Source organism: Pseudomonas hormoni (genome assembly GCF_018502625.1).
Taxonomy (GTDB): domain Bacteria; phylum Pseudomonadota; class Gammaproteobacteria; order Pseudomonadales; family Pseudomonadaceae; genus Aquipseudomonas; species Aquipseudomonas hormoni.
Genome location: NZ_CP075566.1, coordinates 4,715,001 through 4,771,004, shown reverse-complemented (window position 1 = coordinate 4,771,004; position 56,004 = coordinate 4,715,001). Strand labels below are relative to the sequence as shown.

Genomic DNA, 56,004 nt, shown 5'->3' with positions numbered 1-56,004 from the left:
ACGCCGAAGATTTTAGTGCAACTTCAGCCGCGGCTCAGTCCCGCGCCCGATCTTGCTGCCCAACATCAACATCGCCGTACGAAACGCGCCATACAGCGCCATCTGGTGCATGCGGTACAGCGACACATAAAACATCCGCGCCAGCCAGCCCTCGAGCATCACGCTGCCGGTCAGGTTGCCCATCAAGTTACCCACAGCCGAAAAACGTGACAGCGAAATCAGCGAGCCGTAGTCGGTGTACTTGTACACAGGCAACGGCTTGCCTTCGATCCGCAGCTTCAATGACTTGGCCAGCAATGACGCCTGTTGATGCGCAGCCTGGGCGCGCGGCGGCACATTGCGATCGGTGCCCGGCTGCGGGCAGGCCGCGCAGTCACCGAAGGCGAAGATGTTTTCGTCGCGGGTGGTTTGCAGGGTCGGCAGCACTTGCAGCTGGTTGATGCGATTGGTTTCCAGACCGTCGATGTCCTTGAGGAAACCCGGCGCACGAATGCCGGCGGCCCAGACCTTGAGGCTGGCGTTGATCACTTTGCCGTCGGCGGTGATCAGGCTGTCGGCGGTGACTTCACTGACGGCCGCATTGGTCATGACGTTGACCCCGAGTTTCTCCAGGGTTTTATGCACAGGCCCGCCGATGCGTTCCGGCAACGCTGGCAGCACCCGTGGACCGGCTTCGATCAGGGTGATGTGCATGTTCTCCGGTTTGATCCGGTCCAGACCATAAGCCGCCAATTCATGCGCGGCGTTGTGTAGCTCGGCGGCCAGTTCGACGCCCGTGGCGCCGGCGCCGACGATCGCTACGCTGATCTGCTGCACCACATCCGTTTGCCCGGCGTGAGCGCGCAAATAATGGTTCAGCAGTTGCTGGTGGAAACGCTCGGCCTGTTTACGGGTGTCGAGGAACAGGCAATGCTGCGCCGCGCCCTGGGTGCCGAAATCGTTGGTGGTGCTGCCGACGGCGATCACCAGCGAGTCGTAAGCCACTTCACGCGCCGGCACCAATTCCAGGCCGGCTTCATCGTAAGTGGCCGCCAACTGGATTTTCTTCTGCGCGCGATCAAGCCCGCTCATGCGACCCAGCTGAAACTCGAAGTGGTTCCATTTCGCCTGGGCAACATAGTTGAGTTCGTCTTCGGAAGAGTTCAGCGACCCGGCCGCCACTTCGTGCAACAGCGGTTTCCAGATATGGGTCAGGTTCGCGTCGACCAGCATCACACTGGCCGTGCCGCGCTTGCCCAGAGTCTTACCCAGACGGGTAGCCAACTCCAGACCGCCGGCGCCGCCGCCAACGATGACAATACGATGAGTCATGGGGATATCTCGCAAGGCTAAAAGAAATCGGTGCAATTACCCGAGCGAGCGCGAAGCAGCTCATAGCGTCAGGTAACTGATAAGTCGGCTCAACAGGCCCAGGCCAATGGTCACTGCCAACACCACCACCAGGAGCATCCACGGCCGGAAAGGCCGGCGCTCGACTCGGTGCTGGGACAGTTGCAGGTACTCTTCGACATGCTTCTGGTCGTCGGGGTTCAGGCGGCTGGTCATATCGGGCCTCGTCAGGGGTAGACGTTGCTGAATGTGTAGAAGCTACAGGGGTTTTTACCCCACGTTGAACGGAGCATAGCCGCTGGCCGGAATCGGCTCGACGCTGACTGTATCGTCCAGGCGAATGATTCCACTTTGTAACACTCGAGCGGTGATTCCGCCATGTCCGCGAACGGCCTGAAAGGTCCCAGGGCCAAGGTTGTTTTGCAGGCGTGCGCAAGGCTGGCACCAACCGGTGGTTTCGAATATCGCCTGGCCGATTTTGAAGCGACGGCCCTTGAGGCTGAACAGGTTGATACCGCTGATAACGAGGTTGCGCCGCAAATCATTAGGCAACACTGGGTCGTCCGGCCGGCCCATCAGCGAACTGATCACCGGCAGATGCTCCCACTGAATCAACGTGACCTGCCGCGCGTTGCGTACGCCAGGGCGAGCGCGATCACCGGTCAACCCGGCTTCAAGCCGCGCCTCTACGGCCTCCAGTTCGATCATCGGCACGTGAGGTTCCGGGCGCACGCCGATCCAGCGGACACGACCCTGTTGCGGCACCTCGGCAAGCAATTCCTGCAATGGGCTCACAAGCTGATCCCGACATCGAAGAGGATGCTGCGCCCCAGGTTGCTGCGCAGAAAGTCCGGTGCATCCGGATGGGCGAACAGCACGCGAGCGAATGTCGGGCCCACCAGCGACAACGAGCGCCAGCCCTGGCGCAAGTATTCGGTGGGCGGCGGGAAATGGCTGTTGAGGTCGAGCACTTCGCGCTTGAGGCTGGCGAAGGCGATGATGTCCAGCTCGCCCAGGTCCATGCCGCGTTCTTTGTAGTTGTGCGCTTTCTTGCGCAAGGTCGGCGCCAGTCTCAGCAGGAATTCATTGGCCGGAATGCGTCTGGGCTTGGCCTCACGGCGCACCAGCGAACTCAGGGAAAACGCACTGCGCCGCCGCTGCAGCTCATCGCGCCACTCATCATTGAGACGCCGGCCCTCGTCGAGCACGAAAAACACTTCGAAATTCGCATCGCGAAACAAAACGTCCGGCGGCTCCCCGGCGGGGGCGAATTCGTCGACGCGGTAAGGAATGTTCAGGCCCTGCAGCAGGCGCTGGCACACCCAACGCTCACGCTCCCATTTGCGGGCATTGGAGAGGAACGCGTTGGCCTGCTCGGCCGCAATGGTCAGCAGGCGTAAATAATCTGAGTCATCCATAGGCCCAAGCTTAGCGTTCAAATGCGATCGCAAAGAAGACAGTTTGTCGGAGAAGAGCAAAAGCCTGCCACGACATTTCTACATCCCACGCCCGGTTCAGGGCATTGCACAAAACGGATAGCGGTCTGCGCAAAGCGGATATTGCCCCGCGCCTGGCAACTTTACCCTCGGCTTTACGGGACGTTAGCCGCTTTACCGAGCCTTTTATAAAAACAACAAGAGATAAATGCCATGCGCAAGATTGACGTACATGAGGTTATCGACAACGCACGATTCAACCGCTTCCACTGGATGGTGCTGTTCTGGTGTGCCCTGATCATCATCTTCGACGGGTACGACCTGGTGATCTACGGGGTCGTGCTGCCGATGCTGATGAAAGAGTGGGGGCTCAGTCCCTTGCAGGCTGGCGCGCTGGGCAGTTACGCATTGTTTGGAATGATGTTCGGCGCGCTGTTTTTCGGCCCGCTCTCGGACAGGATCGGCCGCAAGAAAGCCATCACGATCTGCGTGATGCTCTTCAGCGGTTTTACCGTCCTCAACGGTTTTGCCCGTAATCCCACCGAGTTTGGAATCTGCCGGTTCATCGCCGGGCTGGGCATCGGCGGGGTGATGCCCAATGTCGTGGCGCTGATGAACGAGTACGCGCCGAAAAAAATCCGCAGCACGCTGGTGGCGATCATGTTCAGCGGTTACTCCGTGGGCGGCATGCTCTCGGCGGGACTGGGCATCGTGCTGATCCCGAGCTTCGGCTGGCAGTCGGTGTTTTACGTCGCGGTGCTGCCGTTGGTGTTGTTGCCGCTGATCATGTACTTCCTGCCCGAGTCGGTGGGTTTCATGCTGCGTCAGGGGCGCAATGAAGAGGCGCGCACGATTCTTCAGCGGGTCGATCCGGCGTACATCGCGCAGACCAGCGATCAGCTGAACATGAGCGAAGTGAAGGGCACCGGCACCCCCGTGCTGCAACTGTTTCGCGAGGGACGGGCACTGCGCACTCTGATGCTGTGGCTGGCGTTTTTCTGCTGCCTGCTGATGGTCTACGCCTTGAGTTCGTGGCTGCCGAAGCTGATGGCCAACGCCGGTTACAGCCTGGGCTCGAGCCTGTCGTTCCTGTTGGTGCTCAATTTCGGCGCCATTTTCGGCGCGGTGGGCGGCGGCGTTCTGGGCGACAAATTGAACCTGCCGCGGGTGTTGGCGGTGTTCTTTGCCCTGGCGGCGGTGTCGATCACTTTGCTGGGCTTTAACAGCCCGATGCCGGTGTTGTACCTGCTGATCGCCATGGCCGGCGCTACCACCATCGGCTCGCAGATTCTGCTGTACGCCTGTGCCGCGCAGTTCTACTCCATGACCATTCGCTCCACCGGTCTGGGCTGGGCCTCGGGCATCGGGCGCAACGGCGCGATTGTCGGCCCGCTGCTGGGCGGTGCGTTGCTCGGGATCAGCCTGCCGCTGCAACTGAATTTCATGGCGTTCGCCTTGCCCGGTGCGGTGGCCGCGATCGCCATGACCGTGTTCGCCATCAGCAGCCAGCGCAGCACCCGACAGGCGTTGGCGGACTTGCGCCACGGTACGGCGGGCGAGTCTGTCGGCGAAGCTTCATGAGGGCGTTAGTCCGGGACTTTTCCCTGTCGGCGGCGGTCGCCGGATTCATTGCCACGGTGATTTCCTACGCCGGCCCGTTGGTGATTGTTTTCCAGGCCGCCGAGACCGCGCAGCTGTCGCGGGAAGTGCTGTCATCGTGGGTCTGGGCGATTTCCATCGGCAGCGCGGTGCTCGGCATCGGTTTGAGCCTGCGTTACCGCGTGCCGGTGATCATCGCGTGGTCGGCGCCGGGTTCGGCGTTGCTGGTGGCGCTGTTGCCGGGCATTTCCATGTCGGAGGCGGTGGGGGCGTATCTGGTCAGCAGCCTGATCATTTTCCTGGTCGGCGTGTCGGGGGCGTTTGACCGGATCATCGGCAAACTGCCGGCGGCGATTGCGGCGGCGATGCTGGCGGGGATTCTGTTCAGTTTCGGCACCGGGTTGTTCGTGTCGTTGCAGGCCAAGCCGTTGCTGGTGCTGGCGATGTTTGCCACGTACCTGATCTGCAAACGATTGATGCCGCGTTATGCGGTGTTGATGGTGCTGCTGGTGGGCTGCTCGATCGCTTTTCTCGCCGGCGATTTGCACAGCGAAGCGTTGGTGATCGGCTTGGCCACGCCGGTGTGGATCACGCCCGAGTTCAGCCTGAGCGCCACCCTGAATATTGCATTGCCACTGGTGATGGTCGCCCTGACCGGCCAGTTCGTGCCCGGGATGGCGGTGCTGCGCGCCAGCGGCTATGCAACACCGGCCGGTCCGATCATCGCCAGCAGCGCCTTGGGCACGGCGTTGTTGGCCCCGTTCGGGTGTCACGGACTGAATCTGGCAGCGATCACCGCAGCCATTTGTACCGGGCGCGAGACCCATGAAAACCCTGGCAAACGCTACGTCGCCGGGGTTGTCGGCGGACTCTGTTACCTGGTGCTGGGGATCTTCGGCGCCACCCTGGTTTCGCTGTTTTCGGCGTTCCCCAAAGAACTGATCGCGGCGCTCGCCGGGCTGGCGCTGTTCGCCGCGATTGCCGGGGCGTTGGCTGGCGCAATGGCGGTGCCGAGTGATCGCGAAGCCGCGTTGGTGACCTTTCTCACCACCGCGTCGGGGATGTCGCTGTTGGGTTTGTCCGCGGCTTTTTGGGGACTGATTTTCGGCATGGTCACCCACGTGTTGTTAAACGCCCGTCGCGAAAGCGCGGCGGCTGAAGCACTTCCAACTGTCGATCGAAAAAAATAAGAGAAAATATGATGAAACAGATTCTTCCAACAACCGGTTCAGTGTTGTCCATGGCGCTCGCCTCGGGTTTCTCTGCGGGGGCAACGGCAGCCGAGAGCGGCTTTATCGAAGACACCACGGCCACCTTGCAAGCACGCAATTACTACTTCAGCCGGGACTTTTCCGACATCGTCGGGGCGAACAAACAGTCGAAGGCCGAAGAGTGGGCGCAGGGCTTCATCCTTAACGTCAAATCCGGTTACACCCAAGGGCCTGTTGGATTCGGGGTGGATGTGATCGGCCTGCTCGGCCTCAAGCTCGACAGCAGCCCGGATCGGGTCAATACCGGTTTGCTGCCCGTCAAAGATGACGGGCGCGCGGCGAATGATTACAGCCGTCTCGAAGCGGCGTTGAAGGTGCGCTACTCCAGAACCGAGCTGAAAGTGGGTGAGTTGCAACCCAATCTGCCGGTGCTGGCGTTCAGCGATATCCGCCTGCTGCCGCCCAGCTATCAGGGCGCTAGCATCAGTTCCAATGAGATCAATGGCCTGACCTTGCAGGGTGGCCACTTGAGTACCACCAGCCTGCGCAACGAGGCCGGCGACGAAAAGATGCAGGCCATGCTCGGTCATGTTCCGCAGCGTCAGGTCAGCAGTGATGGCTTCAATTTCGCCGGTGCCGATTACGCCTTCAACGATAAACGCAGTTCGGTCAGCGCCTGGTTCGGACAACTGGAAGATATCTACAACCAGCGCTTTCTCGGTCTCAAGCACAGCCAGCCGATGGGTGACTGGATTCTGGGTGCCAACCTTGGTTACTACGATTCGCGCGAAGACGGCAAGAAGCTGCTGGGCAACATCGATAACCAGGCGTTCTTCTCGCTGTTGTCGGCCAAGCGCGGTGGCCACACGTTTTATGTCGGTTATCAGGGAATGTTCGGTGACAGTGCTTTCCCGCGGGTCTTTGCCAACATCACGCCGCTGGGCAACGAGGTGCCGACCTACGAATTTGCCTACACCGATGAGCGCTCCTGGCAGGCGCGTTACGACTACGACTTTGCCGCGTTGGGTGTACCGGGGCTGACCAGCACCGTGCGTTACATCTCCGGCAACAACGTCGACACCGGGCAGGGCTTCGAGGGCAAGGATCGCGAGCGTGATCTTGATCTTGGTTATGTGCTGCAGAGCGGTAGCCTCAAGGGCCTCGGGATTCGGGTGCGCAACGTGATGGCGCGTTCGAACTACCGCAGTGATATCGACGAAAACCGCCTGATCCTTAGCTACACGTGGACGCTGCTATGACCCCTGAAAAAGAACAACCCACTTACAAAATCGGCTTGCAGGTCAAGCTGGAGCAATTGACCGAGTCGGTGCTGCAAACCGAGGAGGACATGCGTTTTGCCAATCAACTGGCGCGCACGGCCGGGGAACGGGTCAAGGCGAGTGCGCAGAGCATGCAGTCTTCGGCCGGTGTGCTGGAGGATCTGAACCTCTACATGCAACGTCTGGATCAGGTGTTCGATGAGCTCGGCAGTCAGTCGATGCGCATCGGCGCGATTGTCGGCAGCATCCAGGACATTGCCCGTCAGACCAACCTGTTGGCGCTGAACGCAGCGATTGAGGCGGCGAGGGCGGGCAGCCATGGCCGAGGGTTTGCGGTGGTCGCCGATGAGGTGCGCAATCTCTCGCGTCAGGCGGCGGACTCCAGTGCGCAGATCCGGCAAATCGCCACGGGGCTGGAACAGTCCGCGGAGCAGGCGCGCCAAGGGCTTCAGCAGTTATCCGGGTCAACCCGTCTGGGTCTGGAAAAAGCTGGAGTGGCGTTGCACTCGATGGGTGAATTGCAAAGCGGTGCGGTGGCCAGGGTCGAGGTGGTCGAACGGATCATGGCGCGTTTGGCCGGCCTGCATGATTTGGCGTTGCAGGCGAAACGGCTGATCGTGTGAGTCGTGGGTTGCCCGGCGTTACAGGCTGCTGGTGCAGTTGCCCATGACTGGGTAGGTCACGCTGTGGGTCTGGCCTTGATGATCGATGTAGACCATGGTTGCCGGCACGACGTCGCACGCGGTTGCGGTGTCGGTCACTGAAACCACCTTGGCGATGTCCAGTGGTTGCGCCGGGTTGTACGGGGTGGCGACTGGCTCGTTGGTGGCGGCCATGGCTGACGTGGCGAGTAGGGTCAGAAGCAGGGTGGTCAGGGTTTTCATTTTTGTCGGTTCCGGGGTTGGTTCTGATGCTATGAAGTTTAGTCCTTGGTTGGGATCGATAAAGGGGGCGGGGGCTGATTCAGCGTTGCAGGAAACGTAACAATCGCTCTGGTTGATTGGGTGTATATCCGTTTCTGCGGTAACGGCGGCTGGCGGTTCCGCTCTTACAGCGGGTTACTTGGAAAAGCGCCAAGTAACCAAGCGCTTTTGCCCCTTTCGTTCGGTGCCTCGCTAAGGCTCGCCATGCCCTCGTTCCGGTCCTGCTCCGTGGGCCCGCCGCCATCGGCCATCCATGGCCGGGGGCTCACCGCCGATGACCTTGACGCACTTCAGGTCGGCTATCAGGCCGCCTCGCTTTGGCTGTTGATCTTGATCTTGATCTGCCCCGTCGGAAGGCCGAGCGCAGGACCGGAGCGAGGGTATGGCGAGCCTAGGCGAGCCACCGTACGTCAGGGGCGCAGGCGCTTGGTTACTTGGCGCTCTTCCAAGTAACCCGCCGTAAGAGCGGAACCAATAGCCGCCGTTACCGCAGGAATGGATATGCCCCCAATCGTCCCCGCGAAGCAAAGACGAAGCACATTCAAAGCCCGGTGTAGACTGAGAACCAGTCCTCCTCCGGCAAAGAAAAAGGAGCAACCCCAGCCATGATCGGCGCCGAGCTACTGTCCCCCGAAACCCTCACCGTCGGCTGGCTGATCTACGTCCCGGCACTGATCTGGGCCATCGCACGAGCCCCGTGGGTCGAACTGTTCAGCGACAGCCGCCGCCAGCACCTGTTATTCGGCACAGTCTTCGCGCTATTCATGCTCTGGCTGGTACGCCGGGATTTCGACACCGGCGTGTCCTATCACTTCCTCGGCATGACCGCAGTGACCCTGCTTCTGGACTGGCCGCTGGCGATCATCGGTGGTCTGGTGGCGCAAACCGGTCTGATGCTACTCGGCCGACAGGACCTGGTCGCAATGGGGGTGAATGGCGCGCTGTTGATCCTGTTGCCGGTGCTGATCACCGAGTGCTGCGCGATCCTGGTTGAGCGAGCGCAGCCACGAAATCCCTTTGTCTACATCTTCGTTTCCGGTTTCTTTGCGGCGGCGCTGTCGGCGTTGCTGTGCCTGTTGCTGGCACTGTGGGTGTTGTGGTTCGACGAGCGTTTTGCCATGCCCTATTGGCTGGAGGATTTTGTGGGTTACTTGTGGTTGATCATTTTTCCAGAGGCGTTCATCAACGGCATGGTGGTCAGTGCGCTGGTGGTGTTCTGCCCCGAATGGCTGGAGACCTTCAACCGCACGCGCTATCTGTCGGCGCCCTGGAAGGACGACGATCCCAAGTCTTGACCCCTTTGAAATCCGCCAAATGATGGCGATCCCATACTCCGTTTTTCCAGCGGTTCCCTAAATCTGCTGATCAATCAAAACCGCGTTGCTATAGATCAAGCTACCATCGCTTGCTCGGTGCCCGACCAAATGGTATTGACCACGATCGAGGTGCAAATAGACGCGCATTTTGCAGTCGGACAAGGGGTCGTATCCCTCTGGCAATTTCAAATCCAGGGTGCTCATGTCGACATCAACCATGGCTTCAGGCTCATGGGAACTCTTCAGGTGTTCTTCAGCCTGCTCCAGGCGCTGACGAAGTGGGACATCGACGTAAAAATGGATTTCACCTATTGGGGTGGATTTTTGGTCGGGGCTGGTTTTGCACCAGCCTTCGATCGTCAGGGCACTCATAACGAAACCTCCGTCGTGGGCTGCTGGATTCTGTAGCTCTTGTCTCTTCTCAATGCCATCACTTATCTGATCATTACGCATGGGCAGGGTTCGTTTTTTTGGGCCGCTTCTGGCCAACCTCTGCCATGCGAATCTGAGATTGAGTATAGCTGGCAACCGGGTCTCGCTCGCCGACCTCACGGCCCAACCCGATGGCACTATACTTTTTACTGACTTGCCACCACGGGTGGTACTTGTCTGCCCTGCCTGGACGTCCGTGGCGATGCTTGCGCATAAGCAATGAGCAACAGGAATAGGATGAAGAGAAAATGGCAATAGCAATTGTCTTGATACTAAAAGCGGCGTCACAGCCTGACTCATTTCGTCGATTTCTGGCACAAGTCAGCCCCCGGCGATCGGGATCAGTGACGCGGGTCGAAGTCGCCGCTGAACAACTCGTCCTCGGCATCGGGTGCCACTGGAATCTTGTGTTCTTCCGATGCCCACGCGCCCAGGTCGATCAGTTTGCAACGGTCGGAGCAGAACGGCCGGAATTTACTCTCGGAACTCCATTCGACAGGGGCGCCGCAGGTCGGGCATTCAACGGTTGGGGTCTGGCTCATGACTGGCCTCCACGCAATGTTAGGTAAAAGTGATGCAGGCGTTCGACCTCGCTGTGCAGCCAGGCGAGGTCGCGGTCGTTGACCACCACATCGTCGGCATGGCTCACACGATCCTCGCGGCTGGATTGCGCCTTGAGGATCGCCTGGACCTGCTGTTCGCTGGTGTTGTCGCGCTGCAGGGTGCGTTCGATCTGTAACTGTTCGGGTGCATCGATCACCAGCACACGCTGAGTCATGGCGTACTGCCCGGACTCGATCAGCAACGGCGAAACCAGAATCGCGTAAGACGATTGTGCCTTGCCCAAGTGATCGGCGATTTCCCTGGCGATCAGCGGATGCAAAAGCGCCTCGAGCCAGAGGCGTTGCTCAGGCACTTCGAAGATCAGTTTGCGCAACGCCGCACGATCCAGTTGACCGTCGGCCTGCAACACGCCGGGGCCGAAATGTTCGGCGATCCGGGTCAGTGCCGGGCGACCGGGTTCTACGACCCAGCGCGCCGCATGATCGGCATCGACCACGTGCACGCCCAGGTCGATGAAGTGCTGGGCGGCCGCGCTTTTGCCGCTGCCGATGCCGCCGGTCAGGCCGAGAATCCAGGGTTTTTCCACAGGGGTATTCATTTCAAACCGACAAACTGCCAATAGAAGCCGGTTATTTGACCACCCCAGAGCAAGGCAATCCAGCCGGCAATCGCCAGATAGGGACCGAAGGGGATCGGCGTCGAGGTTTTCGCGTTGCGCAGGCTCAGCAAAATAACGCCGATAACGGCTCCGACCAGAGATGACAACAAAAGGGTCAGCGGCAAAATCTGCCAGCCACCCCAGGCGCCCAGCATGGCCAACAGCTTGAAATCGCCGTGGCCGATGCCATCCTTGCCGGTGATCAGCTTGAACAGCCAGAACACCGACCACAGCGCCATGTAGCCCGCAATTGCGCCCCACAGTGCCTCAGTCAATGGCACGAACAACTCGAAGCTGTTGACGATCAATCCCAGCCACAGCAGCGGCAGCACCAGTACATCCGGCAACAGTTGATGCTCGGCGTCGATCAGGCTCATGGCCAACAAACCCCAACTCAACATCAGCACCATCACGGCCTGCCAACCGAAACCGAAATGCCAGGCGATGAACGCTGACAGCAGGCCGCAGGCCAGTTCGGTCAATGGATAGCGTTTGCTGATGGGCGTTGCGCAACTCGAGCATCGCCCACGTAAAAACACATAACTGAGCACCGGAATGTTTTCCCAAGCGCGGATCCTGTGCCCACAGTGCGGGCACTGGGAGTGGGGCAGCATCAGGTTATAGGTCGGCTGCGGCGTATCGCCCGGCAGGCCCAGAATGTCGTAGGCCTGCAGTCGCCACTCGCGCGCGAGCATTTTCGGCAGGCGCCAGATCACCACGTTGAGGAAGCTGCCGACCAGCAAGCCGACCGTCAGTGCAATGACGACAAACGCCAACGGGTACACGGTCAGGATTTCGTTCAAGGGCATGTCAGATCGCATTGCCGAGTTGGAAGATGGGCAGGTACATCGCAACCACCAGGCCGCCGACGATAACACCCAGCACCACCATGATGAACGGTTCCATCAGGCTGGTGAGGTTATCGACCATGTTGTCGACCTCGGCCTCATAGAAACTGGCGACCTTGTCGAGCATGTCGTCCAGTGCGCCGGACTCTTCGCCAATGGCCGTCATCTGAATCGCCATGTTCGGAAAGACGCCGGAGGTGCGCATGGAGAAGTTCAGCTGCATCCCCGTCGACACATCCTGCTTGATGCGCAGCACCGCACGCTTGAACACGATGTTGCCGGTCGCGCCCGCCACTGACTCCAGCGCCTCCACAAGCGGGACGCCGGCGGCGAAGGTGGTCGACAGTGTACGGGCGTAACGGGCCACGGCGGATTTGTACATCAACGCGCCAACCAGCGGCAGTTTCAGCAGCCAGGTGTCTGTCCAGTCCCGAAAGCCCTGAGATTTCTTGAAGGCGTGGCGCACACCGAATATCACAGGGATCAGCACGCCAAGCATCAACCACCACCAATCCTGCAGGAACTGCGACAGGCTGATGACCATCAACGTGAACGCAGGCAGTTGGGCACCAAAACCTTCAAACACCGACTTGAACTGCGGCACCACCTTGATCAGCAGAATCCCGGTGACGATGATCGCGACGATCACCACGGCCAGCGGATAAGTCATGGCTTTCTTGATTTTGGCCTTGAGGCTTTCGCTCTTTTCCTTGTAGGTCGCGACGCGCTCCAGCAGGGTGTCCAGCGCGCCGGCCTGCTCGCCGGCATCCACCAGGTTGCAATAGAGCTCGTCGAAATACTGGGGCTTTTTGCGCAGGGCCGCGGCGAAGCTGTTACCCGCCGCGACCTCCTGTTTCACTTCGTCCACCAGTTTACGCATGGCCGGGTTATCGAAGCCTTCGCCAATGATGTCGAACGACTGCAACAGCGGCACACCGGCTTTCATCATGGTCGCCATCTGCCGGGTGAACAGGGCAATGTCATGCGCCTTGATGCGTTGGCCGAGGCTGAGAATCGATGCGGATTTCTTGCGCACCTTACCGGGGTTGATGCCTTGCTTGCGCAATTGCGCCTTGATCAACGCCGGGTTCTGACCGGTGAGTTCGCCGGTCATTTTCGTGCCTTTTTTATCGGTGCCTTCCCAGGCGTACACACTGATTTTCGCTGCTTTGACCGCCATGTTCAGTCCTTGGTGACCCGGTTGATTTCTTCAAGGCTGGTGATGCCCTGCATGGCCTTGATCAGCCCGGAAGTACGCAGATCGTTGAAGCCGTCCTTGCGCATCTGGATATCGATTTCCAGCGAATTGCCTTCGGCCATGATCAGTCGTTGCAGGTCTGGTGTGTTCTTCACCACTTCATAAATCCCCACGCGCCCCTTGTAGCCAACATTGCACTGGTCGCAACCGACCGGTTCATAGATCGTGAACGAGCCAATGCGTTCCTCGGGGAAGCCTTCCTTGATCAATGCCTCGCGGGGAATATCGATGGGTTTCTTGCAATGGCTGCACAGTTTGCGCGCCAGGCGCTGGGCGATGATCAGGCTGACCGAAGTGGCGATGTTGAATCCCTGAATCCCCATGTTGTGCAGGCGGGTCAGGGTTTCCGCCGCGCTGTTGGTGTGCAGGGTCGATAGCACCAGGTGCCCGGTCTGGGCGGCCTTGATAGCAATTTCGGCGGTTTCCAGATCGCGAATTTCGCCGACCATGATCACGTCCGGGTCCTGGCGCAAAAACGAGCGCAGTGCCTGGGCAAAACCCAGTCCTTGCTTGGGATTGACGTTGACCTGGTTGATGCCTTCCATGTTGATCTCCACCGGGTCTTCGGCGGTGGAGATATTGATGTCCACAGTGTTGAGAATATTCAGCCCGGTATAGAGCGACACGGTCTTGCCCGAACCGGTGGGGCCGGTCACCAGAATCATCCCTTGCGGCTGCTTCAACGCGGCCATGTACAGATCTTTCTGGTCCGACTCGTAGCCAAGGGCGTCGATGCCCATTTGGGCGCTGGACGGGTCGAGGATCCGGATCACCACTTTCTCGCCCCACAGGGTCGGCAGGGTATTGACCCGGAAGTCGATGGACTTGCTCTTGGACAGGCGCATCTTGATCCGCCCGTCCTGCGGTTTGCGTCGCTCGGAGATGTCGAGGCTGGCCATGACTTTCAGGCGCGCAGCGATGCGGTTGGCCAGTTGAATCGGTGGCTTGGCGACTTCACGCAGCATGCCGTCGGTGCGCATCCGCACGCGGTAGGTTTTCTCGTAGGGTTCGAAGTGCAGGTCGGATGAGCCGCTCTTGATCGCGTCGAGCAACATCTTGTGGACAAAGCGCACCACCGGCGCGTCGTCGGCGTCTTGCCCGGCGATGGCGTCCTGGTTGTGGCCATCGATCGAATCGATGTCGACGCCATCGAGGTCGACGTCGGCCATGTCTTCCAGGCCGGTACTGTGGCTGTCGAAAAATTTCTCGATGGCGTCGCTGAGCTTGTCGTCCTCCACCAGGATGGCTTCGGTATTCAGCCCGGTGCTGAACTGGATGTCATTGATGGCTTGATGATTGGTCGGGTCGGAAACGCCCACGAACAACTTGTTGCCGCGCCGCCAGAGGGGCAGGGCGTGGTGCTGACGGAGCAGTTTCTCGCTGACCAGTCCCTTGGGCTGGGCCTCCTTGTTCAGGCAGTTGAGGTCCAGCAAGGCTATGCCAAAGTGTTCCGATGCGATCTCGGCAATCTGGCGGCTTTGCACCAGTTTGTTCTGCACCAGGTACGTGACCAGGGAGATGCGATTGCGAAGGGACTGCTGATACGCCTGTTGCGCGCTTTTATCAGTGAGCAGTTCGGCCAGCACCAATTGCTTGGCCAGACCGCTAAGGGCGATGTCATTCATTGGGATACCGGACTCAGACAGTTCATGACTTATAGCCTAGTCAAACGGAGGAACCTAACCAGCGCTGCTCAGGTGACAAAAAGTGTCAGATAGTGCGGATTCTGGGGGTAGGAAAGGGCTTGGTGTTGGCCTCGTGCCCCCATAACTGGGGGCGAAGGGCTTGGCATGGGCTGTGCTGTGGCTAGTTCAGATCATGAGATTTCGACTCATGCATGGAGCTTGTCTATGAATACTCAAAAAGGTTTTACCCTGATCGAGCTGTTGATCGTGGTGGCGATCATCGGGATTCTGGCGTCGGTTGCGCTGCCGCAGTATTCGAAGTATCAGTCGCGGGCGAAGGTCACCGCCGGTCTTGCTGAAATATCGGCATTGAAGGTCCCCTACGAAGACATTATGAATCAAGGCACCACCCCCACCCTCGCTCTGCTCGGCGTTAGCGCGACCACAGGCAATTGCACGATTGCGGTGGCGGGCACCATCACTACTGGTGTTGGCAGTATTGGCTGCACGATCCTCAATGCAAACGGTCAGGTGGCCGGCAAGACCATAACGCTTTCGCGGGCGCTGGCCGGTGGCTGGACTTGTAAATCGACCGTACCCAAAGAGTACGCGCCTAACGGTTGCCCTGGCGTCTGAATTCCAAGTCTGTTCCATGCCCCGCGTTTCACGACGCGGGGCATTTTTTTTGTTCGCCGTTCGGGGCAAATTGGAGTAATTGAGAAAACTTCCAATAATTCATGGCCTTAGGCCTGTGCTAAAACCCGCAACTTGCATGTACATAATTCCGAAGTCATGCATTTTGCATGATTCCGAAAATTAGCCTTTTCCATAACATACTGATTTATAAGGATTTATCATCCACCTAAAAGTTGGCACAGCGTTCGCAATATCTCTGGTAACCCTGCTGACAAGACACGCAGCAGACTTTCTAGAAAAACAGGAGTTACTCGTATGAAGAAGTTCGCTATCGCTGCCGCTGCTGCTACCGCTCTGACCCTGACCATGGCCAACGCTGCATTTGCACAGACCCAAGTCACCCAAGCGCCAATGACCCTGGCTGCCGGAGAAGTGACCAAGGCCAAGGAAGCTACCTCCGATACCTGGATCACCACCAAAGTCAAAAGTGACCTGGTTACCGAAAAAGGCATTCCTGGTACCGACATCAAAGTCGAAACCAACAAAGGTGTTGTATCCCTGTCGTCTACCGTCGCGGTGACTGACGCTCAGAAAGCCACTGCTGTGGCCATCACCAAGAAAATCAAAGGCGTCAAAGCGGTCTCCGCTGACGGCCTGAAAGCCGAGTAAGGCAAGACTTCTCGCCTGGACCGGGAGAAGACGCGGTAGACGAGCCGAGTCATACGTCTGCCGCCACTTGAGAGTTCATGCGACGGCCACAAGGATGTGGCCATTACAGGCCCCGGACATTCGTGTTTGGGGCCTGTTCTATTGTGGGCACCGCAAAATCAAAAAGTGTGGGAGCGAGACCGGCTTGCCGGTCTCGCTCCCACACTTTTGGTTTTGTATTGGGTTCAATTACCGCGCTTGCTGGTGATCTGCTTCAACCGATTCCCTTCAAACCGCAGGTACTGATACATCCCGCCGCTAGGCCCGTAGGTCCATTCCTCGACCTGGAATTCTTCCCGCCGATTGGCACTGCGCTTGTAGCCCAACAGATCGCGGCTGACCGGTTCACCGCACTTCTGCAGCACCTCGCTGGACCTGTCCCCGACGCTGACCAACTGACTGCCGCAGCGCAGGGTATCGGCGGCCGAAGCCTGACTGGCCGCCAGTGCCAGCGCCAGGCCGAACAGCAATTGTCTGATCATCATTCGGCGTCCAGATGCAGTGGTGTCACCACCTTACCGTCACTTTCCGGTTCGCCGAGGCTGGCGTCGATGAAATATACGCGCTCATCGGCCAACTGACCCTTGTCGACCAGATAATCCTTGATGCTGCTGGCGCGATCCTGGCCGAGTTGGCGCAACAGCACGTCGCTGGTACTCCAGAACTTGATCACGTCCGCGCGCATTTTCACGGTGCGTTCTTCCTTGCCCAGATCCTTCCATTCGGCGGGCGGCTGGGTTTTCAGGCGAGTGCGGTAGATGCCTTCCAGCAGCGGGTCTTTCTCGCCGTCCGGTACTTGCAGCAACGAGGCTTGCGCCGGCACCTTGTCGCCGCGCCGCTGGAGCATTTTGTAGTAGTTGTACTGGTATTCCCGTTCCAGGCGTTGCTCGGCGATCAGCGGGCCATCGCTCTTGGCGGCAGCGGTGCCTTCGATTTCCAGGCGCAGGGCCGGGCGTTCCTTGAGGGCCTGGGACAGCTTGACCAAGGAACCCTCGGCCTCCTTGCTCAGGTCGCTTGAGCCCGGCGCGAACGACACGGTGCCCAGGTCTTCCGAACCACCGCCACTGACCAGTCCGCCGATCATTTTGAACGGCGCAGCGGCGGCCTTGACGATCAGGTTGCGCAGGGTCTGCCAGACAATCGGCATAACGCTGAACTGTGGATTGTTGAGGTCGCCGGTGACCGGCAGTTCGATGGAGATCTTGCCGTCGACGTCCTTGAGCAGGGCAATCGCCAGTTTCAACGGCAGGCTGACTGCGTCCGGGCTGTCGACCTTTTCACCGAGCTGCAACTGCTCGACCACCACTTTGTTTTCAGCCTTGAGCTGACCTTTGGTGATCAGGTAATGCAAGTCGAGATTGAGCCGGCCCTTGCGGATTCGGTAGCCGGCGAACTTGCCGGAGTAGGGCGTCAGCGTGGTCAGTTCCACCCGTTTGAAACTGGTGGCGATGTCGAGGCTGGCCATCGGATCGAACGGATTGACCGAACCCTTGATGGTCACCGGTGCATAACGATCGACCTTACCTTTGATATCCACGGTCGCCGGTTTCGCCTGACGGCTGTCGATGGTGCCGATCTGGCCGTTGAGTTGTTGCACGGCGGTAGCGAAATTCGGGGTCAAACTGAAGTCGGCAAAGTTGGCCGAGCCGTCATTGATGGCAATGCCACCGATATGGATGCCCAGCGGTTTGTCCTTGCTGGCGGCCGGTTTGGCGGCGGCCGTTTTGGCACCGGAGTCAGGCGGCTGGGGGATCAGCAGGTCATCGACGTTGGTGGTGCGGTCATCGTTGATCATGAAGCGCACATAGGGTTGGAACAGGTTGATCCTGTCGATCGACAGGCTGTCGCCGTGTTGATAATTCAAGCCTTCGAGCACCACCTGCTGCCATTTGAGGAAGTCGCGGGTTTTCAGGGTGTCGAGGGTGTGCAGTTGATCGATCTGCGCGCGTCCTGTCACGCTGAGCGCCAGCGGCTCGGTGCTTTTCAGGTTGACCGCCAGGTCGCTGCCAAGCATGCCGCTGCGCAGTTCGAGGCGAATGAACGGGTTGATGTAGGACTGGGCAACCCGCAGGTCGATGTCCTTGGTCTGCACGTTGAGTCTGGCGCTGACCGGGGCCAGATTGACCTCGCCATCCGCGGTGATCTTGCCTTGCTTGCCTACGCCGGTGTCGAGCTTGAGGGTAAAGGGCGATCCATTGAGACTGTCGAAATTCTGCAGGTCCAGGTTCAGCGGGTTCAGGTCCAGCGTCACGGCGGGTTGCGCTTTTCGATCGGCCAGGTGCACCTGGTAATCGCGCAGTTGCACGTCTTTGAGCAACACCTGCCAAGGCTTGCTTGGCGCGGCAGGGGTTTTCGGCGAGTCGGCTGCTGCTGGCGTGCTGACGGGTTCGGCTTTGGCTTTCGCGGCTTCCTTGGACGGTTGGCTGGCGAACAGCTTCTGCCAGTCGAGTTGGCCGTCAGCTTCAAGCGCCGCCCAGGTTTCCAATTTATTGCTGCGGATTTTACCAACCACTACTTGCTGTTTGGCCAGGTCCACCGTGGTGTCGGTGATGTCCAGTCGCGCGAGCTTCGCCAGCGGTCGACCGTCCGGGGCGTTGATGGCGAAAGGCGCCACGCTGACCGCGACGTTGCTCAGCAGCAGTTCGGTTTCCTTGGACAGATTGAGTTTGTAGTCGGTGCTCAGGTTCAGCACGCCGTTTTCCAGCACCAGCGGCAGCGCGTCACGCACATAGGGCCAAAAGGCTTTCATCTGACCGTCGGTGACTTTCAGCTTACCTTCGGAGGCGATCGGGATCAGGCTGAAATTGCCGGTCCAGTCGAGCTGCCCACCGTTCGGGCCGATGGCCACAAGGGTCATGTCGGCGCTGTCTTCGGGCAGGGTGCTGAGGTTTTTCAGCTCGAAATCGAGTTTGTCGTAGAGGAACTCGATAGCTTCGCTGGGACGGTCATCCTTGAAGTGCACGGCACCGTCGGCCAGTTTGATCCGCTCTACGCGCAGTGGAAACGGTTTGGCGTTCGGGTCGGCCGGGGTCGGTTCGCTGGCGGGGATTTTGAACAGGCCGAGCAGATTGAGTTTGCCGTCCTTGCCGAAGAGGATTTCGGTCTTGGGTTTGTCCAGTTCGATATCGGACAGATGCAGCGCTTTGGTCCACAGGCTGTCGATCTGCAGGTTGGCGTACAGGCGTTCGAAGCCGACCTGTTCCTTGCCCGGCTCGCCGATGATCAGGCCCCACAGGGTGACTTCAAGACTGAAGGGGTTGAGTTCGATTCGCTGAATGGTCGCGGGCGTCGTGGCGTAGTTGGCCAATTGTTGGTTGGCCACCCGCAATGCGATGCCCGGCAAAATCAGAAACCCCAGCAGGCTGTAGAGGGCCAGAGCAGTCAACAAGGCGCCGATAGCGCGGATCAATCCTTTGGGCATGTGTGGCTTCATCTGTCTGAATCGGAGTGCGTTGGAGTATGGCACGCGAATCCGGTTCCGAAGCCACCCTGCGTTACAGGATTTATCTGAAAGTTTCTTTGAGTTTCAGAGTTGCAGGATCAGGGTTTTCAGCGGTGGCTGTTGATCCAGGGACGGGAAATCGCCGCCCGGTTTCATCACCGTCCACTCGCGCACCGGTCGCCCGGCTTTCTCGGCGCAACGCAATACCTGTTCGCGCCAGTCGTCCATGCTGACTTTTGCCAGGTTGTTGCAGCAAATCAGCACGCCATTGTCGGCGGTTGTCAGCAGCGCGGGTTTGAGCAGGCTCTGGTAGTCGCGCAGCAGGTCGACGGTGCCGAAAGCGCTCTTGGCCCAGGCCGGTGGGTCCAGCAACACCAGGTCGTATTGACGTTGTTCCAGGCGTTGATAGCTCGGCAATTTCTGCCCGCGGCGCTGGCTGATGGGCAGACCGGCGAGCTGGCGAATGGCCGGGAAGTAATCGGACTGGATGAACTGCATGGTCGGCAACTGCGGATTGAGCAGACCGTTTTCGCGGCCAACCGCCAGATTGCCCTCGGCGAAATCCAGGTTGCACACTTCGCTTGCGCCACCGGCCGCAGCGCTCAGGCCGACGCCGCAGGTGTAGGCAAACAGGTTCAGCACGCTTTTGTGCTGGCTGTGTTCCTTGACCCAGCCGCGGGTGTTGCGCAGGTCGAGGAACAGCAACGGGTCCTGACCGGCGTGGCGGCCACGGACCCGATAGTTCAGGCCCCATTCGTGGCCGACCAGGTCTTGCAGGGCGGCTTCATCGGCGCGGTAAACGGTGTCTTCGCGGTCGATGCGCGAGTTGCCCCGGGAGCGGTCGTTGTAGACCAGCAGAGTCTCGAAGCCCAGGTGTTGATTGATCGCTTCGTGCAGTTGCAGCAGGGCATCGCGCTCCAGTGCCTGGTGAAAGCTCTGCACCAACAGTTGCGGGCCGTAGCGGTCGATGGTCAGGCCGCCAGCACCTTCCTGGCTGCCATGGAACAGGCGATAGCAATCGGTGCCTTGCTGATGCAGTTCGGCAAGCAGGTCCTGGCGATGATCGAGGGCGGCGCGCAGCGCCTGATTCAAGGAAGACATGCTGGGCGCCTTGCAGGAGGGAGGGAATTTGGCGCGGGAGTTTAACAGCTTGAGCGACGGAGAACCTGTAGGAGCGAGGCTTGCCCGCGAAGAATGCCGCGCGGTCTGGCGGATACACCGCGCTATCGTTCTTCGCGGGCAAGCCTCGCTCCTACAAATATGGATCAGGTCAACAATCCCATCCGCCGCTTCGCCCGATGCACCGAGCCATTACGCACGGCCCATCGCAGCATCGGTGCACTGCGGTTGACGCTGGCGCGGATCAGCGTGCGTTGCAGCGGAGTCTGGCGGACGCCCAGCATGTCACTCGCCCAATCCGGCAGCAGGTCGATGCCGGCCTGCATCATCAACCCGCCGAACGGCTTGGCCAGACGGCTGGGGGCCGGGGCGTTCAACAGCAGTCGCAACACCTCGCGACTGCGATCGTCGCACAGCAGTTGTGGACGTATGCGCTCAAGGTAATCGGCTATTTCCTGTCGCGAACGGGGCACACCACGAGCACCGAGTCGTTCGGCGATTAAGGCGATTTCATTGTAGTAACGGTCCTGATCGGCCGCAGACAGGTGCGGATTGCGGTAACGCAAATGCGCCGCGAGAAAATTGCTGACCTCGGCTACGTGCACCCAGGTCAGCAGATCGGGATTACTCGCGGCGTAAGGCCGACCATCCGGCGCGGTGCCGGTCACTTGCAGGTGGATGGTGCGCACTTTCTCGATCAGCCAGTCCGCATCCTGGCGCGAGCCGAACGTGGTGCCGGAAATGAACTGCCCGGTGCGGCGCAGGCGACCGAGCATGTCCTCGCGAAAATTCGAATGGTCCCAGACCCCGGCCAGCGCCAATGGGTGCAGGGCTTGCAGCATCAGCGCGCTGATACCGCCGATGAGCATGCTGCTGAAGTCGCCGTGAACCTGCCAACTCACCGAGTCGGGACCGAACAGGCCAGGATCGCCCTTGGGGTTTTCCAGGTCGAGCTTGCCGAGGGACAGACCGGTGAGGCTCATGACCTGGGTTTCGATGCGGCTGCGGATGAATTCCATGGCGACTCAGTGGTGAAAATGAAACGCGGCAAACTCTGTATTGCTCCCTTTTGGGAGCGAGACCGGCTTGCCGGCGATGGACGTTAACGATAACGCGTATTTCCCGAATAAACGCGGTGCGCTTGAGTTCATCGCGAGCAAGCTCGCTCCTACAAAGGGTGGTGCGTTATTGATTCAGGCGTTTATCGACCAGATCCTGAACCACGCTTGGATCGGCCAGGGTCGACGTGTCGCCCAGACTGTCGAGCTCGTTGCAGGCGATCTTGCGCAGAATCCGCCGCATGATCTTGCCCGAACGGGTCTTCGGCAAGGCCGGTGCCCACTGGATCAGGTCCGGTTTGGCGAAGCTGCCGATTTCCTTGCTGACGTGGGCCAGCAGTTCTTTCTTCAGTTCATCGTTGGGCTCGGTGCCGTTCATGGGCGTGACGAAGGCATAGATGCCCTGGCCTTTGACGTCGTGAGGGTAACCGACCACGGCGGCCTCGGCGATGCTGTCGTGCAGCACCAGCGCGCTTTCCACTTCGGCGGTGCCGATGCGGTGGCCGGAAACGTTGATCACGTCGTCGATGCGCCCGGTGATCCAGTAATCGCCGTCCTCGTCACGCCGGGCGCCGTCGCCGGTGAAGTAGTAACCGGGATAGGGTTTGAAGTAGGTATCGACCATCCGTTGCGGGTCGCCATAGACGCTGCGGATCTGCGCCGGCCAGCTGGATTTGATCGCCAGCACGCCGCTGCCGGCGCCTTTGATTTCCTTGCCCACTTCGTCGAGCAGCACCGGTTGCACGCCGAACATCGGTTGCGTGGCGCAGCCGGGTTTGATCCGCTGCGCGCTGACCAGCGGGCTGAGCATGATGCCGCCGGTTTCGGTCTGCCACCAGGTATCGACGATCGGGCAACGCTGTTCGCCGACGGCATTGAAGTACCAGTCCCACGCTTCCGGGTTGATCGGCTCACCGACGCTGCCGAGTAATCTGAGGCTCGCCCGGGACGTTTCCTTCAACGGTTCGAGGCCTTCACGCATCAGCGAACGCAGGGCGGTGGGGGCGGTGTAGAAGATGTTCACGTGGTGTTTGTCGATGACCTGCCAGAAGCGTGAGCTGCTCGGGTAACTCGGCACGCCTTCGAAGATCAGCGTGGTCGCACCGTTGGCCAGCGGCCCATAGACGATGTAACTGTGGCCGGTGACCCAGCCGACATCGGCGGTGCACCAGAAGACTTCGTTGTCGCGGTAGTCGAGCACGTACTTGAAGGTCATCGCCGCTTGCAGCAGGTAACCGCCGGTGGTGTGCAGCACGCCTTTGGGTTTGCCCGTGCTGCCGGAGGTGTAGAGGATGAACAGTGGGTCTTCGGCGTCCATCGGCTCGGGCGGGCAATCGTCGCTGACGTCGCGCAGGGCCTGGTGATACCAGAGGTCGCGGCCTTCGACCCAGTTCACTTCACCCTGAGTGCGCTCGACCACGATCACGGTGCTGACGTTCGGGCAACTTTGCAGCGCCTTGTCGACCTTCTCTTTGAGCGGCACGAATTTACCGCCGCGCACGCCTTCATCGGCGGTGATCACGGTGCGGCAATCGGCGTCGAGAATCCGGTCACGCACAGAATCGGGGGAGAACCCGCCAAACACCACCGAATGCACCGCGCCGATTCGCGTGCAGGCGAGCATGGCGTAGGCGGCTTCGGGGATCATCGGCATGTAGATGCACACGCGGTCGCCTTTCTTCACACCACGGCTTTTGAGCACGTTGGCCAGGCGGCAGACGCTGTGATGCAGTTTTTTGTAGGTGATCTGGGCGGACTCCGCAGGGTCGTCGCCTTCCCAGATGATTGCGATCTGATCGCCACGTTTTTCCAGGTGACGGTCGATGCAGTTGTAACTGACGTTCAGCTTGCCGCCGGCAAACCAGCTGGCTTCACCGGTTTTCAGGTTATAGCGCTGGACGGTATCCCACGGTTTGCTCCAGTCGAGAAAGCGTGAAGCCTGCTCGGCCCAGAATTCAGTGGGATGTTCGATGGACTGGCGGTACAGACGCTTGTAGTCGTCTTGACTGAGTTGTGCAGCCCGGCGGACGGCATCGGCTTTGGGGAACGTGCTGATATCGAACATGACGGTTCCTTATTCTTGTTTTGGTAAACAAGTAATAAAGATGCGCCGACCCGAGAACAAACACCACCCTGTAGGAGCGAAGCTTGCTCGCGAAGAAGGCGACTCGGTGTATCAGGGACACCGAGTTATCGTTCTTCGCGAGCAAGCTTCGCTCCTACAGGGATGGGAGTTACCCGCGGTGACGACCGCGGAAGTAATTGATCAGCCCTTGGGTGGACGCATCGTCAGCCGGGGTTTCTTCGCTGCCGACCAGGCGATTGTAGACGCCTTTGCCCAGCTCTTTGCCCAGCTCCACGCCCCACTGGTCGAAGGCGTTGATGCCCCAGACCACGCTTTGCACGAAGACTTTGTGTTCGTACATCGCCACCAGTGCGCCGAGACGACGCGGGCTGATGCGTTCGACTACCAACGTGTTGCTCGGACGGTTGCCCGGGATCACCTTGTGCGGCGCGAGTTTCTGCACGTCCGCTTCGGCCATGCCCTTGTCCCGCAACTCGGCTTCGGCCTCGGCGCGGGTCTTGCCGAGCATCAGTGCCTGGCTTTGCGACAGGCAGTTGGCGTACAGCCACTGGTGGTGATCGGAGACCGGGTTGAAGCTGACGATCGGCACGATGAAATCGGCCGGAATCAGTTGGGTCCCTTGGTGCAGCAACTGGTGATACGCGTGCTGACCGTTGCAACCCACGCCGCCCCAGATCACCGGGCCAGTGTCGGTAGACACCGGCGTGCCGTCCTGACGCACGCTCTTGCCGTTGGATTCCATGTCCAGCTGTTGCAAATGCTTGGTGATGTTACGCAGGTAATGGTCGTACGGCAGGATCGCGTGGCTCTGCGCGCCCCAGAAGTTGCCGTACCAGACACCGAGCAACGCCAGCAGCACCGGCATGTTCTGTTCGAACGGCGCGCTCTGGAAATGCTGGTCCATGGTGTAGGCACCGGACAGCAGCTCCTTGAAGTTGGACATGCCGATGGCCAGGGCAATCGGCAAACCGATGGCCGACCACAGCGAGTAACGACCGCCGACCCAGTCCCACATCGGGAAGATGTTTTCTTCGCGGATACCGAACGCCACGGCCGCCGCGTTGTTGCTGGAGACGGCGATGAAGTGACGATACAGCTCGGCTTCCGAACCGCCCTGAGCCAGGTACCAGGCGCGAGCGGCCTGGGCATTCTTCAGGGTTTCGAGGGTGTTGAAGGACTTCGACGAAACGATGAACAGCGTGGTCTCGGCGCGCAGCTTCATGGTCAGTTCATGGAGCTCAGTGCCGTCGATGTTCGCCAGGTAATGGCAGCGCACGCCTTTCTGGGCGTAGGACAGCAGCGCTTCGGAGACCAGCTCGGGGCCGAGGAACGAGCCACCGATGCCGATGTTCACCACGTCGGTGATCGGCTTCTCGGTGTAACCGCGCCACATACCGTCGTGGATGCGGCCCACGAGGTCAGTGATCTTGTTCAACACCTTGTGTACTTCGGGCATCACGTTGACGCCATTGACCGACAACTTGTCGCCCACTGGACGGCGCAGCGCGGTGTGCAGGGCCGGGCGACCTTCGGAAGAGTTGACGATCTCGCCGTCGAACAGCGCTTTGATCGCGCCCTGAAGGTCGACTTCGTTGGCCAGGCCTACCAGCAGGTCGCGGGTCTCGGCGTTGATCAGGTTCTTCGAGTAGTCGAGAAACAGGCCGCAGCTGCTGAGGGTGAATTGAGTAAAGCGCTGCGGATCGGCATTGAAGGCTTCGCGCATGCTGAAATCCTGCATGGCTTGGCGGTGGTCATTCAGCGCTTGCCAGGCGGGCAGAGCGGTCACGTCGTGAGGAGTGCGGTAGTACGCCATCGCTGCGGGTTTCCTTTTTACTTGAACGGCCTTTTGAACACTAAAAATCCCGGAGCGCTGTGGGTGGGCGTCCGGTCAACTGCGTCGACACGATTTCATGGCACAGGGCGAATACAGTAAACCTCGCGCTGCGATCTGTCTTGACTTTGTCTGACCCGTTCCCGGTACTTTTTTATACATCAGGCAGGGAACGGTCCGACAAACGGAAGAGGAGGTTCGGTCAGGCAACCTGAACTGGAATAGCATTGCTGGTGTGGCTCAACTCGTTACCCGGCGCCATGTAGAGCATGCGCGGCTTGAAGTTGAGCAGCTCGGCTTCGCTGTAGTGAGCGTAAGCGCAGATGATCACACGGTCGCCGACCTTGGCCTTGTGCGCCGCGGCGCCGTTGACCGAAATCATCCGCGAGCCGGCTTCGCCACTAATCGCGTAGGTGGTGAAGCGTTCGCCGTTGTCGACGTTGTAGATCTGTATCTGTTCGTATTCACGGATGCCGGACAAGTCCAGCCATTCGCCATCGATGGCGCAGGAACCTTCGTAATCGAGAACTGCGTGGGTGACTTCGGCGCGATGCAGCTTGGCCTTGAGCATGATGGCGTGCATGAGTGTTTCCCCAGGTCGGAATCGAACGGCGGGCAGTTTGCCCGAAGGCTTAAAGGGCGGCAATAAGGGGGCGAGGCAACGCAGGACCCTGTAGGAGCCGAGCTTGCTCGCGAAAGCGGTGGATCAGTCGACATCAATGCTGAATGACACACCGCTTTCGCGAGCAAGCTCGGCTCCTCAGGGTTTTGTGATGTTCAGGCGGGTGCGTCGAGGTTCAGGTGCAGGTTATCGATCAACCGCGTGGTGCCGAGGAACGCCGCCACCAGAATCACCAGGTCCCGATCTTCCGCGGTCGCCGGGCGCAACGTCAGCGCATGGCGGATTTCCAGGTAGTCGGTACGCAGGCCCGCGGCTTCAAGTTGCTGCTGTTGTGCCGTGATCAGCGCCGGGTAATCGCGATCACCTTGTTTAATGGCTTCGGCAATCGACGACAGCGTCCGGTACACCACTGGCGCAACCGCTCGCTGTTCTTCATTGAGGAATCCATTGCGCGACGACAGTGCCAGCCCATCAGCTGCGCGGACCGTCGGCTCGCCGATGATCTGGATCGGCATATTCAGGTCATGCACCAGCGCGCGAATCACGGCCAGTTGCTGGAAGTCTTTCTGGCCAAAGATCGCCAGATCCGGCTGGACCATGTTGAACAGTTTGCTGACCACCGTCGCCACACCTTCGAAATGCCCCGGACGGCTGGCACCGCACAGGCCTTCGGACAGTTGCGGCACGCTGACGCGGGTCTGGCCAGCCATGCCGTCGGGGTACATCTCTTCAACGGTCGGCGCGAACAGCAAGTGGCAACCGGCCTGGAACAGTTGTTCCTGGTCTGCCGCGAGGGTACGGGGGTACTTGTCGAGGTCTTCGCCGGCACCGAATTGCAGCGGGTTGACGAAAATGCTCGCGACCACGAAATCCGCCCGTTGGCTGGCTTTGGTAATCAGTGCGATGTGACCGCTGTGCAGGTTGCCCATGGTCGGCACGAAGGCAATGCGCTTGCCTTCGCTACGGGCGCGGGCCACGGCGGCCCGCAGTTCGCGTACGGTTTTTACGGTGTTCATGCAGAGAATCCGTGTTCGATACCAGGGAAAGTGACTGCTTTGACTTCGGAGACATAAGCGCCAAGTGCCGCCTGAATGTTTTGTTGCCCGGCCATGAAGTTCTTCACGAATTTCGGCACCCGGCCAGTGATCGACAGACCGAGCATGTCGTGCAGCACCAGAACCTGGCCGTCGGTGCCACTGCCGGCGCCGATTCCGATCACCGGGATCTTCACGGCCTGGGTGATTTCTTCGGCCAGTTCGCTCGGCACGCACTCGAGCAACAGCATCGCCGCGCCAGCCTGTTCGAGGGAGATCGCGTCGGCACGCATCTGCCGCGCCTGGTTTTCATTGCGACCCTGGACTTTGTAACCGCCGAGGATATTCACCGACTGCGGCGTCAGCCCCATGTGCGCGCACACCGGGATGCCGCGCTCGGCCAGCAGACGGATCGAGTCCGCCAGCCACAGCGCGCCTTCGACCTTGACCATGTGCGCACCAGCCTGCATCAACAGGGCACTGTTGGTCATGGCTTGTTCGGGAGTGGCGTAGGCCATGAATGGCAAGTCGGCGAGGATCAACGCGTCGGTGTTACCGCGTTTGACGGACGCGACGTGATAAGCCATCTCGGCGGTGGTCACCGGCAGGGTGCTGTCGTGACCTTGGAGAACCATGCCGAGGGAGTCGCCCACCAGCAGAACTTCGACGCCGGCCTCATTGCAGGCGTGGGCGAAGGTCGCGTCATAGCAGGTCAGCATGGTGATTTTTTCACCTTTTTGCTTGAGACCTTGCAGAGTGGTCAGGGTGATGGCTGGCATGAAAAGTTCCTCATTCAGGCGCTGTGGAAACTACTGCGAGTAACGCGCGTGATTCTTCGTTAAATACAGGCGCACGGTCTGTTGTCGTGCTTTTAAGGCCTGGATTGCGCCCTTCAACGCCGCGTTGGCGGCAGCGGGACGCCTATAGTCGTGAGGAGAACTCGGGAAGTCAATTGCGTGTGTTACCGCGTTGTTACGCGTGAGGTGTTACCGGAGTAACTGATGCGATTCAGCAGCCACAGATCTTATGCCCGACACAAAACTAATGTGTGCGGGCTTGCTCGCGAATGCGGTGTGTCATTCAGCATTGATGCCGACTGATCCACCGCTATCGCGAGCAGGCTCGCTCCCACAGGGGATTTTTGTCAATTTTGGGGGAGGCGTTCCAGCCCGACGAACGGGCATTCTGCGAGTAAGTCCTTGAGGCTGCGCCCATCCGCCAAACGCAAATCCACCGGCGCCAGCTCGGCCAGCGGATACAGAACAAACGCGCGTTCCTGCATATGGTAGTGAGGCACCTTGAGGCGAGGTTCATCGATCAGTCGATCGCCGAACAGCAGAATATCGAGATCCAGCGTGCGCGGCCCCCAGCGTTCCTGGCGTTCGCGGCCCTGACCGTTCTCGATGGCTTGCAGCGCATCGAGCAGCGCCAGCGGGGCAAGCGTGCTGTCGAGGGCGGCGACCGCGTTGGTGTAGCGCGGTTGGCCGGGCAGCAGCGAGTCGCTTTGATAAAACGCCGAAACCCCGACCAGTTCGGTCTGCGGCAACTGCGCCAGCGCCTCGACGGCGCTGCGCAATTGTTCGGCGGGGTCAGCCAGGTTGCTGCCCATGCCGATGTAGATGCGTTCCATGTTTACTCGCCCGTGGTGCTCGGTGCGCCGGCCGCGCGTTTGCGCTTGGCACCGCCGCTGCGGCGACGCTTGCGTGGCGCACCGCTTGCGCCGTCGTCCTTGCCGCTGAGGTCGCGGATCATGTCGCGACGTTCGCTTTCGTTGGCGTCCTGATAATCCGTCCACCATTCGCCCAGGCCATCGGTCTGCTCGCCGGCGCTTTCGCGCAGCAGCAGGAAGTCGTAACCGGCGCGGAACCGCGGGTTGTCCAGCAACAGGTCGGCACGTTTACCGCTGCGACGTGGCAGACGTTCCTGCATGTCCCAGATTTCGCGGATCGGCATGGTGAAACGTTTTGGAATCGCGATCCGCTGGCACTGTTCGGCAATCAGCTCGTGCGCCGCTTCCTGCATCGCAGGGATCGGCGGCATGCCACGTTCCTGCAAGCGCAACACGCGAGCCGGCAGGGCAGGCCAGAGCAGGGCTGCAAACAGGAACGCCGGGGTCACCGGTTTGTTTTGCTTGATCCGCAGGTCGGTGTTGACCAGCGCTTCGCTGATCAGGGTGTGGGTGTACGTCGGGTTGTATTCCAGCGCCTCGGCACTGGCCGGGAACAGCGGATCGAACAGCTGCAGGTCGACCAGCATCTCGAAGGTGTCCGCGGCATGGCCGGAGAGGAACAGCTTGAGCACTTCTTCGAACAGGCGGGCCGACGGGATCTCGCGCAGCATCGGCGCCAGATCGCGGATCGGCAGGGCGCTGTGTTTTTCGATGCCGAAATTCAGCTTGGCGGCGAAACGCACGGCCCGCAGCATCCGTACCGGGTCTTCCTGGTAACGTTGCTTCGGATCGCCAATCAGGCGGATCAGGTGGTTGCGGATGTCGTGTACGCCGTTGGCGTAGTCGAGAATGCGCTCGCTGACCGGGTCGTAATACAGGGCGTTGATGGTGAAGTCGCGGCGTTGCGCGTCTTCTTCCAGCGTGCCATAGACGTTATCGCGCAGGATGCGCCCGCTCTCGTTGCGGGAAGACTGGTTACTGTCTTCCTCTTCGTCGTTTTGCGGGTGATTGGCGCGGAAGGTCGCGACTTCGATGATTTCGCGACCAAAGTGGATATGCACCAGTTTGAAGCGACGACCGATGATCCGCGCATTGCGGAATTCGGCGCGAACCTGTTCAGGCGTGGCGCTGGTGGCGACGTCGAAATCTTTTGGCGTGATGCCGAGCATCATGTCACGCACACAACCGCCGACCAGGTAAGCCTGGTAACCGGCGTTCTGCAGGCGTTCGACGATATTCACCGCGTAACGGCTGAATTGCGCCTTTTGCAGCGAATGTTGGCCGCTGTTAAGCACTTCAGGCGTGCTGCGGATGTGTTGCGTATGACGCTTGGGAGAACGGAATGACTGGAACAGCTTCTTCAGCATGGGATGCACTGTTTGAAGGAATGTTCGGCCATAACGAAGAATGACCGCATGATGGGCGGGGATTCTAGCATTTAGTCGGGGGATGGTGTAGGACACAGCAGATATGAGCTGTAAGCCGCACACTGTAGGAGCGAGCTTGCTCCGGGCGGCGTTCCGACGAAGGTCGTTAACGATAACGCGTCAAACCTGATGCACAGCGGTGTCCCTGCGTTTTTCGCGAGCGATCGAGCGTCGACCGGCTGCTCCTACAGGAAGCGGGGTTTCCAAATCGCAGAAACTACAAGGGGAGCCGAAGCTCCCCAAGAAGTAGTTGCATGTTCTATTTTTGTTATTGGTTTCGGGCTTCTTGTTTTTGTTGAGTGCCCGCGTCATGAAGTTTTCCTTCATGACCCTCCCAATCGGGAGCCAAGAGCAAACGGATTGCTTTGGTCGCTGTGCTGCAGTGATCTTGCGATCCAACCAGTTCAGGCTCTGTCTCAAGACAGTTTTTGTTGTTCTCGGCCTGGTCGTGGGGCAAGCCCCAAATACAACGCCTCTCCAAAAGAATCAGTTAGCTGCGCCTCTCGCCGTCTTGTTTTTATTGTGCGTGAGTCGATTCGTCTTATTTTTATTGTCTTGTGCATTGCTTGTTATTGTTGTTGTACCAAACATATAGCAGGGTGCGTGCCAACTTTTGCGAGGCCCGGCAAAACAAGGGGTTGCGCCACCTGATCAGGTTTTCCGAGGCCAAAAAAACCGGGGCTTCGTTACCGTAAGCCCCGGCTTCTGTTACGTGAAAAAGCTGGGGTAACAGTTTTTTCACAAAGTCATGTGTTACCCGTTCAGCTCTCGCTGGCCACCCCGGTCTTGCGCCGCGGGATACCCAGGCGCTGACGACGCTCCCACAGGCATTTGCGGCTGACCCCGAGTTTGCGTGCCAGCTCGGTTTCGGTCATGTGGTCCTGATGCTCGAGAACGAAGTGCTGGAAGTAGTCTTCCAGCGACAGGTCTTCGGTCGGCTCATGATTGTTGTTGCCGGCGCCGTTGCCCTGTTGCGGCGGCAGGCCAATGAACTCGTCGTCCTCCAGCCCGCTCAGCTCGATGTCGATGCCCAGCAGCTCGGCGGAAATCTCCGGGCTTTCGCACAGGATGACCGCGCGCTCGACTGCGTTTTCCAGCTCGCGCACGTTGCCCGGCCAGGAGTAATGACGAATCGCCTGCTCGGCGTCCGGGGCGAACTTCAGGTCGGTACGGTTGACCCGCGCGCTCTGCCGCGCCAGGAAGGCATTGGCGATTTCATTCACGTCGGCGCCACGCTCGCGCAGGGCCGGCAGTTTCAGGGCGATCACGTGGAGGCGGTAATACAAGTCTTCACGGAACTGACCGATCTTGGCCAGGCTCTTGAGGTCGCGGTGGGTCGCGGCGATCAAACGCACATCGACCTTCTGCGACTGCACCGAGCCCACCCGGCGAATTTCGCCTTCCTGCAACACGCGCAGCAAGCGAGCCTGGGCTTCCAGCGGCAGTTCGCCGATTTCATCGAGAAACAAGGTACCGCCGTCCGCCGCTTCTACCAGGCCGGCACGTCCGGCGCTGGCGCCGGTGAACGCGCCTTTTTCGTGGCCGAACAGTTCGGACTCGATCAGGCTTTCCGGAATGGCCGCGCAGTTCACCGAAATCATCGGTGCCTTGGCGCGTTTGGACAGGTTGTGCAGGGCGCGCGCCACCAGTTCTTTACCGGTGCCGGACTCGCCCTGAATCAGGACATTGGAATCGGTGGGCGCGACTTTGCGGATCTTGCTGTACAGATCCTGCATCGGCGGGCACGAGCCGATGATTCCGATTTCGCCGTTGCTGTTGTCGATACCCGGTTTCGCCGCACCATTGGCGGCTTTGCCGACGGCAGGTTCACCGCTGGCCTGCACCGATTGCCGGTCACGCAGGATGCGCGCGACGGCCTGGAGCATTTCATCGTGGTCGAAAGGCTTGGCGATGTAATCCACCGCGCCCATCTTCATTGAGTCGACCGCCGAACGCAGGCTGGCGTAGCTGGTCATGATCAGCACCGGAGTGCCCTGGCCGAGTTTGATCAACTCGGTGCCCGGCGCGCCAGGCAGGCGCAGGTCACTGACGATCAGGTCGAACGTGGGAATGGTGAAGCGTTCTTGTGCTTCCTGCACTGAACCGGCTTCGCTGACCTGGTACTGGTTACGTTCCAGCAGGCGGCGCAAGGCGGAGCGGATAATTGTTTCGTCTTCGACGATCAAAATGTGCGGCATTGATTCGATACTCTCGACGGTCTCAGTTCACAGCGGACGTCGCTTCGACATGACGCGGCAAGGTCACCCGGATACGGGTGCCGCGTTGGCTTTGAACATCAGCCGGGCTGTCGATGGTGATTTGTCCATAATGCTCTTCAACGATGGAATAGACCAGTGCAAGGCCCAGACCGGTGCCTTCGCCAGGATCCTTGGTGGTGAAGAAAGGTTCGAACAATCTATCCATGATGTTCTTCGGAATACCGCTGCCTTCGTCTTCCACGATCAGGTCGACCGTGTGTTCGCCGGCTTCGCTTTTGACCCGCACCGCGCTGCCGGGAGGCGAGGCGTCACGGGCGTTTGAGAGCAGATTGATCAGTACCTGGGCGAGTCGCTGCGGATCGCCTTCGACCCAGTGATCGGGGTCGCACAGGTTGTAGAACTGCACTTCGAAATTGCGTCGGTTCAGGGCCAGCAAACCGATGGCATCCTGGGCCACTTCGGCCAGACAGACGGGCTCGTCACTGTGCTGATGACTGCCGGCGTGGGCAAAACTCATCAGCGACTGAACGATGCGCGACACGCGTTTGGTCTGCTCCAGAATCTGTCCGCTGATTTCCTTCAGCTCGCCATCGTCTTCACGTTCTTCGCGCAGATTCTGCGCCAGACAGGCGATGCCGGTGATCGGGTTGCCGATTTCATGGGCCACGCCGGCGGCCAGGCGGCCGATACTGGCCAGGCGCTCGGAGTGCACCAGCTTGTCTTCGAGCATCTGGGTTTCAGTGAGGTCTTCGACCAGCAATACGAGGCCGCTGTTACCCGGCGCGAGCGGTTCATCGATCGCCGCTTTGTGCAGGTTCAGCCAGCGAGTCTGGCCATCAAGCGCCAGATGTTGCTTGTGCAAGTGTTCGTCCGGCAGGTTGATGAAGCCTTGCAGCAGTTCTTTCCACGGATCGGCAATGGTGCTCAGTCGTGAGCCGACCACGCGCTGCGCGGCAATCCCGGTCAGCTCCTCCATGGCTTTGTTCCACATGAGGATTTCCTGATCCTTGGCCAGTGAGCAGACGCCCATCGGCAATTCCTGCAAGGTCTGGCGGTGATAACGGCGCAGGGCATCGAGTTCGGCGGCAAGGCCGGTGAGGCGCGAGTGGTAGTCCTCGAGGCGGCTTTCGATGAAGTGGATGTCCTCGGTGACGTAGTTTTCACCGCCGGCCTTATAAGGCAGGAAAGTCTCGACCATGTCCTGCGCGACGCTCGGCCCCATCAGGCCCGAGAGGTTGGCTTCGATCCGGTCGCGCAAGCGGCGCAAGGCATAAGGCCGGCGCTCGTCGAACGGCAGATAGAGATCGCGCAGCGCTTGTTCGACTTCTTTCTGCGCAGCCTTGGCGCCCAAAGGTTTGGCCAGTTGCGTGGCGAACTCCTGGGGCGAGGCAGCGTGCAGTTCACGGCGTTGCGGGCGACGCACGTTGTCCACGGCGCAGGCTTCGGCAGCGCTGGCCTCTTCGGGGCTGGCATTGGTGAACAGCGAGATCAGGGTGAACATCAGCACGTTGGCGGCCAGCGAGGCGATCGCGGCCATGTGCCAACTGGTGTCGTCCAGCACGTAGATCATGTTCAGCAGCGGGATGTAGAAGCCTTGCAGGTTGCCGACCAGCGGCAGCAGCATGGTCACCAGCCACACCAGAATCCCCGCCAGCAAACCGGCGATGAAGCCGCGACGGTTGGCGGTCGGCCAATAAAGGACAGACAGCACGCCCGGCAGGAACTGCAAGGTCGCCACAAACGCGACGATGCCGAGGTTGGCCAAATCCTGCTCAGCGCCCAGCAACAGGTAGAAACCGTAGCCAGCCATGATGATTGCGACGATCAGCGCCCGACGCGTCCACTTCAGCCAGCGGTAGATGTTGCCTTCTGCCGGTGGCTGATAAAGCGGCAGCACCAGGTGGTTCAGCGCCATCCCGGACAGTGCGAGGGTGGTGACGATGATCAGCCCGCTCGCTGCCGATAGCCCGCCGACATACGCCAACAGCGCCAAGGCCTTGCTGTTGGCGGCGATACCGATGCCCAGCGTGAAATATTCAGGATTGGTGGTGGCGCCGAGTTTCAGCCCGGCCCAGAGAATGAGCGGCACGGCCAGGCTCATCAGCAGCAGGAACAACGGCAAGCCCCAGCTCGCACTGACCAGCGAGCGCGGGTTGAGGTTTTCGGTAAACGTCATGTGGTACATGTGCGGCATCACGATCGCCGAGGCGAAGAACACCAGCAGCAGCGTGCGCCACGGGCCTTCCTGCAGAGGCGTGTGCAAAGCGGCGAGGGCGGTCTGGTTTTGCAGCAGCCACAGTTCCAGCTGTTGCGGGCCGTCGAACACGCCATACAACGCATATAGGCCAACGCCGCCAATCGCGATCAGCTTGATCACCGACTCAAAGGCAATCGCGAACACCAGCCCTTCGTGTTTCTCGCGGGTGGCGATATGGCGCGAGCCAAAGAAAATCGTGAACAGCGTAATCAGCGCGCAAAAGCTCAGGGCGACACGATGCTGCACCGGTTCGCGGGTGAGGATGCCAATGGAGTCGGCGACCGCTTGAATCTGCAGCGCCAGCAATGGCAGCACGCCGATCAGCATGAAGATAGTGGTCAGTGCGCCGGCCCAGGTGCTGCGGAAACGGAACGCGAACAGGTCGGCCAGCGACGACAGTTGATACGTGCGGGTGATCTTCAGGATCGGATACAGCAACACCGGCGCCAGCAGAAATGCACCGGAAACGCCTAGATAGCTGGAGAGAAAACCGTAGCCGTACTGATAGGCCAGGCCCACGGTGCCGTAAAACGCCCAGGCACTGGCGTAAACACCCAACGACAGGGTGTACGTCAGCGGGTGGCGAATGATCGCCCGGGGGATCATGCCCCGTTCGCTGATCCAGGCCACGCCGAACAGCACCGCCAGGTACGCGGCGCTGATCAGGATCATCTGGGTCAGGCTAAAGCTCATCGGCATCTTTTTGGCTCTGCAGGATGAAGGTCACAACGATCAGAATCAGCCAGAGCAGATAAGGGCGATACCAGGCGCCAGTGGCGTCGATCCACCAATCCATGATGGCCGGGGAGAACAGATAAATCCCCACTACCAGGAGCAGGACCAAGCGATAGATGTACATCCCGGCCTCTCTTTTTTATGCGCGTGCCCGAAAACGTGCGGCGATGGTAACGGATGGGCGCGTCACTGCAAGTGTGATCACTGTAGTTGCGCTTCGGGCAAGGTGAGTGTGCGCGGGATCTTCAGTGCATCCCAGTGGACGATTCCCCAGTTCAGCACTTCACGCGGGGTGGCATACGCCAGTTCGGCGCCCGGATTCTGCCCGAGCGCGCGCAATGCACGCAGTAATAAAGGCGTGGCCTGATCTTCGGTCAGCGGCGGCGAACGGTAGGACTTGCCGAGCTTGTTGCCGTCAGGCTGGGTAATCAGCGGGATGTGCAGATAGCGCGGTTGCGAGAAACCCAGCAGTTCTTGCAGATAGAGCTGACGTGGCGTGGAGTCGAGCAGGTCTGCGCCCCGGACGATGTCGCTGATGCCTTGCCAGGCGTCATCGAGCACCACGGCCAGTTGATAGGCGTAGAGTCCGTCGCGGCGACGGATCACGAAATCACCGACATCCCGACCCAGATGCTGGCGGTATTCGCCTTGCACGCGGTCGATGAAGTGGTATTCGAGCTCGGGCACGCGCAGTCGAATCGCGGCGTCTTCGGTGCCATGGCCAGCATTGCGGCACAGGCCCGGGTAAATGCCGTGATAGGGCTCCAGCTGTTTTCGCGAACAGGTGCAGGCGTAGGCCAGGCCATGATTGGACAGGCGATTGAGCACTTCAGCGTAGGCGTCGTGCCGGTCGCTCTGTCGGACCAGTTCGCCGTCCCACTCGAAACCGTAGCTTTCCAGCGCCTTGAGAATGGCGGCTTGCGCGCCGGGTTCTTCCCGTGGCGGATCGAGGTCTTCCATGCGCATCAGCCAGCGACCACCCACCGCACGCGCGTCGAGGTACGAAGCCAGTGCTGCGACCAGCGAACCGAAATGCAAGTGGCCGCTTGGCGTGGGGGCGAAGCGTCCGATGTAGGCGGGGGAGGCGATGGTGGTCATAAGGCGATGTCAGGCTGTCCAATCGTTTTGAGCATGGCTTGAAGCCGCCTTCGCTCCTACAGGAGATTGCGCCAGCCTTTGTAGGAGCGAAGCTTGCTCGCGAAGGCAATTTCGAAGACGCAACAAATATCAGCAAATATCAGAAACAAAAACGGAGCGTTCGCACGCTCCGTTCTTCGTTCAAGTCGAGATTACTTGCCGACTTGCTTTTCCTTGATTTCCGCCAGGGTCTTGCAGTCAACGCACATGTCGGCGGTAGGGCGGGCTTCCAGTCGCTTGACGCCGATCTCGACGCCGCAGGACTCGCACCAGCCATATTCTTCGTCTTCGATCAATTGCAGCGTCTTGTCGATCTTCTTGATCAACTTGCGCTCACGGTCGCGGGCGCGCAATTCAAGGCTGAATTCTTCTTCCTGGCTGGCACGATCTGCCGGGTCAGGGAAGTTGGCCGCTTCGTCCTTCATGTGATCAACCGTGCGGTCGACTTCCTGCATCAAGTCCTGTTTCCACTTGTTCAGGATCTTGGTGAAGTGAGCGCGCATGGGTTTGCCCATGTACTCCTCGCCCTTTACTTCTTTGTAGGGTTCGAAGCCGCTGATCGACTGATTTTGCTGCTTTGCTTGGGTGGGCATGAAATGGACCGCCTCTACTCTTGTAATCCATCTGCGCAGGATTGCTCCATCACCGACACCTGCCGGCCCTGCGGCTGCAAGCGGGCGAACTTACCAGATCAAATCGGGCCGCGCTACTCCCGGATGTCGAGGTAGTGGCCCGAAGGGCTTGCAAATGATTGCAAAGCCTTGACTGGTGGTGCTGGAGACCTGATCAATTAATGATTTTAGTCAAACCTTGCGCACTCGCATGAGTCGTTTGTGGCCAGGGTCTTAACGCGTCTGACCGCTTTAGGTTCTCGCTCGTTCCTGCGCTTGGGTAGAATCGGTTTTTTTCCCTGTTGAAGGAAGGCTAATGGCTCAGTCCTACAGTGCCCGCAGTCGCGCGATCGAACCGTTCCATGTCATGGCGCTGCTGGCGCGGGCCAATGAACTGCAAGCCGCCGGCCACGATGTGATTCACCTGGAAATCGGCGAACCGGACTTCACCACCGCCGAGCCGATCATCCAGGCCGGGCAGGCCGCACTGACGGCGGGGAAGACCCGTTACACCGCCGCCCGTGGCATTCCCGAGCTGCGTGAAGCGATTTCAGGCTTCTATCAACAGCGTTACGGTTTGAACATCGACCCTCAGCGAATCCTCATCACGCCCGGCGGTTCCGGCGCGTTGCTGCTGGCCAGCGCCTTGCTGGTGGATCCGGGCAAACACTGGCTGCTGGCAGACCCGGGTTACCCGTGCAACCGGCATTTCCTGCGGTTGGTGGAAGGCGCGGCGCAGCTTGTTCCTGTAGGTCCGGACGTACGTTATCAACTGACACCGGACCTGATCGCCCGTCATTGGGATCACGACAGCGTCGGCGCGTTGGTGGCATCGCCGGCCAACCCGACCGGAACGATTCTGACCCGCGACGAGCTGGCGGGGCTGTCGACCGCGATCAAGGAACGCCACGGCCATCTGGTGGTGGACGAGATCTATCACGGCCTGACTTACGGCACCGACGCGGCCAGCGTGCTGGAAGTCGACGACAACGCCTTCGTGCTCAATAGTTTTTCGAAGTATTTTGGCATGACCGGCTGGCGGCTTGGCTGGCTGGTGGCGCCCGAAGCGGCGGTCGGTGAGCTGGAAAAGCTTGCGCAGAACCTTTACATCAGTGCCCCAAGCATGGCCCAGCACGCAGCGCTGGCCTGTTTCGAACCCGCGACCATCGCCATCCTGGAAGAGCGTCGCGCCGAATTCGGCCGCCGCCGTGATTTCCTCTTGCCCGCCTTGCGGGAGTTGGGTTTCGGTATCGCCGTCGAGCCGGAAGGGGCGTTCTATTTGTACGCCGATATCAGCAAGTTCGGTGGCGATGCCTTCGCATTCTGCCGGCACTTTCTCGAAACCGAGCATGTGGCGATCACGCCGGGGCTCGACTTCGGGCGTTATCAGGCCGGCCATCACGTTCGGTTTGCCTACACCCAAAGTCTCCCGCGCCTGCAGGAAGCGGTCGAGCGCATCGCTCGCGGCTTGAAGAGCTGGCAAGGCTGATGCGTTTTCATCCTCCCCTCGAAGAAGGTCGTCTGATTCGGCGGTACAAGCGTTTTCTCGCCGATATCGAAACCGTTCGCGGCGAGTTGTTGACCATTCACTGCCCGAACACTGGCTCGATGCTCAATTGCCAGGTCGAGGGCGGGCAGGTGTGGTTCAGTCGTTCCAATGATCCCAAGCGCAAGTTGCCGGGCACCTGGGAAGTTGGCGAAACCCCTCAGGGTCGGCTGTTTTGCGTGAACACCGGCCGAGCCAACGGTTTGATCGAAGAGGCGCTCAGGGCTGGCGTCATCAGCGAACTCAACGGTTTCACCGAGCTGAAGCGTGAAGTGGCCTACGGTCAGGAAAGCAGTCGCATCGACTTTCGCCTCGATTACCCGAGCGGGCCGGCGTATGTGGAAGTCAAAAGCGTCACGCTGGGGTTCGATGGCTCGTCAGTCGCGGCGTTTCCCGATGCAGTCACCCAGCGTGGCGCCAAGCATTTACGGGAGTTGGCCCATTTGGCTCGGGACGGAATTCGCGCGGTGCAGTTGTATTGCGTGAACCTCACCGGCATCGATGCCGTGCGTCCTGCAGACGAAATCGATTCGGCCTACGCGGCCGCTTTGCGAGAAGCAGTGGCGTGCGGGGTCGAGGTGTTGGCATACGGCGTGCGCTTGACCCATGAAGAAATGGTGGTCGATCGGCGTCTGGAGGTGGTGCTCGGCGGTTAAAGATTGATCCAGATCCCTTGGTCGTCTTCGCGGCTTTCAACGGTGGTCAGGGATTGCCCGGCGCACGGGCCGGCGACGCACTCGCCGTCTTCGATCAAGAACAATGCGCCATGAGTGGCGCACTGGATCAGGCTGTTGCTGGGGTCAAGAAACTGGTCGGGTGTCCATTCCAGCCCGACGCCACGGTGCGGGCAGCGGTTGATGTAAACGTAGACCTGACCGGCCCGGCGCACGGCAAAGAGCTTCTGGCCGTCGAGGTCGAAACCGCGGCTGCTGGAATCGGCCAGCTCAGAGCCTGTGCAAAGAAACTTCATGTCTATCCTCAACTCCGCCGGCTCGTGACCGGATATGTCCGAGCTTGACGTTCAAATGCAAACAATTATCAAATGGCCGCCTTGCCCGTCGGGTGCAGGTGCCGGACGCCGAGGATACTTGGCCTGTCACTTCAATGCCTGGGAAAACCTTAAAAGGAAGCTGTTTATGCGCCTGAGTACCCGCGTTGCCGCGTTGTGTGTCGGACTCCTTGTCAGCCATCACGCCGCGGCGGCCGAGTTGCCACAACGCTGGGTCAGCGCCGGCGGGGCCTTGTCAGAGTGGGTCAGTGCGCTGGGCGGCGAATCAAAACTGGTGGGGGTCGATACCACCAGTCAGCATCCGGAAGCCCTCAAGGCGTTACCCAGCATCGGCTATCAGCGGCAGTTGTCCGCAGAAGGCGTCCTGAGCTTACGCCCGCAAATCCTGGTCGGCACCGAAGAAATGGGCCCGCCGGCGGTGCTGTCGCAGATTCGTACGGCGGGCGTGCAAGTCGAACTGTTCTCGGCCCGGCCGGATCTGCCGACGCTGCAAGGGAACTTGCAGCAGTTGGGCAAGTTGCTCGGCGCAGAAGACAAGGCTGCGCAATTGTTCGAGGCTTATCAGCAGCAACTCGATCAACAAAAAATCCGCGTCACCCAGGCACAACTGGCGCAAACATCACCTGGTGTACTGGTGCTGCTCGGTCACGCGGGCGGCAAGCCGCTGATCGCCGGCAAGGACACCGCCGCCGATTGGTTGATCCAGAAGGCCGGCGGGCACAATCTGGCGACGCACACCGGTTACAAACCTTTTTCCAACGAGTCCTTGATCAGCCTGGACCCTGAAGTGCTGGTGTTTGCCGACCGTGCACTGACCGGCGAGGCGGCGCGCGTGGCGCTGTTCAAGGAAAACCCGATTCTGTCCTCGACCCGCGCCGCCAAGGACGGGCGCGTCATGGAGCTTGATCCGACGCTGCTGGTGGGTGGGCTTGGCCCGCGATTGCCGCAGGCGTTGAAAAAAATCAGTGACGGCTTCTATCCGGGCACGGCTGCCCAATGACCGTTCTGGTAAAACCCCGAACGCTGTTCATTGGCCTGAGCCTTCTGTGTTTGCTGGCGATCTGGCTGTCATTGGCGCTGGGGCCGGTGAGCCTGCCGTTGCTCGATACCTTGCGTGCGACGTTGCGCATGATCGGCTTGCCTATAGCGCATGACGGACTGGAGCAGGCCGAACTGATCCTCGGGCAAATTCGCCTGCCGCGTACCTTGCTGGGGTTGGCGGTGGGCGGTGTACTGGCGCTCTCGGGCGTAGCGATGCAGGGGTTGTTTCGCAACCCGCTGGCCGATCCGGGCCTGGTAGGTGTTTCCAGTGGCGCGGCATTAGGCGCGGCGATTGCGATTGTCGGCGGTTCCGTATTTGGCGGTTTGCCGGAATCCTTCGGGCCTTATCTGTTATCGCTGTGCGCGTTTCTGGGTGGCCTTGGCGTGACCGCGCTGGTGTATCGACTGGGCCGGCGTAACGGGCAAACCAATGTCGCGACCATGCTCCTGGCGGGTATCGCATTGACGGCGCTGGCAGGCTCGGCAGTGGGACTGTTCACCTATCTGGCGGACGACGCGACCCTGCGCACGCTGACCTTCTGGAACCTGGGCAGTCTCAATGGCGCCAGCTATTCGCGACTCTGGCCGTTGCTGCTGATCAGTGTCGGCGTTGCGTTGTGGTTGCCGCGCCGGGCCAAGGCCCTGAATGCCTTGCTGCTGGGAGAGTCTGAGGCCGGTCACCTGGGTATCGATGTCGAAAGGCTCAAGCGCGAGTTGGTGTTTTGCACGGCGCTGGGTGTTGGCGCGGCAGTGGCTGCGGCGGGGATGATCGGATTTGTCGGGTTGGTGGTGCCGCATCTGGTGCGTCTGCTGGCTGGTCCCGATCATCGGGTGTTGTTGCCGGCCTCGGTGCTGGCGGGCGCCAGTCTCCTGTTGTTCGCCGATCTGGTGGCACGACTGGCGCTGGCACCCGCCGAACTGCCGATCGGAATCGTCACCGCGTTCATCGGCGCACCGTTCTTCCTCTATTTACTGCTCCGAGGGCGTGCCTGATGTTGCGAACGCAAAATCTGCAAATCCTCCGGGGCCGCAAGATCGTCCTGACGGACATCACGCTTGAGCTCAATCCGGGGGAAGTCCTCGGCGTACTGGGGCCTAACGGTGCCGGCAAAAGTACGTTGCTGGGTGCCTTGTGTGGTGAGTTGCCGGCGAATCATGGCAGCGTGTGGCTCGATGAGCGCGAGTTGAGTGACTGGACCGGTGCACAGCGAGCCCAGCGTCTGGCGGTATTGCCGCAAGCCTCGACCCTGGACTTCGCCTTTCGCGTCGAGGAAGTCGTCGGTATGGGTCGTTTACCGCATCAGAGCGGCCGGGTCCGGGACGATGAAATCGTCGCCGCCGCGTTGCAGGCCGCCGATGCCGGGCATCTGAGCGGTCGCAGCTATCTGGCGTTGTCCGGCGGCGAACGACAGCGGGTGCATCTGGCGCGGGTGCTGGCGCAACTCTGGCCGGGCGAAGTGGGGCAAACGCTGCTGCTCGATGAGCCGACTTCGATGCTCGATCCGCTGCACCAGCACACCACCTTGCAAGCGGTGCGCGAGTTTGCCGATCGCGGCGGGTCCGTGTTGGTGATCCTGCATGATCTGAACCTGGCGGCGCGTTATTGTGATCGCCTGTTACTGCTCGAAGGCGGGCGCCCGGTGGCGCTCGACACTCCCGAGCAGGTGTTGCGCCCTGAGCCGCTCAAGGCAGTATTCGGGCTGGAAGTGCTGGTGCAACAGCACCCGGAGCGCGGGCATCCGCTGATCATCGCCCGCTAGGTTTTTGATAGGGGGGAGCTCATGCGTTTAATGATGATTCTGGCTGTGCTGGTGCTCAGTGCTTGTCAGCATGTTTCGACGCCGCCACCGATCGTCGGCGAGATCCGCGACCTGCGCACCGGCCAGGCGCTGACGGCGCAGGAACTGGTGCTGCGACTGGCCAAGCCTTCGCGACTGATTGTGGGGGAGCAGCATGACAATCGCGATCACCATGAACTGCAACGCTGGTTATTGCAGGAGCTGGGAGAGCAGCGCCCGCAAGGCAGTCTGCTGTTGGAAATGCTCACGCCGGATCAACAACAGCGCGTCGATGATGTTCGTCATGCCTCGACGCGGCCCACCGACTTGCCCGATGCATTGGCCTGGGAGCCTGGCTGGGACTGGAATCTCTACGGCCCGATCGTCCGTTTTGCCCTGACCCAACCGTATCCACTGCTGGCCGCCAATCTGGACACCGTCGAGGTGCGTGCTTTCTACGCCCGAACGCCGATATTGAGTGGCGCTCGCTCCAATACCGCACCGGTGAAGGCTGAGTTGCTGGCCCAGATCAGCGAGTCCCATTGCGGCCTGCTGCCCGCCTCGCAAATGCCGGCGATGCTCGCGGTTCAGCAGCAACGTGACCGCCGCATGGCTGAGCGGTTGCTGGCGGCACCCACACCTGCATTGCTGTTTGCCGGCGCTTATCACGCGCGCAAGGATGTGGGTGTGCCGATTCATACACTTGATCTGGGGGCGCCCGAAGCGCCAACGGTATTGATGCTGGCGCAGCAGGGCAGTGAGGTCACGGATGAGATGGCTGACTATGTTTGGTATACGCCCGCCACACCGGCACCGGATTATTGTGCAGAGATGCGCAAGCAGTTCGGCAAATAGATAAGGTACTTTTCCACAGGCAAAAAAAGACCCGGCAAGAGCCGGGTCAAATAACCGTGATTAGCCTGATGAGGAGATATCTGAGAGTCCGAACCAAGGGCTTTTCAAATATCGACCAGTCTCGCGACCAGTTGTGATAATCATAGCGATTCTCATTACCAAGTCAACCGCTGATTCTTCATTTATTTGAAAATCACCTGCCGGTTGCCGGAAAGCCCTGTAAACACTGGGTTGCAGGGTGAGCTCTTGAGCGCGCTCTGCGTAACCTGCTGGTTCAGCAAGTACATGACGGCTGCGCCCGTTCAATTCTTGTGGCGTGACGAGATCGCTTCCAGCTGTTTATTCAGGGCTTCCTTGCGCTCGGCGGGAATGTCGTTCCAGTGCACGTCCATCAAAGCGCCTTCGATCGCATACAACAACACCTTGGATGCCCGAAATCCGCGTGTGCGCACGGCCCGATAAGCATCCACCGCCCCCAGGCGACGCAAGTCCGAGGCGCTGTGGATGCCCACGGCATGCAGCCATTGCGCCGACGTCTTGCCAAGATTCTTCAGGTGCTGCAGTTCATCATTCATCAAGCCTCCTTGCGACGGCCGAACGGTGCGTGGGCAAGCTTCTGAGGAGTGTAGCCATCAGTAGGAAAAGCGTGATTGTTTGGTCGGTTTCGGAGCAAATGCTTCTAAGAGGCAAGTCCGTTGAGCGGCGTAAAAGTACGCGAACACGATGGGAACAGGCAGGAGGGTGTCAGGTTCTCAAGCTGAAAATGCCCACAGTCCAGCGCAAGGCGGGGGCGCTGGACGTATTGAATATCGGTCGTTTTTAACGGGTGCGATAACGCAGGCGTGTGCCGAAATTCATCGACATCAGGATTTCGTCGGCACTCAGTTCCGGGGGAAAGTAGGCGCCGGAAATCTGCGCGTGGGCCAGGCTGGCCCCTTCAAGGTTGGAATGAGTGAAGTCGATGCCGCGCAAGTCGGCGGAACGGAAATAGGCGTCGGTAAAGTCGACACCGTCGGCGTTCAGCTCACGCAGGTCCAGGCCACGGAAATCACCACCGACCATGTCGATAGGTCCGTCTTTTGGACGTTCGTTGTTGAAACCTGTGATGTCGTCTTTGTGCAGCAAGGCAAAAAGCGGGGTGTCGAGAAATTTGGGCTGGCTCATGTCACATCACCTGTTGGTTTTATGACGCCAGTATAGTGCCACTATTTAACAGCCGTGAAGCCGGCGAAGGCTCCACGGCTGAAATACTTTCTTACAGCCCCGGCAAGCGTTGGCGAATTTGCGCAACGACGGTGTCGAGGGTTCCGCTTTCATTGGTCTGAACGCGCTTGCTGCACAGAATTTCTTCAGGCGTCAGGGCTTCACGACTGGCTTGCTGAGCGGCGATAACGGCCAGGTTGGCGTCGGATGGATCCTTTTTGTCGGCCTGACGCAGGGCCAGCCAGCTTTCGATCACCGCTTGTGGTGCGTTGCAATCAAGGATCAGGAACGGCGCGCCGGTGGCTTCGGCGATTTTCGCCGCGCCATCACGCTGATCGCGCTTGAGGTAAGTGGCATCGACCACCACCGGGAAGCCGGCACGCAGGATCACGGCGGCAATTTCATGCAGGCGGGTGTAGGTCGCGGCGCTGGCGTCAGCGCTATAAATGCCGACTTGCGGATCGTTCGCGACGGTTTGCTCGCCGAACAGGCGTTTGCGTTCTACATCGGAGCGCAGGCGAATCGCGCCCAGCGCTTCCACCAGTCGCATGGCCACATGACTTTTGCCGACAGCGGAAACGCCGTGAGTAATGGCCATGAAGCGCGAAGGAATGGTGCTGTAGCTTTCCGCCAGGTTGGCGTAGTTGCGGTACTGGCGCAGGGTGGTGGCGCGCTGCACCGGGTCGGCTTCGGCCGGCATGCTGAACAGGCTGACCTTGGCACGAACCAGTGCGCGGTAGGCTTTATAGAAGTTCAGCAGTTCCAGGCCCTGGTAATCGCCGGTCAACTCCAGGTATTGGCTGATGAAGCGACGGGCCAGGCTCTTCAGGCCGCGGTCTTCAAGGTCCATCGCCAGGAAACCGGTGTCGGCATAGACGTCGGTGAAGCGGAACGGTTCGTTGAATTCGATGCAGTCGAAGATCACGACTTTGCCATCGATAACGGTGGCGTTACCCAGGTGGATGTCACCGTGGCACTCGCGGATGAAGCCTTCGGCCTTGCGTTGGGCGAACAGCGGCTTGAGGCGTTCGAAGCTACTTTCGGCCCAGGCTTGCAGGGCGTCGAGTTGCAGCAGGTCGGCCTTGTCACTCAGGAACGGGCGGATCTGTTCGAAGTTCTGCCGCACCGGCGCCATGACGCTGTCCGGGGTGCCGGCTTCGTGTTCGGCAGGCACTTTTGGCGCGGTGAGGTGGAATTGAGCAATCTGTGCGGCCATCTCGTCGATGTGCGCGGTGGTCAATTCGCCGTTGGCCTGCAGGGTGCTGAGCAACTGGCTTTGCGGGAACTGACGCATTTTCAACGCGTAATCGACGACTGGGCCGCCGCCACCGAATTGCGGTGCTTCAGCGTTGCCAGTGATCGGCAACACTTCGAGATACAAGTCATTGGTCAGGCGCTGGTTCAAGCGCAGCTCTTCACCGCAGAAGTGCTCGCGAGCATCGAGGCTAGTGAAGTCGAGGAAGCCGAAATTGACCGGCTTCTTCACTTTATAAGCAAAGGGGCCTGTGAGAATCACCCAGGAAATGTGGGTTTCGATGACCTGGAACCCGTCTACCGGATGCGGGTAGAGGGCCGGGTTTTGCAGGGCGGCGATCAGGGACTGGCTCACAAGCGTTCCTTTATAGTCTGGGAAAATTCACGGCGGTCATTATGGCCGCAAGTCCGTCTGACGCAAACCTCGGAGGGCTCCTGTTGAGTATGAATAAAGTGCGTATAATCCGGCGCCATGACTCGTACTCGATCCCCCCGCACCCCCAAAAAACCACCTTCCAGAGGCCTGAGCCCCTGGCTGGGCTGGGCCCTTAAACTCAGTCTGGTCGGCCTTGTGGTGCTCGCCGGATTCGCGGTTTACCTCGATGCCATCGTTCAGGAGAAGTTCTCCGGCAAGCGCTGGACCATCCCGGCCAAGGTGTATGCGCGCCCTCTGGAGCTGTTCACCGGCCAGAAGCTGAGCAAGGAAGACTTCCTCACCGAGCTCGATGCCTTGGGCTATCGTCGCGAAAGCGTGAGCAACGGCCCCGGCGCGGCGGCGGTCAACGGCAACACCGTCGACTTGAATACCCGTGGTTTCCAGTTCTATGAAGGCCTGGAAAACGCCCAGCCCGTGCGTGTGCGGTTCTCCGGCGATTACGTGGCCGAGCTTTCGGCGACCAACGGTTCGAAGCTATCTGTAGTGCGGCTGGAACCGCTGCTGATCGGCGGGATTTACCCGAAGAATCTCGAAGACCGCATTCTGATCAAGATTGATCAGGTCCCTCCGTATCTGCTGGAAACCCTGGTTGCAGTGGAAGACCGGGACTTCTATAGCCATTGGGGTGTGTCGCCCAAGTCGATTGCCCGTGCGATCTGGGTCAATACCTCTGGCGGCAAGATGACCCAGGGCGGTAGTACGCTGACACAGCAGCTGGTGAAGAATTTCTACCTGACCAGCGAGCGCAGCCTGACCCGCAAGCTCACTGAAGCCATGATGGCGATGTTGCTGGAGCTGCATTACGACAAACGAGAAATTCTTGAGGCTTACCTCAACGAAGTGTTCGTTGGTCAGGACGGCCAGCGCGCGGTGCACGGTTTCGGTCTGGCTAGCCAGTTCTTCTTCGCGCAGCCGTTGTCCGAGTTGAAACTGCATCAAGTCGCGATGCTGGTAGGCATGGTCAAGGGGCCGTCCTATTACAACCCGCGTCGCAACCCGGAGCGGGCGCTCGAGCGACGCAACCTGGTGCTCGATGTACTTGAGCAACAAGGCGTCGCTAGCGCCGAGCAGGTTGCTGCTGCGAAGAAAATGCCGCTGGGCGTGACGACGCGCGGCAAGTTGGCCGACAGCTCGTTCCCTGGTTTTATCGATCTGGTTAAACGTCAGCTGCGCGAAGACTATCGCGATGAAGACTTGACCGAAGAAGGCCTGCGGATCTTCACCAGTTTCGATCCTATTTTGCAGATGAAAGCGGAAGCGTCGGTCAACGATACGTTCAAGCGTTTGTCCGGGCGCAAAGGTTCCGATGACGTTGAAGCGGCGATGGTCGTGACCAACCCGGAAACCGGCGAAGTCCAGGCTATGATCGGCAGTCGTCAGGCGAGCTTCGCCGGTTTCAACCGGGCACTGGATGCTGTCCGACCGATCGGCTCGCTGATAAAACCGGCGGTTTATCTGACAGCCCTTGAGAAGCCGAGCCAGTACACGCTGACCAGTTGGCTGTCGGACGAATCCTTCTCGGTGAAAGGCGCGGATGGTCAGGTCTGGAAACCGCAGAACTATGATCGCCGTTCCCACGGCACGGTTTTCCTGTATCAAGGCCTGGCGCATTCCTACAACCTGTCGACTGCGCGTCTCGGGTTGGCGGTGGGCGTGCCGAATGTCTTGAAGACGCTGGCTCGCCTGGGTGTGAGTCGCGAGTTCCCGGCATTCCCGTCGATGTTGCTCGGCGCGGGCGGCATGACCCCGATCGAAGTGGCGACCATGTACCAGACACTCGCCAATGGTGGCTTCAATACGCCGATGCGCGGGATTCGCAGCGTTCTGACGGCCGAGGGCGAGCCGCTCAAGCGGTATCCGTTTCAGATTCAGCAGCGTTTCGATCCGGCTTCTATTTACCTGATCCAGAGCGCCATGCAGCGGGTCATGCGTGAAGGCACCGGCAGTTCGGTTTACAACGTGTTGCCGAAAACCCTGACGCTGGCGGGCAAGACCGGTACCAGTAACGATTCGCGAGACAGCTGGTTCGCCGGTTTCAGTCAGGACTTGCTGGCGGTGGTGTGGCTGGGTCGCGACGACAACGGCAAGACACCGTTTACCGGTGCCACCGGCGCGTTGCAGGTCTGGACCAGTTTCATGCGCAAGGCCGATCCGTTGCCGCTGGACATGCCGCAGCCGGATAATGTGGTTCAGGCCTGGGTCGACTCGCATACCGGACAAGGCTCTGATGCCAACTGCCCAGGCGCCGTGCAGATGCCGTATATTCGCGGCAGCGAACCGCCTCCCGGCGCCGCGTGCGGTGGCGAAAGCCCCGTTAACGGCGAAACGGTGATGGATTGGGTCAAGGGCTGGATGAATTAAGCAAAGAGGGTTTCAAGTGAACAAGTGGTTGATTCCAGCGGTAACCGCCGTGGCTTTGCTCAGCGGTTGTTCCAGCGTACAGCGCGGTTCGATCCCGGTTGTGGATTCCGGCAGCGCCGTTTCCAACAGTGAGCGGATTTCGGCAAATGGCGGTTATCGTCAGACGACGACCAAGCGTCCTGTGCAAGCCCAGACGCAAGCGATTCCGCAAGGTGACACCGGCGTCGTGGTGATGGTGCCAGGTGGTGGTGCAGTTGCCTCGGCACCGATCAGCACCTCGCCGATTACGCCTGGCCCGATTACTTCGGGTCCGATCGACACCTCGCCGGTTCAGTCGGCGCCGATCAATCAGGGCAGCTACAGCATGCCGTCGACTCCGAGCGGGATTCCTTCGTCGAGCGCCGGCGGCCTGTCTGCCGACGAACAGCTGGACGGCCCGGTGTTGGCATTGCTGACCACCGCTCAGCAGCAACAGGCCGGTGGCGACCTCAACGGTGCCTCTTCCAGTCTCGAGCGTGCTCAACGTGTCGCGCCGCGTGAGCCGCAAGTGCTTTATCGTCTGGCTCAGGTCCGCATGGCTCAAGGCGATGCTGCACAAGCCGAACAGTTCGCTCGTCGTGGTCTGACCTTGGCCAATGGTCGTCCGGCACTTCAGGCCAGCCTGTGGGAATTGATCGCGCAAGCTCGTGAGAAACAGGGTGATTCCGCAGGTGCATCACTGGCCCGTCAGAAGGCCAAGGTTTTGTCGTGATGGACGCACGCTTTCCAAAGATTGCCGAGCAGTTGCTGTTGATCGAGCGCGAACTGCGCGTTCAGGGGTGGTGGGACGATGTCTCGCCATCCGTCGAAGCGTTGTCCAGTGTAGAGCCCTTTTCGGTCGATACGCTGGATTTCGAGCAGTGGCTGCAATGGATTTTTCTGCCGCGCATGAAAACAATCCTCGAGCAGGATTTACCGCTGCCCAATGCTTCGGGCATTCAGGAGATGGCCGAAATGGTCTTCGCCGCCCGCAATGTTCAGGGCAAGGATCGGCAGTTGCAGGTTCTGCTCAAAGAGTTCGACCTGCTGATCACCGCCTCCCGCTGACCCCGTTCCTTTGTAGGAGCAGAGCTTGCTCGCGAAGGCGGCCTAACCTTCAAAAGGTATGTTGACTGATCCACCGCTTTCGCGAGCAAGCTCAGCTCCTACAAGTTCCTACTGACAGTTTTCTGTGATCTGTCGCTGTGCTTCGGCGGTGCGCTCCTGGCGTTGCTCGTCAGTCAGGCGGCGCATCTCACCGTCGACATCCTCCCGCAGTCGCGGATTGTTCTGCAGTTGAGCCAGGTTCGTCCGCGCCTGCTCGCAGAACACCTTCAGCTGGGCTTGCTGCTCGGCGACCTGTTTTTTCACTGTCTTGTCGATGGCCTGTTGATCGCCGATGGCGTTACTGCGTGGCAGCGTAGCCGGCTTGCCCGCAGAGGGGGAGGGCGTGACGACGGTAGCGGCTTCCCGGCCCTGGGGCGGTTGTGCATCGAAGTGGGTAACGCCCTGCTCATCGACCCATTTGTAAACCTGGGCGGCCATGGACACAGGGCTGATGCCGATCAGCAGGCTGGCGGTCAGGAATAACGTTCGCATGCCATTTCCTTGTATTGGGTTGCGCAATTGAAGCTAACACAGTTGCTGTTTAGCGGTTTTTTCTTGCTTTCTCATGTGCTTACTTCAATAAAGCACATTGACGACTTGACTTGCAGGGGACGAAACAGAAGAATCCAAAGTCCGCTGTAGAGGGACTGCCAGAAGCAGACCCACTCGGCAGATCATGAGGCGCACATCCGCGCCGACCTGTTACACCCGCAACGCGTTACCTCGCGCTGGGTGGGAAAGGCCCGCAACACTTGGGACGATCCCAATACTTGCTCAGTCAGTGCTGACGTAGTCGGCGACCACCGTCGCTCATGCTCTGCCGAGAAGTAAACCTATTAAGACCCGTCCCCCTTTTATGTGGACGGTATTCTGGCGTTTTAGAGGTGAACAACGTGGAGCTTTTATCTGGCGGTGAGATGCTTGTCCGCTTTTTGCGTGACGAAGGCGTCAAATATATCTATGGGTACCCGGGTGGTGCCGCATTGCATATCTACGACGCGCTGTTCAAAGAACCAGCCGTTCAACATATTCTCGTTCGTCATGAGCAGGCTGCCACGCACATGGCTGACGGCTATGCGCGCGCCACCGGCAAGGCCGGCGTCGTACTGGTGACTTCCGGTCCCGGCGCGACCAACGTCATTACCGGTATTGCTACTGCTTACATGGACTCGATCCCGATGGTGATCCTGACCGCCCAAGTGCCGAGCACCATGGTCGGTACCGACGCCTTCCAGGAAACCGACATGATCGGTATCTCCCGGCCGATCGTGAAACACAGTTTCATGATCAAGCATGCTTCGGAAATCCCGGAGATCATGAAAAAGGCGTTCTACCTGGCGCAATCCGGTCGTCCTGGTCCTGTCGTTGTCGATATCCCGAAAGACATGACCAACCCGGCCGAGAAGTTCGAATACATCTTCCCGAAAAAAGCCAAGCTGCGTTCCTATAGCCCGGCGGTTCGTGGTCACTCGGGCCAGATCCGCAAAGCGGTGGAAATGCTGTTGGCGGCCAAGCGGCCGATCATCTATGCCGGCGGCGGCGTCATTCTGGGTAACGGCTCCGCGCCGTTGACAGAGCTGGCGCAACTGCTGAACGCACCGGTCACCAATACCTTGATGGGCCTTGGCGCCTATCCGGGCAGCGACCGCCAGTTCCTTGGCATGCTCGGTATGCACGGCAGCTACACCGCCAACCTGGCGATGCATCATGCCGACGTGATCATGGCTGTGGGCGCGCGTTTTGACGATCGCGTGATCAACGGCGCGTCGAAGTTCTGCCCGAATGCCAAGATCATTCACATCGACATCGACCCGGCTTCGATCTCCAAGACCATCAAGGCCGATGTTCCTATCGTAGGCCCGGTGGAAAGTGTATTGACCGAAATGGTCGCTACCTTCAAGGAAATCGGCGAGACCCCTAACAAGGACTCGGTAGCTGCCTGGTGGAAGCAAGTTGAAGAGTGGCGCGGTGATCGCGACATGTTCCCCTACAACAAGGGCGACGGCAGCATCATCAAGCCGCAGACCGTGATCGAGACCTTGCACGAAGTGACCAAGGGCGATGCCTATGTGGCTTCCGACGTGGGTCAACATCAGATGTTTGCGGCGCAGTATTACCGCTTCGACAAGCCGAATCGCTGGATCAACTCCGGCGGCCTGGGCACGATGGGCTTCGGTTTCCCGGCCGCGATGGGCGTGAAGCTGAGCTTCCCCGATGCTGATGTGGCCTGTGTGACCGGTGAAGGCAGCATCCAGATGAACATCCAGGAGCTGTCCACTTGTCTGCAGCATGACCTGCCGGTGAAGATCATCCTGCTCAACAACGGCGTGCTCGGCATGGTCCGTCAGTGGCAGGACATGAGCTACGGCGCGCGTCACTCGCACTCCTACATGGAATCGTTGCCGGACTTCGTCAAGTTGGCCGAAGCCTACGGCCACGTCGGGATGCGCATCACGGACTTGAAGGATTTGAAGCCGATGATGGAGCAAGCATTTGCGATGAAGGATCGTCTGGTGTTCATCGACATCAAGGTCGACGCCGGTGAGCACGTCTACCCGATGCAGATCAAAGACGGCTCCATGCGCGATATGTGGCTGAGCAAGACGGAGCGTACTTAATCATGCGGCACATTATTTCCTTGCTTCTGGAAAACGAACCCGGCGCTTTGTCTCGTGTAGTCGGCCTGTTCTCGCAGCGCAACTACAACATCGAAAGCCTGACCGTGGCGCCAACCGAAGACCCGACCCTGTCGCGTCTGACGCTGACCACGGTGGGCCACGATGAGATCATCGAGCAGATCACCAAGAACCTGAACAAGCTGATTGAAGTGGTCAAACTGGTCGACCTGTCGGAAAGTGCTCACATCGAGCGCGAACTGATGCTGGTCAAGGTCAAGGCCACCGGCGCCCAGCGCGCCGAGATCAAGCGCACCACCGATATTTACCGTGGGCAGATCGTCGATGTCAGCGCTAGCGTGTATACCGTTCAATTGACCGGTACCAGCGACAAGCTCGACAGCTTCATTCAGTCCATCGGCACCGCGTCGATTCTGGAAACCGTCCGTAGCGGCGTAACCGGTATCGCTCGCGGCGACAAAGTACTCAGCATCTAAACCAAATTAGTGAATGGCCTGAACGGCCTGGATATATAGGGGAATTTCATGAAAGTTTATTACGAAAAAGACTGCGACCTGTCGATCATCCAGGGCAAGAAAGTTGCCATCATCGGTTACGGCTCCCAGGGTCACGCTCAAGCGTGCAACCTGAAAGACTCCGGCGTTGATGTCACTGTTGGCCTGCGTAAAGGTTCGGCGACTGTTGCCAAAGCCGAGGCTCACGGCCTGAAAGTGACTGACGTTGCTTCCGCTGTTGCTGCTGCCGACCTGGTCATGATCCTGACCCCGGACGAGTTCCAGTCCGCCCTGTACAAAAACGAAATCGAGCCGAACATCAAGAAAGGCGCCACCCTGGCCTTCTCCCACGGTTTCGCGATCCACTACAACCAGGTTGTTCCGCGCGCTGACCTCGACGTGATCATGATCGCGCCGAAAGCACCTGGCCACACCGTACGCTCCGAGTTCGTCAAGGGCGGCGGTATCCCTGACCTGATCGCTATCTACCAGGATGCTTCCGGCAACGCCAAAAACGTTGCACTGTCCTACGCTGCTGGCGTGGGTGGCGGTCGCACCGGCATCATCGAAACCACCTTCAAGGACGAGACCGAAACCGACCTGTTCGGCGAGCAAGCCGTTCTGTGCGGCGGTACCGTTGAACTGGTGAAAGCCGGTTTCGAAACCCTGGTTGAAGCTGGCTACGCGCCGGAAATGGCCTACTTCGAATGCCTGCACGAACTGAAGCTGATCGTTGACCTCATGTACGAAGGCGGCATCGCCAACATGAACTACTCGATCTCCAACAACGCTGAATACGGCGAGTACGTGACCGGTCCGGAAGTGATCAACGCCGAATCCCGTCAGGCCATGCGCAACGCCCTGAAACGTATTCAGGACGGCGAGTACGCCAAGATGTTCATCAGCGAAGGCGCAACCGGCTATCCTTCGATGACCGCCAAGCGTCGTAACAACGCCGCTCACGGTATCGAAATCATCGGCGAGCAACTGCGCTCCATGATGCCGTGGATCGGTGCCAACAAGATCGTCGACAAAGCCAAAAACTAAGTCGCACACTTGTACGGAAAACGCGGCCTAGGCCGCGTTTTTTCGTTTGGGGAGCCGGTTCTGGTATAAAGCTGCATCGTTTGCGGCCGAACCGTCGTCCCAGACACCTGTCGAAACTTTCCACCCCGTTGCAAGGTAATGTCCATGAGCGAACGTCCCGAAGAGCCAAACCAGGCTTCTGACGCCGAAAGCCTGCTGCCCATCGATGAGCACATCGAAGAAGGGCATGACGCTGAAGGTCGTAAAGTCCGGCATCGTGGTATCTATCTTCTGCCGAATCTGTTCACCACTGCGAACCTGTTCGCAGGGTTCTACTCCATCATCAACTCGATGAGTGCACAGAGCGCCTTGAGTGCCGGTGATGCAATTGGTGCGAGCAAGTATTTTGCTTTTGCCGCGATCGCCATTTTTGTCGCCATGGTACTCGACGGCCTAGACGGTCGCGTTGCCCGTATGACCAACACCCAGAGCGCCTTCGGTGCCGAGTACGACTCTCTGTCCGATATGGTCGCCTTCGGTGTCGCTCCGGCACTGCTGGCATTTGGCTGGGCCTTGGGCGATATGGGCAAGGTCGGCTGGATGGTCGCCTTCATTTATGTCGCTGGCGCTGCACTGCGTCTGGCTCGTTTCAACACCCAGGTGGGCACCGCCGACAAACGTTACTTCATCGGCTTGGCCAGTCCGGCTGCAGCGGGTGTGGTTGCAGGCATTGTCTGGGCATTCAGTGATTACGGCATCCAGGGCTCCAAGATGTCTTTCCTGGTAGCGCTGATGGTCGCGGCCGCCGGCATGCTGATGGTCAGTAACATCAAGTACAACAGCTTCAAGGAGCTGGACCTGAAAGGGCGCGTACCTTTTGTGGCGATCCTTGCTGTCGTGCTGGTGTTCGCCGTCGTATTCAGTGATCCGCCGCGCATCCTGCTGCTGGTTTTCCTCGCCTACGCAGCATCGGGTCCGGTTCAATATCTGTTACGTCTTCGTCGGCACAAAAACACGTAATTTCCCTCATACTCCGCAGTCTATTGGTGCATCTGTCCTCCAATGCTGCGGAGTTGCCATGCTGATCAAAGTCCCCAAGACATCCGACTGCCATGAGTCGGACGTCACGCCCGAATCCCTCTATCTATCTCGTCGAAATGTGCTGGGTGCCGCCGTTGCCGGTTTAGCGGTGAGCAGCTTGCCGAGCTGGGCCAGCGCGGACGATGCCGGGCGCTATCCGGATGTCGAGCCTGGCAAGGCACCTTCCTGGTTTGCCGAGAAACTTCCTTCTACCAAGTGGGGGGCGGTCAACGTCAAGGATGAAGCGATCACGCCATTCAAGGATGCGACCCACTACAACAACTTCTATGAATTCGGCACCGATAAAGGTGATCCGGCGGCCAACGCTGGCGCGCTGAAAACTGAGCCTTGGAGCGTGGTGGTGGACGGGGAGGTGGGCAAGCCGGGTCGATATGCGCTGGAAGACTTCATGAAGCCATACCAGTTGGAGGAGCGCATTTATCGTCTTCGCTGCGTGGAGGCCTGGTCGATGGTCATCCCGTGGATCGGTTTTCCCATATCGGCCTTGCTCAAGGAAGTCGAGCCGACTTCCAAAGCCAGGTTCATTCGCTTCGAAACCCTGCAGGATCCGAAGACCATGCCGGGGCAGCGCTCTGGTTTTGCCTTGATCGACTGGCCTTATGTAGAAGGGTTGCGCCTGGATGAGGCCATGAACCCGTTGGCGATTCTTGCGGTGGGCATGTATGGGCGCGAATTGCCTAACCAGAATGGCGCGCCTCTGCGTCTGGTGGTGCCGTGGAAGTATGGCTTTAAGAGCATCAAGTCCATCGTGCGGATCAGTCTGGTCAGCGAACAGCCGAAAACCACCTGGCAAAGCATTGCTGCGGACGAGTACGGCTTTTATGCCAACGTGAACCCGACTGTCGATCATCCACGCTGGACCCAGGCACGGGAACGACGTTTGCCGAGCGGTCTGTTCAAGCCCAATGTGCGCGACACGCAAATGTTCAACGGCTACTCGGATGAAGTCGCTGCTTTATATGCAGGGCTCGATCTGCGGAAGAATTACTGATGCGATATCCGTTGTGGCGAGTGGCCGTCTTTATCGCGGCGGCGGTATGGCCGTTGCTTTGGCTCTATCAGGCTTGGG

The 56,004-nt window shown here is 59.6% G+C and carries 53 protein-coding genes and 1 pseudogene (1 of these 54 cut by a window edge); 22 read left to right on the top strand and 32 right to left on the bottom strand.

Annotated features, from left to right (window positions below; translation table 11 throughout):
• Positions 1-12 precede the first annotated feature (12 nt).
• From KJF94_RS22205 to KJF94_RS22190, 4 genes are read right to left on the bottom strand one after another with little or no spacing between them, the layout of a single operon-like run.
• Positions 13-1,311, bottom strand: coding sequence for an NAD(P)/FAD-dependent oxidoreductase (locus KJF94_RS22205; RefSeq protein ID WP_214378813.1), 1,299 nt, complete (start codon positions 1,309-1,311; stop codon positions 13-15).
• Positions 1,312-1,371: 60 nt separating this feature from the next.
• On the bottom strand, positions 1,372-1,545 hold the full coding sequence (locus KJF94_RS22200; protein ID WP_003185543.1) for a DUF3094 domain-containing protein: 174 nt from the start codon (positions 1,543-1,545) through the stop codon (positions 1,372-1,374).
• Positions 1,546-1,599: 54 nt separating this feature from the next.
• Positions 1,600-2,124, bottom strand: coding sequence for an MOSC domain-containing protein (locus KJF94_RS22195; RefSeq protein ID WP_214378811.1), 525 nt, complete (start codon positions 2,122-2,124; stop codon positions 1,600-1,602).
• Positions 2,121-2,747 (bottom strand): DUF1780 domain-containing protein, encoded by a 627-nt coding sequence (locus KJF94_RS22190; protein WP_214378809.1) that lies wholly within the window; start codon positions 2,745-2,747, stop codon positions 2,121-2,123. The genes KJF94_RS22195 and KJF94_RS22190 overlap by 4 nt, the downstream gene beginning before the upstream one ends.
• A 231-nt stretch (positions 2,748-2,978) precedes the next feature.
• Here KJF94_RS22190 and KJF94_RS22185 point away from each other — a divergent pair, with 231 nt between their 5' ends.
• From KJF94_RS22185 to KJF94_RS30690, 4 genes and pseudogenes are all read left to right on the top strand, one after another.
• On the top strand, positions 2,979-4,346 hold the full coding sequence (locus tag KJF94_RS22185; RefSeq protein WP_214378807.1) for an aromatic acid/H+ symport family MFS transporter: 1,368 nt from the start codon (positions 2,979-2,981) through the stop codon (positions 4,344-4,346).
• Complete coding sequence (locus KJF94_RS22180; RefSeq protein WP_214378805.1) at positions 4,343-5,554, top strand: benzoate/H(+) symporter BenE family transporter; 1,212 nt, start codon at positions 4,343-4,345, stop codon at positions 5,552-5,554. The genes KJF94_RS22185 and KJF94_RS22180 overlap by 4 nt, the downstream gene beginning before the upstream one ends.
• 11 nt (positions 5,555-5,565) lie before the next feature.
• On the top strand, positions 5,566-6,834 hold the full coding sequence (locus tag KJF94_RS22175) for an OprD family porin (RefSeq protein WP_214384933.1): 1,269 nt from the start codon (positions 5,566-5,568) through the stop codon (positions 6,832-6,834).
• A gap of 251 nt (positions 6,835-7,085) precedes the next feature.
• A pseudogene (locus KJF94_RS30690) lies at positions 7,086-7,478 on the top strand (methyl-accepting chemotaxis protein); the annotation flags it as partial.
• A gap of 18 nt (positions 7,479-7,496) precedes the next feature.
• Here the strand turns inward: KJF94_RS30690 and KJF94_RS22165 are convergent.
• On the bottom strand, positions 7,497-7,739 hold the full coding sequence (locus KJF94_RS22165) for a DUF2790 domain-containing protein (RefSeq protein ID WP_214378801.1): 243 nt from the start codon (positions 7,737-7,739) through the stop codon (positions 7,497-7,499).
• Between the two features lie 644 nt (positions 7,740-8,383).
• On the opposite strand from KJF94_RS22165, the gene KJF94_RS22160 reads away from it, so the two are divergent.
• A complete protein-coding gene (locus KJF94_RS22160) occupies positions 8,384-9,073 on the top strand; it encodes an energy-coupling factor ABC transporter permease (protein ID WP_214378799.1) in 690 nt (229 codons plus the stop codon).
• Between the two features lie 57 nt (positions 9,074-9,130).
• Here KJF94_RS22160 and KJF94_RS22155 read toward each other — a convergent pair whose 3' ends face one another.
• The 6 genes from KJF94_RS22155 to pilB all read right to left on the bottom strand — a co-directional run bounded on the left by KJF94_RS22155 (position 9,131) and on the right by pilB (position 14,479).
• The gene (locus tag KJF94_RS22155) at positions 9,131-9,466 is read right to left on the bottom strand and encodes a hypothetical protein (RefSeq protein WP_214378797.1); all 336 of its coding nucleotides are present in this window, start codon (positions 9,464-9,466) and stop codon (positions 9,131-9,133) included.
• 401 nt (positions 9,467-9,867) lie between these two features.
• A complete protein-coding gene (yacG, locus tag KJF94_RS22150; protein ID WP_214378795.1) occupies positions 9,868-10,068 on the bottom strand; it encodes a DNA gyrase inhibitor YacG in 201 nt (66 codons plus the stop codon).
• A complete protein-coding gene (gene coaE, locus KJF94_RS22145) occupies positions 10,065-10,688 on the bottom strand; it encodes a dephospho-CoA kinase (RefSeq protein ID WP_214378793.1) in 624 nt (207 codons plus the stop codon). The genes yacG and coaE overlap by 4 nt, the downstream gene beginning before the upstream one ends.
• Positions 10,685-11,557, bottom strand: coding sequence for a prepilin peptidase (locus tag KJF94_RS22140; protein WP_214378791.1), 873 nt, complete (start codon positions 11,555-11,557; stop codon positions 10,685-10,687). Before KJF94_RS22140 ends, coaE begins: the two co-directional genes overlap by 4 nt.
• 1 nt (position 11,558) lies before the next feature.
• On the bottom strand, positions 11,559-12,776 hold the full coding sequence (locus KJF94_RS22135) for a type II secretion system F family protein (RefSeq protein ID WP_214378789.1): 1,218 nt from the start codon (positions 12,774-12,776) through the stop codon (positions 11,559-11,561).
• 2 nt (positions 12,777-12,778) lie between these two features.
• Positions 12,779-14,479: a type IV-A pilus assembly ATPase PilB gene (gene pilB / locus KJF94_RS22130; protein ID WP_214378787.1), complete on the bottom strand. Its 1,701-nt coding sequence runs from the start codon at positions 14,477-14,479 to the stop codon at positions 12,779-12,781.
• A 225-nt stretch (positions 14,480-14,704) separates the two neighbouring features.
• Here pilB and KJF94_RS22125 point away from each other — a divergent pair, with 225 nt between their 5' ends.
• On the top strand, positions 14,705-15,115 hold the full coding sequence (locus tag KJF94_RS22125; protein ID WP_214378785.1) for a pilin: 411 nt from the start codon (positions 14,705-14,707) through the stop codon (positions 15,113-15,115).
• Between the two features lie 315 nt (positions 15,116-15,430).
• Complete coding sequence (locus KJF94_RS22120) at positions 15,431-15,784, top strand: BON domain-containing protein (protein ID WP_214378783.1); 354 nt, start codon at positions 15,431-15,433, stop codon at positions 15,782-15,784.
• Between the two features lie 224 nt (positions 15,785-16,008).
• On the opposite strand, the gene KJF94_RS22115 is transcribed toward KJF94_RS22120, so the two are convergent.
• The 16 genes from KJF94_RS22115 to dksA form a co-directional block, all read right to left on the bottom strand.
• On the bottom strand, positions 16,009-16,305 hold the full coding sequence (locus KJF94_RS22115; RefSeq protein ID WP_214384932.1) for a DUF2845 domain-containing protein: 297 nt from the start codon (positions 16,303-16,305) through the stop codon (positions 16,009-16,011).
• A complete protein-coding gene (locus tag KJF94_RS22110) occupies positions 16,305-19,256 on the bottom strand; it encodes a DUF748 domain-containing protein (protein ID WP_214378781.1) in 2,952 nt (983 codons plus the stop codon). The genes KJF94_RS22115 and KJF94_RS22110 overlap by 1 nt, the downstream gene beginning before the upstream one ends.
• Positions 19,257-19,349: 93 nt before the next feature.
• Positions 19,350-20,366: a class I SAM-dependent rRNA methyltransferase gene (locus KJF94_RS22105; protein ID WP_214378779.1), complete on the bottom strand. Its 1,017-nt coding sequence runs from the start codon at positions 20,364-20,366 to the stop codon at positions 19,350-19,352.
• Between the two features lie 164 nt (positions 20,367-20,530).
• Positions 20,531-21,403: an oxygenase MpaB family protein gene (locus KJF94_RS22100; protein ID WP_214378777.1), complete on the bottom strand. Its 873-nt coding sequence runs from the start codon at positions 21,401-21,403 to the stop codon at positions 20,531-20,533.
• A gap of 166 nt (positions 21,404-21,569) precedes the next feature.
• Entirely contained in the window at positions 21,570-23,507 is a 1,938-nt protein-coding gene (gene acs / locus KJF94_RS22095) for an acetate--CoA ligase (protein ID WP_214378774.1), read from the bottom strand.
• Positions 23,508-23,676: 169 nt separating this feature from the next.
• Positions 23,677-25,341, bottom strand: coding sequence for a glucose-6-phosphate isomerase (gene pgi / locus KJF94_RS22090; protein ID WP_214378772.1), 1,665 nt, complete (start codon positions 25,339-25,341; stop codon positions 23,677-23,679).
• A 220-nt stretch (positions 25,342-25,561) separates the two neighbouring features.
• Positions 25,562-25,942: an aspartate 1-decarboxylase gene (panD, locus tag KJF94_RS22085; protein ID WP_214378770.1), complete on the bottom strand. Its 381-nt coding sequence runs from the start codon at positions 25,940-25,942 to the stop codon at positions 25,562-25,564.
• Between the two features lie 194 nt (positions 25,943-26,136).
• Positions 26,137-26,997: a pantoate--beta-alanine ligase gene (panC, locus tag KJF94_RS22080; RefSeq protein WP_214378768.1), complete on the bottom strand. Its 861-nt coding sequence runs from the start codon at positions 26,995-26,997 to the stop codon at positions 26,137-26,139.
• Positions 26,994-27,794 carry a 3-methyl-2-oxobutanoate hydroxymethyltransferase gene (gene panB, locus KJF94_RS22075; protein ID WP_214378767.1) on the bottom strand — a complete coding sequence of 267 codons (801 nt, stop codon included), beginning with the start codon at positions 27,792-27,794 and terminating at the stop codon, positions 26,994-26,996. Before panB ends, panC begins: the two co-directional genes overlap by 4 nt.
• Before the next feature lie 365 nt (positions 27,795-28,159).
• The gene (gene folK, locus KJF94_RS22070; RefSeq protein ID WP_214378766.1) at positions 28,160-28,645 is read right to left on the bottom strand and encodes a 2-amino-4-hydroxy-6-hydroxymethyldihydropteridine diphosphokinase; all 486 of its coding nucleotides are present in this window, start codon (positions 28,643-28,645) and stop codon (positions 28,160-28,162) included.
• 2 nt (positions 28,646-28,647) lie between these two features.
• A complete protein-coding gene (locus KJF94_RS22065) occupies positions 28,648-30,051 on the bottom strand; it encodes a polynucleotide adenylyltransferase PcnB (RefSeq protein WP_214378764.1) in 1,404 nt (467 codons plus the stop codon).
• Between the two features lie 821 nt (positions 30,052-30,872).
• Complete coding sequence (locus tag KJF94_RS22060; RefSeq protein ID WP_084323055.1) at positions 30,873-32,309, bottom strand: sigma-54-dependent transcriptional regulator; 1,437 nt, start codon at positions 32,307-32,309, stop codon at positions 30,873-30,875.
• A gap of 22 nt (positions 32,310-32,331) precedes the next feature.
• On the bottom strand, positions 32,332-35,286 hold the full coding sequence (locus tag KJF94_RS22055) for a sensor histidine kinase (RefSeq protein WP_031319123.1): 2,955 nt from the start codon (positions 35,284-35,286) through the stop codon (positions 32,332-32,334).
• Positions 35,270-35,446, bottom strand: coding sequence for a hypothetical protein (locus tag KJF94_RS22050; RefSeq protein ID WP_003176118.1), 177 nt, complete (start codon positions 35,444-35,446; stop codon positions 35,270-35,272). Before KJF94_RS22050 ends, KJF94_RS22055 begins: the two co-directional genes overlap by 17 nt.
• 77 nt (positions 35,447-35,523) lie before the next feature.
• Positions 35,524-36,420, bottom strand: a complete 897-nt coding sequence (gene gluQRS / locus KJF94_RS22045; RefSeq protein WP_214378762.1) for a tRNA glutamyl-Q(34) synthetase GluQRS — start codon at positions 36,418-36,420, stop codon at positions 35,524-35,526.
• A gap of 191 nt (positions 36,421-36,611) precedes the next feature.
• A complete protein-coding gene (gene dksA / locus KJF94_RS22040; protein WP_007902025.1) occupies positions 36,612-37,052 on the bottom strand; it encodes an RNA polymerase-binding protein DksA in 441 nt (146 codons plus the stop codon).
• A 334-nt stretch (positions 37,053-37,386) separates the two neighbouring features.
• On the opposite strand from dksA, the gene KJF94_RS22035 reads away from it, so the two are divergent.
• Together KJF94_RS22035 and sfsA are read left to right on the top strand one after the other, a co-directional pair.
• Positions 37,387-38,559: a pyridoxal phosphate-dependent aminotransferase gene (locus KJF94_RS22035; RefSeq protein WP_214378760.1), complete on the top strand. Its 1,173-nt coding sequence runs from the start codon at positions 37,387-37,389 to the stop codon at positions 38,557-38,559.
• Positions 38,559-39,272 carry a DNA/RNA nuclease SfsA gene (gene sfsA, locus KJF94_RS22030; protein ID WP_214378758.1) on the top strand — a complete coding sequence of 238 codons (714 nt, stop codon included), beginning with the start codon at positions 38,559-38,561 and terminating at the stop codon, positions 39,270-39,272. The genes KJF94_RS22035 and sfsA overlap by 1 nt, the downstream gene beginning before the upstream one ends.
• Here the strand turns inward: sfsA and KJF94_RS22025 are convergent.
• On the bottom strand, positions 39,269-39,586 hold the full coding sequence (locus KJF94_RS22025; RefSeq protein ID WP_214378756.1) for a Rieske (2Fe-2S) protein: 318 nt from the start codon (positions 39,584-39,586) through the stop codon (positions 39,269-39,271). The genes sfsA and KJF94_RS22025 overlap by 4 nt on opposite strands.
• Positions 39,587-39,752: 166 nt before the next feature.
• Here KJF94_RS22025 and KJF94_RS22020 point away from each other — a divergent pair, with 166 nt between their 5' ends.
• From KJF94_RS22020 to KJF94_RS22005, 4 genes are read left to right on the top strand one after another with little or no spacing between them, the layout of a single operon-like run.
• Positions 39,753-40,625: a heme/hemin ABC transporter substrate-binding protein gene (locus KJF94_RS22020; RefSeq protein WP_214378754.1), complete on the top strand. Its 873-nt coding sequence runs from the start codon at positions 39,753-39,755 to the stop codon at positions 40,623-40,625.
• Between the two features lie 50 nt (positions 40,626-40,675).
• Positions 40,676-41,659: a FecCD family ABC transporter permease gene (locus tag KJF94_RS22015; RefSeq protein ID WP_214384931.1), complete on the top strand. Its 984-nt coding sequence runs from the start codon at positions 40,676-40,678 to the stop codon at positions 41,657-41,659.
• Positions 41,659-42,426: a heme ABC transporter ATP-binding protein gene (locus tag KJF94_RS22010; protein ID WP_214378752.1), complete on the top strand. Its 768-nt coding sequence runs from the start codon at positions 41,659-41,661 to the stop codon at positions 42,424-42,426. Before KJF94_RS22015 ends, KJF94_RS22010 begins: the two co-directional genes overlap by 1 nt.
• 21 nt (positions 42,427-42,447) lie before the next feature.
• Positions 42,448-43,299: a ChaN family lipoprotein gene (locus tag KJF94_RS22005; protein ID WP_214378750.1), complete on the top strand. Its 852-nt coding sequence runs from the start codon at positions 42,448-42,450 to the stop codon at positions 43,297-43,299.
• A gap of 302 nt (positions 43,300-43,601) precedes the next feature.
• Here the strand turns inward: KJF94_RS22005 and KJF94_RS22000 are convergent, their stop codons facing one another.
• The 3 genes from KJF94_RS22000 to KJF94_RS21990 form a co-directional block, all read right to left on the bottom strand.
• Entirely contained in the window at positions 43,602-43,874 is a 273-nt protein-coding gene (locus KJF94_RS22000) for a TfoX/Sxy family protein (protein WP_007971093.1), read from the bottom strand.
• 244 nt (positions 43,875-44,118) lie between these two features.
• Positions 44,119-44,463 carry a pentapeptide repeat-containing protein gene (locus KJF94_RS21995; RefSeq protein ID WP_214378748.1) on the bottom strand — a complete coding sequence of 115 codons (345 nt, stop codon included), beginning with the start codon at positions 44,461-44,463 and terminating at the stop codon, positions 44,119-44,121.
• A gap of 91 nt (positions 44,464-44,554) precedes the next feature.
• Positions 44,555-46,111 (bottom strand): bifunctional aminoglycoside phosphotransferase/ATP-binding protein, encoded by a 1,557-nt coding sequence (locus tag KJF94_RS21990; RefSeq protein ID WP_214378746.1) that lies wholly within the window; start codon positions 46,109-46,111, stop codon positions 44,555-44,557.
• A gap of 117 nt (positions 46,112-46,228) precedes the next feature.
• Here KJF94_RS21990 and mrcB point away from each other — a divergent pair, with 117 nt between their 5' ends.
• From mrcB to KJF94_RS21975, 3 genes are read left to right on the top strand one after another with little or no spacing between them, the layout of a single operon-like run.
• Positions 46,229-48,553: a penicillin-binding protein 1B gene (gene mrcB / locus KJF94_RS21985; protein ID WP_214378744.1), complete on the top strand. Its 2,325-nt coding sequence runs from the start codon at positions 46,229-46,231 to the stop codon at positions 48,551-48,553.
• Between the two features lie 16 nt (positions 48,554-48,569).
• Complete coding sequence (locus KJF94_RS21980) at positions 48,570-49,304, top strand: tetratricopeptide repeat protein (protein WP_214378742.1); 735 nt, start codon at positions 48,570-48,572, stop codon at positions 49,302-49,304.
• Positions 49,304-49,639, top strand: a complete 336-nt coding sequence (locus KJF94_RS21975) for a YqcC family protein (protein ID WP_214378739.1) — start codon at positions 49,304-49,306, stop codon at positions 49,637-49,639. The genes KJF94_RS21980 and KJF94_RS21975 overlap by 1 nt, the downstream gene beginning before the upstream one ends.
• Before the next feature lie 108 nt (positions 49,640-49,747).
• Here the strand turns inward: KJF94_RS21975 and KJF94_RS21970 are convergent, their stop codons facing one another.
• Positions 49,748-50,170 (bottom strand): DUF4124 domain-containing protein, encoded by a 423-nt coding sequence (locus KJF94_RS21970; protein ID WP_214378737.1) that lies wholly within the window; start codon positions 50,168-50,170, stop codon positions 49,748-49,750.
• A gap of 401 nt (positions 50,171-50,571) precedes the next feature.
• Here KJF94_RS21970 and KJF94_RS21965 point away from each other — a divergent pair, with 401 nt between their 5' ends.
• The 6 genes from KJF94_RS21965 to msrQ form a co-directional block, all read left to right on the top strand.
• Complete coding sequence (locus tag KJF94_RS21965) at positions 50,572-52,296, top strand: acetolactate synthase 3 large subunit (protein WP_214378735.1); 1,725 nt, start codon at positions 50,572-50,574, stop codon at positions 52,294-52,296.
• A gap of 2 nt (positions 52,297-52,298) precedes the next feature.
• Positions 52,299-52,790, top strand: a complete 492-nt coding sequence (ilvN, locus tag KJF94_RS21960) for an acetolactate synthase small subunit (protein ID WP_003205610.1) — start codon at positions 52,299-52,301, stop codon at positions 52,788-52,790.
• Between the two features lie 48 nt (positions 52,791-52,838).
• A complete protein-coding gene (gene ilvC, locus KJF94_RS21955) occupies positions 52,839-53,855 on the top strand; it encodes a ketol-acid reductoisomerase (RefSeq protein WP_007948647.1) in 1,017 nt (338 codons plus the stop codon).
• A gap of 144 nt (positions 53,856-53,999) precedes the next feature.
• Entirely contained in the window at positions 54,000-54,854 is an 855-nt protein-coding gene (pssA, locus tag KJF94_RS21950; protein ID WP_214378733.1) for a CDP-diacylglycerol--serine O-phosphatidyltransferase, read from the top strand.
• Positions 54,855-54,912: 58 nt separating this feature from the next.
• Entirely contained in the window at positions 54,913-55,926 is a 1,014-nt protein-coding gene (gene msrP / locus KJF94_RS21945) for a protein-methionine-sulfoxide reductase catalytic subunit MsrP (protein WP_214378731.1), read from the top strand.
• Positions 55,926-56,004, top strand: the 5' portion of a protein-coding gene (gene msrQ, locus KJF94_RS21940) for a protein-methionine-sulfoxide reductase heme-binding subunit MsrQ (protein ID WP_214378729.1). The gene runs 542 nt beyond the window's last position; 79 of the gene's 621 nt are visible here — the first part of the coding sequence; the start codon lies at positions 55,926-55,928; its stop codon lies off the right edge, out of view. The genes msrP and msrQ overlap by 1 nt, the downstream gene beginning before the upstream one ends.

Excerpts from the sequence above, each read along its gene's own strand:
- KJF94_RS22200 (WP_003185543.1), bottom strand. The coding sequence starts at position 1,545 with ATGACCAGCCGCCTGAACCCCGACGACCAGAAGCATGTCGAAGAGTAC.
- KJF94_RS22100 (WP_214378777.1), bottom strand. The coding sequence starts at position 21,403 with ATGGAATTCATCCGCAGCCGCATCGAAACCCAGGTCATGAGCCTCACC.
- ilvC (WP_007948647.1), top strand. The coding sequence starts at position 52,839 with ATGAAAGTTTATTACGAAAAAGACTGCGACCTGTCGATCATCCAGGGC.
- KJF94_RS22190 (WP_214378809.1), bottom strand. The coding sequence starts at position 2,747 with ATGGATGACTCAGATTATTTACGCCTGCTGACCATTGCGGCCGAGCAG.
- KJF94_RS22160 (WP_214378799.1), top strand. The coding sequence starts at position 8,384 with ATGATCGGCGCCGAGCTACTGTCCCCCGAAACCCTCACCGTCGGCTGG.
- folK (WP_214378766.1), bottom strand. The coding sequence starts at position 28,645 with ATGGAACGCATCTACATCGGCATGGGCAGCAACCTGGCTGACCCCGCC.
- KJF94_RS22120 (WP_214378783.1), top strand. The coding sequence starts at position 15,431 with ATGAAGAAGTTCGCTATCGCTGCCGCTGCTGCTACCGCTCTGACCCTG.
- KJF94_RS22055 (WP_031319123.1), bottom strand. The coding sequence starts at position 35,286 with ATGCCGATGAGCTTTAGCCTGACCCAGATGATCCTGATCAGCGCCGCG.
- pssA (WP_214378733.1), top strand. The coding sequence starts at position 54,000 with ATGAGCGAACGTCCCGAAGAGCCAAACCAGGCTTCTGACGCCGAAAGC.
- KJF94_RS22025 (WP_214378756.1), bottom strand. The coding sequence starts at position 39,586 with ATGAAGTTTCTTTGCACAGGCTCTGAGCTGGCCGATTCCAGCAGCCGC.
- KJF94_RS22175 (WP_214384933.1), top strand. The coding sequence starts at position 5,566 with ATGAAACAGATTCTTCCAACAACCGGTTCAGTGTTGTCCATGGCGCTC.
- KJF94_RS22060 (WP_084323055.1), bottom strand. The coding sequence starts at position 32,309 with ATGCCGCACATTTTGATCGTCGAAGACGAAACAATTATCCGCTCCGCC.
- KJF94_RS22000 (WP_007971093.1), bottom strand. The coding sequence starts at position 43,874 with ATGAATGATGAACTGCAGCACCTGAAGAATCTTGGCAAGACGTCGGCG.
- gluQRS (WP_214378762.1), bottom strand. The coding sequence starts at position 36,420 with ATGACCACCATCGCCTCCCCCGCCTACATCGGACGCTTCGCCCCCACG.
- KJF94_RS22155 (WP_214378797.1), bottom strand. The coding sequence starts at position 9,466 with ATGAGTGCCCTGACGATCGAAGGCTGGTGCAAAACCAGCCCCGACCAA.
- KJF94_RS21975 (WP_214378739.1), top strand. The coding sequence starts at position 49,304 with ATGGACGCACGCTTTCCAAAGATTGCCGAGCAGTTGCTGTTGATCGAG.
- sfsA (WP_214378758.1), top strand. The coding sequence starts at position 38,559 with ATGCGTTTTCATCCTCCCCTCGAAGAAGGTCGTCTGATTCGGCGGTAC.
- msrP (WP_214378731.1), top strand. The coding sequence starts at position 54,913 with ATGCTGATCAAAGTCCCCAAGACATCCGACTGCCATGAGTCGGACGTC.
- panB (WP_214378767.1), bottom strand. The coding sequence starts at position 27,794 with ATGCCAGCCATCACCCTGACCACTCTGCAAGGTCTCAAGCAAAAAGGT.
- yacG (WP_214378795.1), bottom strand. The coding sequence starts at position 10,068 with ATGAGCCAGACCCCAACCGTTGAATGCCCGACCTGCGGCGCCCCTGTC.
- KJF94_RS22065 (WP_214378764.1), bottom strand. The coding sequence starts at position 30,051 with ATGCTGAAGAAGCTGTTCCAGTCATTCCGTTCTCCCAAGCGTCATACG.
- panD (WP_214378770.1), bottom strand. The coding sequence starts at position 25,942 with ATGCACGCCATCATGCTCAAGGCCAAGCTGCATCGCGCCGAAGTCACC.
- KJF94_RS22035 (WP_214378760.1), top strand. The coding sequence starts at position 37,387 with ATGGCTCAGTCCTACAGTGCCCGCAGTCGCGCGATCGAACCGTTCCAT.
- KJF94_RS22110 (WP_214378781.1), bottom strand. The coding sequence starts at position 19,256 with ATGAAGCCACACATGCCCAAAGGATTGATCCGCGCTATCGGCGCCTTG.
- KJF94_RS21995 (WP_214378748.1), bottom strand. The coding sequence starts at position 44,463 with ATGAGCCAGCCCAAATTTCTCGACACCCCGCTTTTTGCCTTGCTGCAC.
- ilvN (WP_003205610.1), top strand. The coding sequence starts at position 52,299 with ATGCGGCACATTATTTCCTTGCTTCTGGAAAACGAACCCGGCGCTTTG.
- pilB (WP_214378787.1), bottom strand. The coding sequence starts at position 14,479 with ATGAATGACATCGCCCTTAGCGGTCTGGCCAAGCAATTGGTGCTGGCC.
- acs (WP_214378774.1), bottom strand. The coding sequence starts at position 23,507 with ATGTTCGATATCAGCACGTTCCCCAAAGCCGATGCCGTCCGCCGGGCT.
- KJF94_RS22185 (WP_214378807.1), top strand. The coding sequence starts at position 2,979 with ATGCGCAAGATTGACGTACATGAGGTTATCGACAACGCACGATTCAAC.
- KJF94_RS22005 (WP_214378750.1), top strand. The coding sequence starts at position 42,448 with ATGCGTTTAATGATGATTCTGGCTGTGCTGGTGCTCAGTGCTTGTCAG.
- KJF94_RS22205 (WP_214378813.1), bottom strand. The coding sequence starts at position 1,311 with ATGACTCATCGTATTGTCATCGTTGGCGGCGGCGCCGGCGGTCTGGAG.
- KJF94_RS22010 (WP_214378752.1), top strand. The coding sequence starts at position 41,659 with ATGTTGCGAACGCAAAATCTGCAAATCCTCCGGGGCCGCAAGATCGTC.
- KJF94_RS22165 (WP_214378801.1), bottom strand. The coding sequence starts at position 7,739 with ATGAAAACCCTGACCACCCTGCTTCTGACCCTACTCGCCACGTCAGCC.
- KJF94_RS22180 (WP_214378805.1), top strand. The coding sequence starts at position 4,343 with ATGAGGGCGTTAGTCCGGGACTTTTCCCTGTCGGCGGCGGTCGCCGGA.
- panC (WP_214378768.1), bottom strand. The coding sequence starts at position 26,997 with ATGAACACCGTAAAAACCGTACGCGAACTGCGGGCCGCCGTGGCCCGC.
- KJF94_RS21970 (WP_214378737.1), bottom strand. The coding sequence starts at position 50,170 with ATGCGAACGTTATTCCTGACCGCCAGCCTGCTGATCGGCATCAGCCCT.
- KJF94_RS22020 (WP_214378754.1), top strand. The coding sequence starts at position 39,753 with ATGCGCCTGAGTACCCGCGTTGCCGCGTTGTGTGTCGGACTCCTTGTC.
- KJF94_RS22135 (WP_214378789.1), bottom strand. The coding sequence starts at position 12,776 with ATGGCGGTCAAAGCAGCGAAAATCAGTGTGTACGCCTGGGAAGGCACC.
- dksA (WP_007902025.1), bottom strand. The coding sequence starts at position 37,052 with ATGCCCACCCAAGCAAAGCAGCAAAATCAGTCGATCAGCGGCTTCGAA.
- KJF94_RS22115 (WP_214384932.1), bottom strand. The coding sequence starts at position 16,305 with ATGATCAGACAATTGCTGTTCGGCCTGGCGCTGGCACTGGCGGCCAGT.
- pgi (WP_214378772.1), bottom strand. The coding sequence starts at position 25,341 with ATGGCGTACTACCGCACTCCTCACGACGTGACCGCTCTGCCCGCCTGG.
- KJF94_RS22105 (WP_214378779.1), bottom strand. The coding sequence starts at position 20,366 with ATGTCTTCCTTGAATCAGGCGCTGCGCGCCGCCCTCGATCATCGCCAG.
- KJF94_RS22140 (WP_214378791.1), bottom strand. The coding sequence starts at position 11,557 with ATGCCCTTGAACGAAATCCTGACCGTGTACCCGTTGGCGTTTGTCGTC.
- mrcB (WP_214378744.1), top strand. The coding sequence starts at position 46,229 with ATGACTCGTACTCGATCCCCCCGCACCCCCAAAAAACCACCTTCCAGA.
- KJF94_RS22050 (WP_003176118.1), bottom strand. The coding sequence starts at position 35,446 with ATGTACATCTATCGCTTGGTCCTGCTCCTGGTAGTGGGGATTTATCTG.
- KJF94_RS22125 (WP_214378785.1), top strand. The coding sequence starts at position 14,705 with ATGAATACTCAAAAAGGTTTTACCCTGATCGAGCTGTTGATCGTGGTG.
- coaE (WP_214378793.1), bottom strand. The coding sequence starts at position 10,688 with ATGAATACCCCTGTGGAAAAACCCTGGATTCTCGGCCTGACCGGCGGC.